50 protein-coding genes and 1 pseudogene (1 of these 51 running past the window's edge) are annotated in these 57,671 nt (G+C 62.5%); 33 read left to right on the top strand and 18 right to left on the bottom strand.

The features are described 5' to 3' along the window. From HV711_RS26730 to HV711_RS26645, 18 genes are all read left to right on the top strand, one after another. On the top strand, window positions 1-588 hold the end of the coding sequence (locus HV711_RS26730; protein ID WP_013587095.1) for a DUF3683 domain-containing protein. The gene continues 3,507 nt to the left of window position 1, outside the view; only the last 588 of its 4,095 coding nucleotides appear in the window; its start codon lies off the left edge, out of view; it ends in the stop codon at window positions 586-588. A 34-nt stretch (window positions 589-622) separates the two neighbouring features. After that, a complete protein-coding gene (locus HV711_RS26725; RefSeq protein WP_013587096.1) occupies window positions 623-1,051 on the top strand; it encodes an HIT family protein in 429 nt (142 codons plus the stop codon). Between the two features lie 78 nt (window positions 1,052-1,129). Next, window positions 1,130-1,543: a gamma-butyrobetaine hydroxylase family protein gene (locus tag HV711_RS26720; protein ID WP_013587097.1), complete on the top strand. Its 414-nt coding sequence runs from the start codon at window positions 1,130-1,132 to the stop codon at window positions 1,541-1,543. A 68-nt stretch (window positions 1,544-1,611) separates the two neighbouring features. Beyond that, window positions 1,612-2,343 carry a bifunctional demethylmenaquinone methyltransferase/2-methoxy-6-polyprenyl-1,4-benzoquinol methylase UbiE gene (gene ubiE, locus HV711_RS26715; protein ID WP_015001595.1) on the top strand — a complete coding sequence of 244 codons (732 nt, stop codon included), beginning with the start codon at window positions 1,612-1,614 and terminating at the stop codon, window positions 2,341-2,343. 37 nt (window positions 2,344-2,380) lie between these two features. After that, a complete protein-coding gene (locus HV711_RS26710; RefSeq protein ID WP_035484189.1) occupies window positions 2,381-3,373 on the top strand; it encodes a Tim44 domain-containing protein in 993 nt (330 codons plus the stop codon). Between the two features lie 191 nt (window positions 3,374-3,564). Continuing rightward, complete coding sequence (locus HV711_RS26705) at window positions 3,565-4,209, top strand: ubiquinone biosynthesis accessory factor UbiJ (RefSeq protein WP_028361906.1); 645 nt, start codon at window positions 3,565-3,567, stop codon at window positions 4,207-4,209. Window positions 4,210-4,224: 15 nt separating this feature from the next. After that, entirely contained in the window at window positions 4,225-5,802 is a 1,578-nt protein-coding gene (ubiB, locus tag HV711_RS26700) for a ubiquinone biosynthesis regulatory protein kinase UbiB (RefSeq protein WP_013587101.1), read from the top strand. A gap of 22 nt (window positions 5,803-5,824) precedes the next feature. After that, complete coding sequence (locus HV711_RS26695; protein ID WP_035484201.1) at window positions 5,825-6,448, top strand: methyltransferase domain-containing protein; 624 nt, start codon at window positions 5,825-5,827, stop codon at window positions 6,446-6,448. A 208-nt stretch (window positions 6,449-6,656) separates the two neighbouring features. Continuing rightward, window positions 6,657-7,013: an FmdB family zinc ribbon protein gene (locus HV711_RS26690; protein WP_013587103.1), complete on the top strand. Its 357-nt coding sequence runs from the start codon at window positions 6,657-6,659 to the stop codon at window positions 7,011-7,013. Between the two features lie 72 nt (window positions 7,014-7,085). Continuing rightward, window positions 7,086-7,739 (top strand): DUF502 domain-containing protein, encoded by a 654-nt coding sequence (locus tag HV711_RS26685; RefSeq protein ID WP_013587104.1) that lies wholly within the window; start codon window positions 7,086-7,088, stop codon window positions 7,737-7,739. Window positions 7,740-7,803: 64 nt separating this feature from the next. Next, entirely contained in the window at window positions 7,804-9,603 is a 1,800-nt protein-coding gene (gene aspS, locus HV711_RS26680) for an aspartate--tRNA ligase (protein WP_035484186.1), read from the top strand. Window positions 9,604-9,794: 191 nt separating this feature from the next. Beyond that, the gene (gene nudB, locus HV711_RS26675; protein ID WP_035484199.1) at window positions 9,795-10,280 is read left to right on the top strand and encodes a dihydroneopterin triphosphate diphosphatase; all 486 of its coding nucleotides are present in this window, start codon (window positions 9,795-9,797) and stop codon (window positions 10,278-10,280) included. Beyond that, window positions 10,277-11,536: a cardiolipin synthase ClsB gene (gene clsB, locus HV711_RS26670; RefSeq protein WP_013587107.1), complete on the top strand. Its 1,260-nt coding sequence runs from the start codon at window positions 10,277-10,279 to the stop codon at window positions 11,534-11,536. Before nudB ends, clsB begins: the two co-directional genes overlap by 4 nt. 239 nt (window positions 11,537-11,775) lie before the next feature. Beyond that, complete coding sequence (locus HV711_RS26665) at window positions 11,776-12,375, top strand: TetR/AcrR family transcriptional regulator (protein ID WP_035484184.1); 600 nt, start codon at window positions 11,776-11,778, stop codon at window positions 12,373-12,375. A gap of 132 nt (window positions 12,376-12,507) precedes the next feature. After that, complete coding sequence (locus tag HV711_RS26660; RefSeq protein ID WP_035484182.1) at window positions 12,508-14,295, top strand: acyl-CoA dehydrogenase C-terminal domain-containing protein; 1,788 nt, start codon at window positions 12,508-12,510, stop codon at window positions 14,293-14,295. Between the two features lie 114 nt (window positions 14,296-14,409). Then, window positions 14,410-16,845, top strand: coding sequence for a 3-hydroxyacyl-CoA dehydrogenase/enoyl-CoA hydratase family protein (locus HV711_RS26655; RefSeq protein WP_035484180.1), 2,436 nt, complete (start codon window positions 14,410-14,412; stop codon window positions 16,843-16,845). A 30-nt stretch (window positions 16,846-16,875) separates the two neighbouring features. Further along, on the top strand, window positions 16,876-18,075 hold the full coding sequence (locus HV711_RS26650) for an acetyl-CoA C-acyltransferase (protein WP_035484179.1): 1,200 nt from the start codon (window positions 16,876-16,878) through the stop codon (window positions 18,073-18,075). Window positions 18,076-18,207: 132 nt separating this feature from the next. After that, a complete protein-coding gene (locus HV711_RS26645; protein WP_028361900.1) occupies window positions 18,208-18,978 on the top strand; it encodes an enoyl-CoA hydratase in 771 nt (256 codons plus the stop codon). A 48-nt stretch (window positions 18,979-19,026) separates the two neighbouring features. Here HV711_RS26645 and fdhD read toward each other — a convergent pair whose 3' ends face one another. Beyond that, window positions 19,027-19,869 (bottom strand): formate dehydrogenase accessory sulfurtransferase FdhD, encoded by an 843-nt coding sequence (gene fdhD / locus HV711_RS26640; protein WP_244142745.1) that lies wholly within the window; start codon window positions 19,867-19,869, stop codon window positions 19,027-19,029. A gap of 114 nt (window positions 19,870-19,983) precedes the next feature. Here fdhD and HV711_RS26635 point away from each other — a divergent pair, with 114 nt between their 5' ends. Together HV711_RS26635 and HV711_RS26630 are read left to right on the top strand one after the other, a co-directional pair. Further along, window positions 19,984-20,460: a nitrate reductase associated protein gene (locus HV711_RS26635; protein WP_013587114.1), complete on the top strand. Its 477-nt coding sequence runs from the start codon at window positions 19,984-19,986 to the stop codon at window positions 20,458-20,460. Window positions 20,461-20,829: 369 nt separating this feature from the next. Further along, on the top strand, window positions 20,830-23,940 hold the full coding sequence (locus HV711_RS26630; RefSeq protein WP_175145340.1) for a sensor domain-containing protein: 3,111 nt from the start codon (window positions 20,830-20,832) through the stop codon (window positions 23,938-23,940). A gap of 37 nt (window positions 23,941-23,977) precedes the next feature. On the opposite strand, the gene HV711_RS26625 is transcribed toward HV711_RS26630, so the two are convergent. Together HV711_RS26625 and HV711_RS26620 are read right to left on the bottom strand one after the other, a co-directional pair. Next, window positions 23,978-24,373, bottom strand: coding sequence for an acyl-CoA thioesterase (locus tag HV711_RS26625; protein ID WP_013587116.1), 396 nt, complete (start codon window positions 24,371-24,373; stop codon window positions 23,978-23,980). An 84-nt stretch (window positions 24,374-24,457) separates the two neighbouring features. Continuing rightward, window positions 24,458-24,622 carry a hypothetical protein gene (locus HV711_RS26620; RefSeq protein WP_175145338.1) on the bottom strand — a complete coding sequence of 55 codons (165 nt, stop codon included), beginning with the start codon at window positions 24,620-24,622 and terminating at the stop codon, window positions 24,458-24,460. 24 nt (window positions 24,623-24,646) lie between these two features. On the opposite strand from HV711_RS26620, the gene HV711_RS26615 reads away from it, so the two are divergent. Next, complete coding sequence (locus HV711_RS26615) at window positions 24,647-26,557, top strand: ABCB family ABC transporter ATP-binding protein/permease (RefSeq protein ID WP_035484383.1); 1,911 nt, start codon at window positions 24,647-24,649, stop codon at window positions 26,555-26,557. A 33-nt stretch (window positions 26,558-26,590) separates the two neighbouring features. On the opposite strand, the gene murU is transcribed toward HV711_RS26615, so the two are convergent. Together murU and HV711_RS26605 are read right to left on the bottom strand one after the other, a co-directional pair. Continuing rightward, entirely contained in the window at window positions 26,591-27,298 is a 708-nt protein-coding gene (gene murU / locus HV711_RS26610) for an N-acetylmuramate alpha-1-phosphate uridylyltransferase MurU (protein ID WP_035484386.1), read from the bottom strand. Between the two features lie 9 nt (window positions 27,299-27,307). After that, complete coding sequence (locus tag HV711_RS26605) at window positions 27,308-28,420, bottom strand: aminoglycoside phosphotransferase family protein (RefSeq protein ID WP_035484389.1); 1,113 nt, start codon at window positions 28,418-28,420, stop codon at window positions 27,308-27,310. A gap of 221 nt (window positions 28,421-28,641) precedes the next feature. On the opposite strand from HV711_RS26605, the gene HV711_RS26600 reads away from it, so the two are divergent. The 4 genes from HV711_RS26600 (at window position 28,642) to rsmA (ending at window position 34,355) form a co-directional block, all read left to right on the top strand. Further along, window positions 28,642-31,008: an LPS-assembly protein LptD gene (locus HV711_RS26600; RefSeq protein ID WP_028361895.1), complete on the top strand. Its 2,367-nt coding sequence runs from the start codon at window positions 28,642-28,644 to the stop codon at window positions 31,006-31,008. A 67-nt stretch (window positions 31,009-31,075) separates the two neighbouring features. Next, on the top strand, window positions 31,076-32,437 hold the full coding sequence (locus HV711_RS26595) for a peptidylprolyl isomerase (RefSeq protein WP_035484391.1): 1,362 nt from the start codon (window positions 31,076-31,078) through the stop codon (window positions 32,435-32,437). 5 nt (window positions 32,438-32,442) lie between these two features. Next, complete coding sequence (gene pdxA, locus HV711_RS26590) at window positions 32,443-33,453, top strand: 4-hydroxythreonine-4-phosphate dehydrogenase PdxA (protein ID WP_035484395.1); 1,011 nt, start codon at window positions 32,443-32,445, stop codon at window positions 33,451-33,453. A gap of 71 nt (window positions 33,454-33,524) precedes the next feature. After that, window positions 33,525-34,355, top strand: a complete 831-nt coding sequence (gene rsmA, locus HV711_RS26585; RefSeq protein ID WP_035484398.1) for a 16S rRNA (adenine(1518)-N(6)/adenine(1519)-N(6))-dimethyltransferase RsmA — start codon at window positions 33,525-33,527, stop codon at window positions 34,353-34,355. A gap of 199 nt (window positions 34,356-34,554) precedes the next feature. Here rsmA and HV711_RS26580 read toward each other — a convergent pair whose 3' ends face one another. Beyond that, the gene (locus HV711_RS26580) at window positions 34,555-35,484 is read right to left on the bottom strand and encodes a DMT family transporter (protein ID WP_028361894.1); all 930 of its coding nucleotides are present in this window, start codon (window positions 35,482-35,484) and stop codon (window positions 34,555-34,557) included. Window positions 35,485-35,828: 344 nt separating this feature from the next. Here HV711_RS26580 and HV711_RS26575 point away from each other — a divergent pair, with 344 nt between their 5' ends. Both HV711_RS26575 and gloA read left to right on the top strand, forming a co-directional pair. After that, the gene (locus HV711_RS26575; protein ID WP_035484401.1) at window positions 35,829-36,941 is read left to right on the top strand and encodes a porin; all 1,113 of its coding nucleotides are present in this window, start codon (window positions 35,829-35,831) and stop codon (window positions 36,939-36,941) included. 110 nt (window positions 36,942-37,051) lie between these two features. Continuing rightward, complete coding sequence (gloA, locus tag HV711_RS26570; protein ID WP_013587127.1) at window positions 37,052-37,438, top strand: lactoylglutathione lyase; 387 nt, start codon at window positions 37,052-37,054, stop codon at window positions 37,436-37,438. Between the two features lie 31 nt (window positions 37,439-37,469). On the opposite strand, the gene HV711_RS26565 is transcribed toward gloA, so the two are convergent. From HV711_RS26565 to HV711_RS26535, 7 genes and pseudogenes are all read right to left on the bottom strand, one after another. Continuing rightward, window positions 37,470-38,363, bottom strand: coding sequence for a M48 family metallopeptidase (locus HV711_RS26565; protein ID WP_035484410.1), 894 nt, complete (start codon window positions 38,361-38,363; stop codon window positions 37,470-37,472). 42 nt (window positions 38,364-38,405) lie between these two features. Beyond that, window positions 38,406-39,164 carry a lysophospholipid acyltransferase family protein gene (locus HV711_RS26560; protein WP_013587129.1) on the bottom strand — a complete coding sequence of 253 codons (759 nt, stop codon included), beginning with the start codon at window positions 39,162-39,164 and terminating at the stop codon, window positions 38,406-38,408. Between the two features lie 31 nt (window positions 39,165-39,195). Then, window positions 39,196-39,750 (bottom strand): D-glycero-beta-D-manno-heptose 1,7-bisphosphate 7-phosphatase, encoded by a 555-nt coding sequence (gene gmhB, locus HV711_RS26555; protein WP_013587130.1) that lies wholly within the window; start codon window positions 39,748-39,750, stop codon window positions 39,196-39,198. 10 nt (window positions 39,751-39,760) lie between these two features. Next, the gene (glyS, locus tag HV711_RS26550; RefSeq protein WP_035484403.1) at window positions 39,761-41,863 is read right to left on the bottom strand and encodes a glycine--tRNA ligase subunit beta; all 2,103 of its coding nucleotides are present in this window, start codon (window positions 41,861-41,863) and stop codon (window positions 39,761-39,763) included. Window positions 41,864-41,878: 15 nt separating this feature from the next. Then, complete coding sequence (gene glyQ / locus HV711_RS26545) at window positions 41,879-42,886, bottom strand: glycine--tRNA ligase subunit alpha (RefSeq protein ID WP_013587132.1); 1,008 nt, start codon at window positions 42,884-42,886, stop codon at window positions 41,879-41,881. Window positions 42,887-43,030: 144 nt separating this feature from the next. After that, window positions 43,031-43,402 (bottom strand): annotated as a pseudogene (locus tag HV711_RS26540) (glutamate synthase-related protein); the annotation flags it as partial. Between the two features lie 841 nt (window positions 43,403-44,243). After that, the gene (locus HV711_RS26535; RefSeq protein ID WP_082201578.1) at window positions 44,244-44,717 is read right to left on the bottom strand and encodes a helix-turn-helix domain-containing protein; all 474 of its coding nucleotides are present in this window, start codon (window positions 44,715-44,717) and stop codon (window positions 44,244-44,246) included. A 160-nt stretch (window positions 44,718-44,877) separates the two neighbouring features. Between HV711_RS26535 and HV711_RS26530 the strand changes: the two genes are divergently transcribed. The 5 genes from HV711_RS26530 (at window position 44,878) to HV711_RS26515 (ending at window position 50,044) form a co-directional block, all read left to right on the top strand. Beyond that, window positions 44,878-46,536: a metallophosphoesterase family protein gene (locus HV711_RS26530; protein WP_175145336.1), complete on the top strand. Its 1,659-nt coding sequence runs from the start codon at window positions 44,878-44,880 to the stop codon at window positions 46,534-46,536. A gap of 36 nt (window positions 46,537-46,572) precedes the next feature. Beyond that, the gene (locus tag HV711_RS33605; RefSeq protein WP_367648586.1) at window positions 46,573-47,085 is read left to right on the top strand and encodes a DUF6088 family protein; all 513 of its coding nucleotides are present in this window, start codon (window positions 46,573-46,575) and stop codon (window positions 47,083-47,085) included. 542 nt (window positions 47,086-47,627) lie between these two features. Continuing rightward, the gene (locus tag HV711_RS26525; RefSeq protein WP_035483999.1) at window positions 47,628-48,023 is read left to right on the top strand and encodes a hypothetical protein; all 396 of its coding nucleotides are present in this window, start codon (window positions 47,628-47,630) and stop codon (window positions 48,021-48,023) included. Next, window positions 48,023-49,123, top strand: a complete 1,101-nt coding sequence (locus HV711_RS26520) for a hypothetical protein (RefSeq protein ID WP_035484002.1) — start codon at window positions 48,023-48,025, stop codon at window positions 49,121-49,123. Before HV711_RS26525 ends, HV711_RS26520 begins: the two co-directional genes overlap by 1 nt. Window positions 49,124-49,549: 426 nt before the next feature. Beyond that, window positions 49,550-50,044: an HAD domain-containing protein gene (locus HV711_RS26515; RefSeq protein ID WP_244142746.1), complete on the top strand. Its 495-nt coding sequence runs from the start codon at window positions 49,550-49,552 to the stop codon at window positions 50,042-50,044. Window positions 50,045-51,006: 962 nt separating this feature from the next. Here the strand turns inward: HV711_RS26515 and HV711_RS26510 are convergent. The 4 genes from HV711_RS26510 to HV711_RS26495 all read right to left on the bottom strand — a co-directional run bounded on the left by HV711_RS26510 (window position 51,007) and on the right by HV711_RS26495 (window position 55,000). Beyond that, window positions 51,007-51,414 carry a DUF6088 family protein gene (locus HV711_RS26510; protein ID WP_035484005.1) on the bottom strand — a complete coding sequence of 136 codons (408 nt, stop codon included), beginning with the start codon at window positions 51,412-51,414 and terminating at the stop codon, window positions 51,007-51,009. 604 nt (window positions 51,415-52,018) lie between these two features. Further along, on the bottom strand, window positions 52,019-53,431 hold the full coding sequence (locus HV711_RS26505; RefSeq protein WP_175145332.1) for a hypothetical protein: 1,413 nt from the start codon (window positions 53,429-53,431) through the stop codon (window positions 52,019-52,021). A gap of 207 nt (window positions 53,432-53,638) precedes the next feature. Further along, window positions 53,639-54,244: a hypothetical protein gene (locus HV711_RS26500; protein WP_175145330.1), complete on the bottom strand. Its 606-nt coding sequence runs from the start codon at window positions 54,242-54,244 to the stop codon at window positions 53,639-53,641. Window positions 54,245-54,313: 69 nt separating this feature from the next. After that, window positions 54,314-55,000, bottom strand: coding sequence for a hypothetical protein (locus HV711_RS26495; protein ID WP_035484011.1), 687 nt, complete (start codon window positions 54,998-55,000; stop codon window positions 54,314-54,316). A 149-nt stretch (window positions 55,001-55,149) separates the two neighbouring features. Between HV711_RS26495 and HV711_RS26490 the strand changes: the two genes are divergently transcribed. Next, on the top strand, window positions 55,150-55,929 hold the full coding sequence (locus tag HV711_RS26490; protein WP_175145328.1) for an alpha/beta fold hydrolase: 780 nt from the start codon (window positions 55,150-55,152) through the stop codon (window positions 55,927-55,929). Window positions 55,930-56,018: 89 nt separating this feature from the next. Here HV711_RS26490 and HV711_RS26485 read toward each other — a convergent pair whose 3' ends face one another. Next, a complete protein-coding gene (locus tag HV711_RS26485; protein ID WP_051224679.1) occupies window positions 56,019-56,987 on the bottom strand; it encodes a helix-turn-helix transcriptional regulator in 969 nt (322 codons plus the stop codon). Between the last annotated feature and the right edge of the window lie 684 nt (window positions 56,988-57,671).

Below are 57,671 nucleotides of genomic sequence, written 5' to 3'. Positions count from 1 at the left end.
ATTCACGAGTTCCTGCTCGAAAAAGGCATGAAGCTCGACGGCGTCACGGGCACGCGCTACATGTACCACGACCCGTGCCACACGCCGATCAAGACGATGGACCCGGTCAAGCTCGTCAATTCGCTGATGGGCTCGGAAAAAGACGGCTACAAGATCGAGAAGAACGATCGCTGCTGCGGCGAGTCGGGCACGCTCGCGGTCACACGTCCAGACATTTCGACGCAAGTGCGCTTTCGCAAGGAAGAGGAAATCCGCAAGGGTGCGGCGAAATTGCGCGGCATACCGCTCGTCGCCGAAGCGGGTGCGAACGCGATCAACCCGGCCAATGCATCGGCCGGCGCGGCCGGTGCGGCGAACGGTTCGGTGCTGAAGGCCGGCGACGGTCCGCAGCCGAAGGGCGCGACCGACGTGAAGATTCTCACGAGCTGCCCGTCGTGCCTGCAAGGCCTGTCGCGCTACAACGAAGACGCGGGCATCGAGGCGGATTACATCGTCGTCGAGATGGCGCGCCATGTGCTCGGCGAAGACTGGATGGTCGACTACGTGCAGCGTGCGAACAATGGCGGAATCGAGCGCGTGCTGGTTTAATGGCACGACTGACGATTTTTGCCTGAGGACGACGATGGATTGCGTTTTTTGCCGTGAAGATGGCGGCGATGTGCTGTGGCAGGACGACACGCTGCGTGTCGTCCTCGCCGACGAACACGATTACCCGGGGTTTTGCCGGGTGATCTGGAACGAGCACGTGGCGGAGTTTTCGGATCTGGACGCGGCGGGCCGCGATCGCGTGATGAAGGTCGTGTATGCGGTCGAACGTGCCATGCGGCGCATTCTCCAGCCGGCCAAGGTGAATCTCGCGAGCCTCGGCAACCAGGTGCCGCACGTGCACTGGCACGTCATCCCGCGTTTTTCGAACGACGCTCATTTTCCGCTGCCGATCTGGGCGCCGCGGCAGCGCACGGTTTCCGAAGCGATGCTGTCGTCGCGCCGCGCGCAAGCCACGCTGTTGCGCGAGGCGGTGCGGCAGGAAATCGAACAGGCGCTCGCCTGAGCGCCCATCACCGCCGCTTCGCACCATGGCCTCACGGGGCGCATGCGGGCGCGGCGGCGTTTTCATATTGAGGCCATCATGAGCGGACTGACTCCCGATACTCCGGTGCCGAGCGGCGTCGTCGTGCATGCGAAGTCGCGTGTGCTCGAATTGCAGTACGCAAGCGGCGAATCGTACCGGCTGCCCTTCGAACTGCTGCGCGTGTATTCGCCGTCGGCGGAAGTGCAGGGTCACGGCCCCGGCCAGGAAACGCTGCAAACCGGCAAGCGCGACGTGACCATCACGATGATCGAGGGCGTCGGCAACTACGCGATCCAGCCGACTTTCTCGGACGGACACTCCACCGGCATCTATTCGTGGGATCTGCTCTACGACCTGGCGCGGCGCCAGGATGAACTCTGGCGCGCGTATCTCGACAAACTCGCTAAGGCCGGCGTCGATCGCGACGCGCCGATGGCCCCGCCGGGCGCTGCGCACGGTCACCGTCACTGATACGATTCGCCAGGCCCGCCGCACTGATGCGGCGCAACATTTGAGAATACGCGGAAAGGACAAGCGCGATGAGCAAAACCCACTTCGGCTTTCAATCGGTCGACGAACAGGAAAAGGCGCAGAAGGTGGCGGGCGTGTTCCACTCGGTCGCCGCCAACTACGACCTGATGAACGACCTGATGTCGGGCGGGTTGCACCGGGCGTGGAAGATGTTCACGATCGCCCAGGCCAACGTGCGGCCGGGCTACAAGGTGCTCGACATCGCGGGCGGCACGGGCGACCTGTCGAAGGCATTCGCGAAACAGGCGGGCGAAAGCGGCGAGGTCTGGCACACGGACATCAACGAGTCCATGCTGCGCGTGGGCCGCGACCGGCTGCTCGACAAGGGCGTGATCACGCCCGCGCTGCTCTGCGATGCCGAGAAAATTCCGTTTCCGGACAATTACTTCGACGTGGTCACCGTGGCATTCGGCTTGCGCAACATGACGCATAAGGATGTCGCGCTGGCAGAAATGCGCCGGGTGCTGAAGCCGGCCGGACGCCTGCTGGTGCTGGAATTTTCGAAGGTGTGGGATCCGCTGAAAAAGGCCTACGACGTCTATTCGTTCAAGGTGCTGCCGTGGCTTGGCGAGCGCTTTGCAAAAGACGCGGAGAGCTATCGCTACCTCGCGGAGTCGATCCGCATGCATCCGGATCAGGAAACTTTAAAAACAATGATGGAACAAGCGGGTCTCGATGGCGTCAAATATTACAATTTGTCAGCTGGCGTGGTAGCTTTACATGTGGGGACCAAATACTAGGGTCTCCAACCCGTCGATTTTTAAAGGAAAGTGCGAAATGTCCGATTCAATGCTGTTATCTCCCCGTAAGGTTAAGCGGTCGCTGGTGAGAAGAATCGGACTGATCGCCATGGTCGGTCTGATCGTCGCCGGCTCCGTCGCGTCGCTCGACGCCGAAGCGCGCCGCATGGGCGGTGGACGTAGCATCGGCCGTCAGTCGAATACCGTCCAGCAGCAGGCCGCGCCGTCGCAGCCGGCGCCCACCAATCCGGCCATGCAGCAGCGCGCGCAACCGGCCCCCGCGCCGGCTCCCGCCCCGGCTGCCCAGCCCAACCGCTCGCGCTGGCTCGGGCCGATTGCCGGTCTTGCAGCCGGCCTCGGCATTGCCGCGCTGCTGTCGCACTTCGGTCTGGGCGGCGCGTTCGCGGGCGCCATGGCCAACGTCATCGTGATTGCGGTGCTCGCGATGATCGGCATCTGGCTCGTTCGCCGCTTCATGGGCCGCAAACGCGATGCGTCGCAACCGGCTTATGCCGGTCACTCGCCGTCGCTGAATTCGGGCGCTGCCGGCTACACGCAGGAGCCGCGCTATACGGCGCCGCCGACGGGCTCGTATCTCGAACCGCAAGGCAATCCGCTCACCACGCCGTCGGTCAACGCCACGCCGAGCGTGCCGGCCGGCTTCGATTCTGACGCATTCCTGCGCAACGCGAAGGTCTATTTCGTGCGCCTGCAGGCCGCGTGGGACGTGGGCAATATCGACGACATCCGCGAGTTCACCACGCCGGAAATGTTCGCCGAGGTGCGCGTCGATCTGGCCTCGCGCGGCGCGGAGAAGAATCAGACTGACGTCGTGCAGCTGAACGCCGATCTGCTCGGCGTCGAAGAACGCGCGAACGAGTACTTCGCGAGCGTGCGCTTCTCCGGCCTGATTCGGGAAGCGCCGGGCGCGGCGGCGGAGCCGTTCGTCGAAGTCTGGAACCTGTCGAAGGCGAACCGTCCGGGCGAAGGCTGGCTGCTGGCCGGCATCCAGCAGGTCGCGCAGCACTAAAGCGGCGCGGGCATGCAGCGCCGGTTGCGATCCGGCGTCTGCAGCTTGCGAGGCCGCTTCGACGTTCTCTTGCGGCGGCTCACCATGCGCCGCGGTTAGCCGTTCGGCCGAGCAGGCCGCGAAGCGAACGGACGTTACAATAGGAACCCGCGCGGGCAGTCGCTCGCGCGGGTTTTTTCTTGCCACTTTCAATGACCCTCGCCGCCAAGCCTTTTGTCGCCGCTGTCAATCATCTGCTTGCCCGCGAATCGTGGGCTCGCGAGCGCCTCGCTCCCTATGCGGGCAAGACCGCCAGACTGTCGTCGCCGCCCGTCGTGCTCACGCTGCTCGTGCAGCCGGACGGCTATCTCGGCACCATCGGCGAAACCGACACGCAGCAGTTCGACGTGACGCTCTCGGTGCCGTCCGACGCCTTGCCCGCCTTCGTGCAGGGCGGCCAGGCGGCCGTCATGAAGCACGTGAAGATCGAGGGTGACGCCGAATTCGCGACCGTCATCGCGAAACTCGCGGAGCACCTGCGCTGGGAGCCGGAAGAAGATCTGGCCAGGCTGATCGGCGACGGGCCGGCGTGGCGAGTGGGGTCGATCGTGCGCACGGTCGGCGAACACGTGCAACGCACCGGCCGCAATCTGCTCGACACGGCCACCGAATATCTGCTGGACGAGAACCCGCAACTCGTGCGTCGCAGCGCGCTTGGCGACTTCAACGCGGAACTGGCGCAAGCGCGCGACGCGCTCGCGCGTGTCGAAAAACGCATCCAGCGTCTTGAACAGAAGGTCGAAGCCCGCGGCGCCGCCGCGCCGGGCAGCGCCGCCACGTCGCGCGGCACGCGCTAGTCACCGGGCACAACTATGCGCTTTCTGCGTTTCCTCAAGATTTTCTTCACCGTAATCCGCTTCGGTCTCGACGAGATGATGCTCGGCCGCGTCAACGACCGGCGCGTGCGCATGCTGCTGCGTATCACGACCATCGGCCGGAAGTTCGAGGCGCCGCCGGGCGTGCGGTTGCGTCTCGCACTCGAAAGCCTGGGGCCGATCTTCGTCAAGTTCGGGCAGGTGCTGTCGACCCGGCGCGACCTGCTGCCGGTCGACATCGCCAACGAACTCGCGAAGCTGCAGGATCAGGTGCCGCCGTTCGATTCGGCGGTGGCGATCGGGCTCGTCGAGAAGTCGCTCGGCGCGCCGGTCGACGTGCTGTTCGACGACTTCGAGCGGGTGCCGGTGGCAAGCGCGTCGATCGCGCAGGTGCACTTCGCGACCGTGAAGGCAGGACAGCATGCCGGCAAGGCCGTCGCCGTGAAGGTGCTGCGCCCGAACATGCTGCCGGTGATCGACTCCGACCTCGCGTTGCTGCGCGACATCGCGGTATGGGCCGAGCGGCTCTGGGCGGACGGCAAGCGCCTGAAGCCGCGCGAGGTGGTCGCCGAGTTCGACAAGTATCTGCACGACGAACTCGACCTGATGCGCGAGGCGGCCAACGGCAGCCAGTTGCGCCGTAACTTCGCCGGGCTCGACCTGCTGCTCGTGCCCGAAATGTATTGGGAATTCTGCACGCCCACCGTGCTCGTCATGGAGCGCATGGTCGGCGTGCCGATCAGCCAGGTCGACACGCTGCGCGCAGCCGGTGTCGACATTCCGAAACTGGCCCGCGAAGGCGTCGAGATTTTCTTCACCCAGGTATTCCGGGACGGTTTTTTCCACGCGGACATGCACCCGGGCAACATTCAGGTGAGCCTCGATCCGGCGCATTTCGGCCGCTATATCGCGTTGGACTTCGGCATCATCGGCGCGCTGTCGGACTTCGACAAGAACTACCTCGCGCAGAACTTCCTCGCGTTTTTCAAGCGCGATTACCACCGCGTCGCGACGCTGCATCTGGAATCGGGCTGGGTGCCGCCCACCACGCGCGTCGAGGAACTGGAAAGCGCCATTCGCGCGGTATGCGAGCCGTATTTCGACCGCGCGCTGAAGGACATTTCGCTCGGTCAGGTGCTGATGCGCCTTTTTTCGACGTCGCGCCGCTTCAATGTCGAGATCCAGCCGCAGCTCGTGCTGCTGCAAAAGACCATGCTGAACGTGGAGGGGCTTGGCCGTTCGCTCGATCCGGAATTGGATCTATGGAAAACGGCTAAGCCCTATCTGGAACGCTGGATGAACGAGCAGATCGGCTTGCGCGGCTGGTACGAGCGGCTGAAGATCGAGGCGCCGCAGTGGAGCAAGACGCTGCCGCAGTTGCCGCGCCTGATTCATCATGTGCTGGCCGAGCGTCATGACCACGGGCGCGTCGGCAACGACGACATGATCCGGCAGATCCTGCTCGAGCAGAAGCGCACTAACCGGCTGCTGCAGGGCTTGCTGCTGTTCGGCGTGGCGGTGGGTGTCGGCGCGGCGCTGGCGCGTCTCTTTCTCGCGCTCGCGTACGGCGCCTGATCCACAGCTTGCGAGGCAAATGATGAGCGATCCGACCCAAACCCCGGTGCCCGAATTCGAGAGTCGCGATCCCAACTCGCCGACGTTCTGGGACGAGCGTTTCGAGCGTCACTTCACGCCGTGGGACCAGGCGGGCGTGCCGTCGGCGTTTCAGGCGTTTGCGGGGCGTCACGCCGGCGAGGCGGTGCTGATTCCGGGCTGCGGCAGCGCGTACGAAGCCGCGTGGCTGGCCGCCCGTGGGAGCCCGGTCCGCGCGATCGATTTTTCGCCTGCGGCGGTTGCGGCTGCGCGGGCGCAGTTGGGCGAACAGCACGCCCAGCTCGTGGAGCAGGCGGATTTCTTCAGTTACGAGCCGCCGTTCACTCCCGCGTGGATTTATGAGCGCGCGTTTCTCTGCGCATTGCCGCCGGCGCGCCGCAGCGACTACGCGCGCCGCATGGCCGAGCTGTTGCCGGCGGGCGCGCTCCTTGCCGGGTTCTTTTTCATCGGCGCGACGTCCAAGGGGCCGCCGTTCGGCATGGAGCGCGGCGAACTCGACGCGTTGCTCACGCCGCATTTCGAGCTGATCGAAGAGGAGCCCGTCAGCGATTCGATCCCGGTCTTTGCGGGGCGCGAGCGCTGGCTCACGTGGCGTCGCCGTGCCTGAACGACGGGCGTTGCCGTGGCTCGCGCCGTGAAGCGCGCGCCTGGCGGCCAGCGCTTGCCCACCCCTTGATTTTTGCCGCGCCCGCCCTCATTTAGCGCAACGGCGGTCGCGTCGGGCGCCGATCCCCAAAATGCCGGGGAGCGTTGCCGTTTGCGGCTATAATTCAAGGCTTTGCAAGCGTTTACAAGATTTCAGTAGGGAAACGGTCATGCCGATCTACGCTTATCGTTGCGAGTCATGCGGCTTTGGGAAGGACGTCCTTCAGAAGATGAGCGACCCCCAGTTGACGCAATGTCCCGAATGCGGGAAAGACACTTTCCGGAAACAGGTCACGGCCGCGGGTTTCCAGTTGAAGGGCTCCGGCTGGTACGTCACCGATTTTCGCGGCGGCAGCGGCGGTACGAGTGCGCCCGCCAATGGCGCTGCGAATGGCGCTGGTGATGGTGCCGATAAGGGCGCGTCCACCGGCAACGGCGCGGCCAAGCCGGAAACGGCCGCGGCCGCCACGCCGGCTGCGCCCGCCGCGGCGCCGGCAGCAGCGGCAAGCGGCTCCGGCAGCGTCTAGTAGCACGGCCGCCTTCACGGGCGGCGCACACGCCGCGCGTTCTTCACGCCGCGCGGCATTCTGGCGGTACACATGACGACGAAAAAAACGACGCTCAAATCGGTGTTCCTGACTGGCCTCCTGGTGCTGGTGCCTTTGGCCATCACGCTGTGGGTGCTCGGTCTCATCATCGGCACGATGGACCAGACGCTGTTGCTGCTGCCGAGCGCCTGGCAGCCGGAGCGCGTGTTCGGCTTTCGCCTGCCGGGCTTGGGCGCGGTGCTCACGCTGGCGTTTGTGTTTGTCGTCGGGCTTCTGACCCAGAACTTCGTCGGGCAAAAGCTCGTGAAGTGGTGGGAGCTCGTGGTCGCGCACATCCCCGTAGTGGGGCCGATCTACACGAGCGTCAAGCAGGTGTCCGACACGCTGCTGTCGAGCAGCGGCAACGCGTTTCGCAAGGCGCTCCTGATCGAATACCCGCGCCGCGGCTGCTATACGATTGCGTTTCTGACCGGCATTCCGGGCGGCGACGTGATCAACCACCTGAAAGAAGACCACGTCAGCGTGTACGTGCCGACCACGCCGAATCCGACGTCCGGCTTCTTCCTGATAGTGCCCAAGAGCGAAGTGATCGAACTCGACATGACGGTCGACGCCGCGCTCAAGTACATCGTCTCGATGGGCGTCGTGGCGCCGTCCGCGCCCGCGGCGCCGCTGCGCCGCACGACAGTCGAGCCGCCGCTGTAATGCCGGCGCGCCCGCCTCCATCGCGGCGCGCCGTTCAACCAATGCAAAACGAAAGTCAAACATCATGTCGATGAGATCTGAATACTGCGGTCTGGTGACCGAAGAACTGCTGGGCCAAACCGTCTCGCTGTGCGGCTGGGTAAGCCGCCGCCGCGACCATGGCGGCGTTATCTTCATCGACCTGCGTGACCGCGAAGGCCTCGTCCAGGTCGTGTGCGACCCGGACCGCGCGGAGATGTTCAAAGCCGCCGAAGGCGTGCGCAACGAGTTCTGTCTGCAGATCAAGGGCGTGGTGCGCAGCCGTCCGGAAGGCACGACGAACGCGGCGCTCAAGAGCGGCAAGATCGAAGTGCTGTGCTATGAGCTGATCGTGCTGAACGCGTCCATCACGCCGCCGTTCCAGCTCGACGACGACAACCTGTCGGAAACCACGCGCCTCACGCATCGCGTGCTCGATCTGCGCCGTCCGCAGATGCAGCACAACCTGCGTCTGCGCTACCGCGTCGCAATCGAAGTGCGCAAGTACCTCGATACGCTCGGTTTCATCGACATCGAAACGCCGATGCTCACCAAGAGCACGCCGGAAGGCGCGCGCGACTACCTCGTGCCGTCGCGTACCAACCCCGGCCAGTTCTTTGCGCTGCCGCAATCGCCGCAGCTCTTCAAGCAGCTGCTGATGGTGGCGAACTTCGACCGCTACTACCAGATCACCAAGTGCTTCCGCGACGAGGACCTGCGGGCCGACCGTCAGCCGGAATTCACGCAGATCGACTGCGAAACCTCGTTCCTCTCGGAGCAGGAAATTCGCGATCTGTTCGAGGCAATGATCCGCCACGTGTTCAAGGAAACCATCGGCGTCGAGCTGGACGCGAAGTTCCCGGTCATGGAGTACTCGGAAGCCATGCGCCGCTTCGGCTCGGACAAGCCGGACCTGCGCGTGAAGCTCGAATTCACCGACCTGACCGACGCGGTGAAGGACGTCGACTTCAAGGTATTCAGCGCGCCCGCCAACACGAAGGACGGCCGCGTTGCGGCGATCCGCGTGCCGAAGGGCGGCGAGCTCTCGCGCGGCGACATCGACAGCTACACGGAATTCGTGCGCATTTACGGCGCGAAGGGCCTCGCGTGGATCAAGGTCAACGAAGTGGCGAAGGGCCGCGACGGTCTGCAAAGCCCGATCGTCAAGAACCTGCATGACGAAGCGGTCAAGGCGATCATCGAGCGCACCGGCGCGCAAGACGGCGACATCATCTTCTTTGCCGCGGATCGCGCGAAGGTGGTGAACGACAGTCTGGGCGCACTGCGTCTGAAGATCGGCCACTCGGAGTTCGGCAAGGCCAACGGTCTCGTCGAGTCCGGCTGGAAGCCGCTGTGGGTGGTGGACTTCCCGATGTTCGAATACGACGAGGAAGACAACCGCTACGTCGCCGCGCATCACCCGTTCACGAGCCCGAAGGACGAGCACCTCGAGTACCTGGAATCGGATCCGGCGCGCTGCCTCGCCAAGGCCTACGACATGGTGCTGAACGGCTGGGAAATCGGCGGCGGCTCGGTGCGTATCCATCGCGAGGAAGTGCAGAGCAAGGTGTTCCGCGCGCTCAAGATCAACGCGGAAGAAGCGCAGGCCAAGTTCGGCTTCCTGCTCGATGCGCTGCAATACGGCGCGCCTCCGCACGGCGGCATCGCGTTTGGTCTCGACCGTATCGTCACGATGATGGCCGGTGCCGATTCGATCCGCGATGTGATCGCGTTCCCGAAGACGCAGCGCGCGCAAGACCTGCTCACGCAGGCGCCGAGCGAAGTCGACGAGCGTCAGTTGCGCGAGTTGCACATCCGTCTGCGCGCGGCCGAGCCGAAGGCGTAACGGCTGCGGCGGCGGCTCGATGCCGCTGACTGCTGTCTGAAAACGACAGCGCAAGCAAAACCAGGAAGGTGCGGGGGGAAACTCCGGCGCCTTTTTCGTTTTTTGCGTTACAGTCGAAGCAACAACGTTCGACCCTTCCTCGACCACTCGCCGACATGTATCGCGCAAGCGTTGCGCATCGTTTTTACGCCATGCTGAAACCGCCGAAGATCCCGCAGTCCGTACTCGTCGTCATTCATACGCCCTCGCTCGAGGTGCTGCTGATCGAGCGCGCCGATATGCCGGGCTTCTGGCAGTCGGTGACGGGCTCCAAGGACAGGCTCGACGAGCCGCTCGCGGAAACGGCCATGCGCGAGGTTGCCGAAGAGACGGGCATCGTGATCGGCGGCGCGCTGGTGCCGCAAAGCGCCTTGTTCGACTGGCAATACTCGATTGAATACGAGATCTATCCGCAGTTCCTGCATCGCTACGCCGAAGGCGTGATCCACAACACCGAGCACTGGTTCAGCGTGGAAGTGCCCGAGCGGCTCGAAGTCACGCTCGCGCCGCGCGAGCACACGGCGTTTCTCTGGCTGCCGTATGAAGAGGCCGCCTCGCGTTGCTATTCCTCGTCGAATGCGGATGCGATTTTGCAGTTGCCGAAGCGGCTGCGCGGGCGTTCGGAGTCTCGCCGATGAGTGTCGGCGGCGCACGCCGTTTCGCTCGTCTGCGGCAATCGCTGCTCGGCCGCCGCTACTGGCAGCGCTACCGCTTCACGAGCGGCAACGAGGTCGAGCTGCTGCGCTCCGGCGACGAGTTCTTCAGCGCGCTCGTCGCGCGTGTGGATGCGGCGGAGCGCGACGTCGTCCTCGAAACCTATATTTTTTGCTACGACGATGCCGGACAGATGGTCAACGCGGCGCTGCTGCGGGCGGCCGCGCGCGGCGTGCGGGTGCGCGTGATCACTGACGGCGTCGGCACCGCGCGCCTGCCGATGTTCAACGATTGGGTCGGCGCCGGCATCGAGCATCGCATCTACAACCCGCACATCTTCGGGCGCTTCGGGTTTTCGCGCACGCATCGCAAGCTCGCCGTGATCGACGATCAGTTCGCGTACTGCGGCGGCATTAATATCGTCGACGATTACGAGAACAACGGCGAGACGCTGCCGTACCGCCGCTGGGATTTTGCAGTCGAGTTGCGCGGCCCGGTGGTCAACGACGTGCGTCAGGCATTCGAGGTGCAATGGCGGCGCATTCGCGTCGGGCATAAACCGCTCGAATCGCTCGAGCCGGATCTCAGCCCGAAGACCACGGCCTCGCTCGGCAGCCTGCGCCGTCGCCGCCGGCGCCGCAACGAGGAACTGTGGGCGGGCGGCCAGCCGTGCGTGGCGTTCGTCGCGCGCGACAACCTGATCAATCGCCGCGCCATCGAAAAGGCGTACCTCGCGGCGATCGGCCAGGCGCGCAGCGAGGTGCTGCTCGCGAATCCGTACTTCATGCCGGGGCGCAAGCTGCGGCGCGCGCTCGTCTATGCGGCGCGGCGCGGCGTGGTGGTGAAGCTGATCATCGGCCGCAAGGAGTTCAAGGCGCTCGATTACGCCGTGCCTTTCCTCTATCGCGCGTTGCTGAGAGCGGGCGTGCAGATCGCCGAGTACGAGAAAACTCTGCTGCACGGCAAGGTTGCGGTGGTCGACTCGAACTGGGCGACTGTGGGCTCGTCGAACCTCGACGCGCTCAGCCTGATGCTGAACAACGAAGCGAACGTCGTGCTGGTCAACGATCCATCGATCGACGCGCTGCGTGAGGCGATGCTCGCCGCCTTCAAGGACGCGCGGCGCATCGACGAAGCCCACTACGACGCGCGCCCGGCCGGCGAGCGCCTGCTCAACTGGCTGGCCTACACGACTTACCGGCTCGCCATGAAGCTTCTGACAGTGGGCGGCTACGACTAGAGTCGGCGGGGCATGCGTAGAGACATGTCGGCAGAGCAAACGAAGGTTTCGTCTGAAGAAGCCATGACTTAAGGCGAACCCCTCTAAAAAATCCGATTCCTCCGATTGCCAGATGCCCCAAAATTGAAACCTGGTTAGAAACCGGTTTCTAATAAAGTCCTTGTTTCGCGGACGGCGCCACTCAATAATAGTACGGCCGTTCGATTTTTTGTTTCGGTCACATTAGAACGGTAAAAACTATGCGAAAAGGCGAACAAACGCGAGCCGCAATTCTCGATGCAGCACTTGACCTGGCAAGCCGCGACGGACTGGAGGGTCTGACGATCGGCCTTCTCGCCGAGCGCATGCAGATGAGCAAGAGCGGCGTGTTTGCGCACTTCGGGTCGCGCGAGGACTTGCAGGTCGAGGTCGTGCGCGAATACCACCGTCGTTTCGAAGACGAGGTGTTCTTCCCGAGCTTGCGCGAACCTCGCGGACTGCCGCGTTTGCGCGCCATGATTTCCCGCTGGATCGAAAAGCGCATACAGGAAGTCACGACCGGGTGCATCTACATCAGCGGCGCCGTTGAGTACGACGACCGCGCAGATAACCCGGTGCGCGAACAACTGGTGTCGAGCGTGACGATGTGGCGGGCGGCGCTCACTCGCGCCATTTCGCAGGCAATGGAAGAAGGGCATCTGCGCGCGGACACCGACCCGCACTTGATGCTCTTCGAACTGTACAGCTTCACGCTCGGTCTGCATCACGACGCGCGCTTCCTGCATCTGCCGGAGGCGGTGCGCCTCACGTGGGCCGCGCTGGAAAAATTGATTGTTTCGTATCAAAGCGAAAGCCGTTAGCGAAAGCCGCGGAACTGCACAAGATCCGGCGGCAAACGTCGCGCAGTGCTTAAGCACTGAAGCGACAGACGAGATCCGCATCACGCCCTCGCGCTCACGGCCTGGCTTCATGTTCAAACTTTGGAGAGAGTCATGGGACAGTACGCCGCGCCGCTGCGCGACATGCAATTCGTGTTGCACGAGCTGCTTAACGTCGAAGCCGAGATCAAGCAGATGCCGAAGCACGCGGATCTCGACGCCGAGACGATCAACGCCGTGCTCGAAGAGGCCGGCAAGTTCTGCTCCGAAGTGCTGTTTCCTCTGAACCACAGCGGCGACCAGGAAGGCTGCACGTACGTCGGCGACGGCGTCGTGACCACGCCGAAGGGCTTCAAGGAAGCCTATCAACAGTATGTGGAAGCCGGCTGGCCCGCGCTCGGTTGCGATCCGGAGTACGGCGGCCAGGGGCTGCCTGCGTTCGTCAATAACGCGCTGTACGAAATGCTCAACTCGGCGAATCAGGCGTGGACGATGTACCCGGGCCTCTCGCACGGCGCCTACGAGTGCCTGCACGCGCACGGCACGCCGGAGTTGCAGCAGCGCTATCTGCCGAAGCTGGTCTCCGGCGTGTGGACCGGCACCATGTGTCTGACCGAGCCGCATTGCGGCACCGACCTCGGCATCCTGCGCACGAAGGCCGAGCCGAACGGCGACGGCTCGTACTCGATCAGCGGCACGAAGATTTTCATCTCGAGCGGCGAACACGATCTGGCGGAAAATATCGTTCACCTCGTGCTCGCGCGCCTGCCGGATGCGCCCAAGGGCACCAAGGGCATTTCGCTTTTCATCGTGCCGAAGTTCATTCCGAACGAAGCCGGCGAGCCGGGCGAGCGCAACGGCGTGAAGTGCGGTTCCATCGAACACAAGATGGGCATTCACGGCAACGCGACCTGCGTGATCAATCTCGACAACGCGAAGGGCTGGATGGTCGGCGAGCCGAACAAAGGCCTGAACGCGATGTTCGTGATGATGAACGCCGCGCGTCTCGGCGTCGGCATGCAAAGCCTCGGGCTCACGGAAGTCGCCTATCAGAACTCGCTCACGTATGCGAAAGAGCGTCTGCAAATGCGCTCGCTGACCGGCCCCAAGGCGCCGGAAAAAGCCGCCGACCCGATCATCGTGCATCCGGACGTGCGCCGCATGCTGCTCACGCAAAAGGCGTATGCCGAAGGTGCGCGCGCATTCTCGTACTGGTCAGCGCTGCATATCGACAAGGAGCTGTCGCACGCGGATGAATCTGTACGCAAGGAAGCCGCCGACCTCGTCGCGCTCCTCACGCCGATCCTGAAGGCGTTCCTCTCGGACAACGCGTTCGAAGGCACGAATCACGCCATGCAGATTTACGGCGGCCATGGCTTCATCGCCGAGTGGGGCATGGAGCAGTATGTGCGCGACGCGCGCATCAACATGATCTACGAAGGCACGAACGCGATTCAGGCGCTCGACCTGCTCGGCCGCAAGATTCTCGGCGACATGGGCGCGAAGATGAAGAAGTTCGGCAAGCTCGTGAGCGAGTTCGTCGAAGCCGAAGGCATCAAGCCGGAAATGCAGGAGTTCGTCAACCCGCTCGCCGACATCGGCGAAAAGGTCCAGAAGCTGACGATGGAAATCGGCATGAAGGCCATGCAGAACCCGGACGAAGTGGGCGCCGCGGCCGTTCCGTATCTGCGTACCGTCGGTCACCTGGTGTTCTCGTACTTCTGGGCGCGCATGGCACGCATCGCGCTTGACAAGGAAGCCTCGGGCGATCCGTTCTACAAGGCGAAGCTCGCCACCGCGCGCTTTTACTTCGCGAAGCTGCTGCCCGAAACCGCCATGACCATCCGTCAGGCGCGCGCCGGTTCGAAGCCGCTGATGGACATCGAAGAAGCGCTGTTCTAGGTCATCTCACGCAAGGCGCCGCGTGGTCAGCCACGCGCGGCGCTTTCGCAAGCCACATTCATCGCGAACCCGTCGACACATTCGCGACACCGCATAACTCCCCGGAGGAACGACGTGAGCAATCTGATCATTCGCAAGGTAGCCGTGCTCGGCGCCGGCGTGATGGGCGCGCAGATCGCCGCGCACCTGATCAACGCCAAGGTGCCCGTGCTTCTTTTTGATCTGCCGGCCAAGGAAGGCCCGAAGAACGCCATCGCGTTGAAGGCGATCGACAATCTGAAGAAGCTGTCGCCCGCGCCGTTCGGCGTGAAGGACGACGCGCAATACATCCAGCCCGCGAATTACGACGACGATATCGAAAAACTCGCCGAATGCGACCTCGTGATCGAAGCGATCGCCGAGCGCATGGACTGGAAGCACGACCTGTACAAGAAGGTCTCGCCGCATATCGCGCCGAACGCGATCTTCGCGACCAACACGTCGGGCCTGTCGATCACCGAACTGTCGCAAGGTTTCGCGGATGAGCTGAAGGCGCGCTTTTGCGGCGTGCACTTCTTCAATCCGCCGCGCTACATGCATCTGGTCGAGCTGATTCCGACCGCGGCCACGCGTCCGGAAATTCTCGATCAGCTGGAAACGTTCCTGACGAGCGTGGTCGGCAAGGGCGTCGTGCGCGCAAAAGATACGCCGAACTTCATCGCGAATCGCGTCGGCATTTTCTCGATTCTCGCGGTGATCACCGAAGCCGCGAAATTCGGCCTGCGTTTCGACGAAGTCGACGACCTGACCGGCTCGCGTCTTGGCCGCGCGAAGTCGGCCACGTTCCGCACGGCGGACGTCGTCGGTCTCGACACGATGGCGCACGTCATCGAGACGATGCAGGACAACCTGAAGGACGATCCGTTCTTCCCGGTCTACGAGACGCCGGCCGTGCTCGCCGAACTCGTGAAGAAAGGCGCGCTCGGCCAGAAAACGGGCGGCGGCTTCTACAAAAAGGAAGGCAAGGCGATCAAGGTGCTCGACCCGAAAACGGGCGAGTACGTGGAAAGCGGCGCGAAAGCGGACGAACTGGTCGGCCGCATTCTGAAGCGTCCGCCGGCAGAGCGCCTGAAGCTGCTGCGCGAGTCGCAGCACCCGCAGGCGCAGTTCCTGTGGGCGATTTTCCGCGACGTGTTCCATTACATCGGCGTGCATCTGGAATCCATCGCCGATAACGCGCGCGATGTCGATCTCGCGATCCGCTGGGGCTTCGGCTGGAACGAAGGTCCGTTCGAAGGCTGGCAGACGGCCGGCTGGAAGCAGGTCGCCGAATGGGTGCAGGAAGACATCGCGGCGGGCAAGGCGCTGTCGAGCGTGCCGCTGCCGTCGTGGGTGCTCGAAGGCCCGGTTGCCGAAAAGGGCGGCGTGCATACGAACGAAGGCTCGTGGTCGCCGGCTTCGAAGACGTTCGTGCCGCGCTCGTCGCTCGGCGTGTACGACCGCCAGGTGTTCCGCGCGCCGCTCGTCGGCGAAACGGCTGCGGATCCGAAGAGCTACGGCAAGACGCTGTTCGAGACCGACGCCGTGCGCGCATGGGTCGACGACCGCGCGGGCGAGAACGACGTGCTGATCGTGTCGTTCAAGAGCAAGATGAACACGATTGGGCCGTCGGTGATCGACGGGTTGACGCAGGCCATCGAACTGGCGGAGAAGGACTTCAAGGGCCTCGTCGTCTGGCAGCCGACGTCGCTGAAGCTCGGCACGCCGGGCGGTCCGTTCTCGGCGGGCGCGAATCTCGAAGAAGCGATGCCGGCGTTCATGATGGGCGGCGCAAAGGGTATCGAGCCGTTCGTCAAGAAATTCCAGCAGGGCATGCTGCGCGTGAAGTACGCGAGCGTGCCGGTCGTCGCGGCGGTGTCGGGCATTGCGCTCGGCGGCGGCTGCGAGCTGCTGCTGCATAGTGCAAAGCGCGTCGCGCACATCGAAAGCTATATCGGTCTCGTGGAAGTCGGCGTGGGTCTCGTGCCGGCCGGCGGCGGTCTGAAGGAAGCGGCGCTGCGCGCGGCGGAAGCGGCGACGCAGGTGGGCGCGACCAACGATCTGCTCAAGTTCCTGCAAAAGTCGTTCGAAAACGCGGCGATGGCAAAAGTCTCGGCGTCCGCGCTCGACGCCCGCGCAATGGGCTACCTGAAGCCGTCGGACACGATTGTCTTCAACGTGTTCGAGCTGCTCGACGTCGCGAAGAAAGAAGCGCGCGCGCTTGCCGGCGCGGGCTACCGTCCGCCGCTGCGCGTGACGCAGGTGCCGGTCGCCGGGCGTTCGGCGATCTCGACCATCAAGGCCTCGCTCGTCAACATGCGCGACGGCCGGTTCATCAGCGAGCACGATTTCCTGATCGCGAGCCGCATCGCGGAAGCGGTGTGCGGCGGCGACGTGGAAGCGGGCAGTCTCGTCGACGAGGAATGGCTGCTGCAACTGGAGCGCCGCGCGTTCGTCGAGCTGCTCGGCACGCAGAAGACGCAGGAACGGATCATGGGCATGCTGCAAACCGGCAAGCCGGTGCGGAACTAACAGCGACGCGCGGACATTCTGGAGAAACATATGAGCAAGCAATTGCAAGACGCATACATCGTCGCCGCGAGCCGTACGCCGATCGGCAAGGCGCCGCGCGGCGTGTTCAAGAACACGCGCCCCGACGAACTGCTGGTGCATGCGATCCGGTCGGCCGTGGGCCAAGTGCCCGGACTCGATACCAACGTGATCGAAGACGCCATTGTCGGCTGCGCGATTCCCGAGGCGGAGCAGGGCCTGAACGTCGCGCGTATGGGCGCGCTGCTGGCCGGGCTGCCGCAGTCGGTCGGCGGCGTCACGGTGAACCGCTTTTGCGCGTCCGGGCTGACGGCCCTCGCGATGGCCGCGGACCGCATTCGCGTCGGTGAATCGGACGCGCTGATCGCGGGCGGCTGCGAGTCGATGAGCATGGTGCCGATGATGGGCAACAAGCCGTCGCTGTCGCCGCATATCTTCGATCGCAATGAAGACGTCGGCATTGCCTACGGTATGGGCCTGACCGCCGAGAAAGTCGCCGAGCGCTGGAAGATCAGCCGTGAGGCGCAGGACGCGTTCTCCGTCGAATCGCACCGCCGCGCAATCGCCGCGCAGCAAGCCGGCGAGTTCAGCGACGAGATCGCCGCATACACGGTCACCGAGCGCTTTCCCGACCTCGCCACCGGCGAAGTACGCGTGAAAACGCGCGAGGTGTCGCTCGACGAAGGTCCGCGCGCCGACACCTCGCTCGAGGGCCTCGCCAAACTGCGCACAGTGTTCGCCAACAAGGGTTCGGTGACGGCCGGCAACAGCTCGCAGACGTCGGACGGCGCGGGCGCGCTGATCGTCGTATCCGAAAAGGTGCTCAAGCAGTTCAACCTGACGCCGCTCGCGCGCTTCGTCAGCTTCGCGGTGCGCGGCGTGCCGCCCGAGATCATGGGCATCGGGCCGAAGGAAGCGATTCCGGCGGCGCTGAAGGCAGCGGGCCTCAAGCAGGACGACCTCGACTGGATCGAGCTGAACGAAGCGTTCGCCGCACAATCGCTCGCGGTGATTCAGGACCTCGGTCTCGATCCGGCGAAGATCAACCCGCTCGGCGGCGCGATCGCGCTCGGCCACCCGCTCGGCGCGACGGGCGCGATTCGTGCATCGACGGTGGTGCACGGCCTGCGCCGCCGCAACTACAAGTACGGCATGGTGACGATGTGCGTCGGCACCGGCATGGGCGCGGCGGGCATCATCGAGCGGCTGTGACACGGCCCGCTTGGGTGGACGCGGCACGCCGCCAAGGCGCCTGAACGGTTCGCAGGCCTCGCGCTTGCGAACCGTTTTTTCCATTCGGACAGCAGTTCTGCGGCAGTGTCTGCTGCAGTCGAGGAGACGCAAATGACGACGGATATTCTGGTCGAGTGCGCGAACGGCGTGCTGACCCTCGCCTTCAACCGGCCGGACAAGAAAAACGCGATCACGGCCGCGATGTACCAGACCATGGCCGACACGCTCGTCGAGGCGCAACGCGACGCGTCCGTGCGCGCGATGCTGATTCGCGGCAGCGCGAGCATATTCAGCGCCGGCAACGATCTCGAAGACTTCATGAAGGCGCCGCCGATGGGCGAAAATGCGCCGGTATTCCAGTTCCTGCGCGCGCTCAGCTCCGCCGACAAGCCGCTGGTGGCCGCGGTGGCGGGGCCGGCGGTGGGCATCGGCACGACGCTGCTGCTGCACTGCGATCTCGTCTATGCCGCCGATTCGGCGAGCTTTTCGCTGCCGTTCGCGCAGCTCGGGCTGTGTCCGGAGGCGGCGTCGAGTTTGCTGCTGCCACGCGTTGCCGGCTATCAGGCCGCCGCCGAAAAACTGCTGCTCGGCGAGGCGTTCGACGCCGCCGAGGCACAGCGCATGGGCTTTGTGAACCGCGTGCTGCCGGCTTCCGAAGTCGACGCGTTTGCGGCATCGCAAGCCGCGAAGCTCGCGGCGCTGCCGGCGTCGTCGTTACGTGTGACCAAGAGTCTGATGAAGCGCGCGAGCCATCAGGAACTGCAGACGCAGATGTCCGAGGAGGCGGTGCACTTCGGCAAGATGCTGATCGCGCCGGAAGCGCGCGAAGCGTTCAAGGCGTTCTTCGAAAAGCGCAAGCCGGACTTCCGGCAATTCGACTGAGCGCGGCGGGGGCTTGAGGCGGCCCGCGCGACGCTCGCGAGCAGTGGTTCAAGGCTGAACCGTGTCGTAATCGACGTAGCTCGTTTCGCGGCAGAAGCTCACGAGCCGCACGCCCGCCTTGCGGGCAATCGCAATAGCCAGCGACGACGGCGCCGAAATGGTCGCGACCATCGGCACGTCGACGCGCGCGGCTTTGCGCACCAGCTCGTAGCTCGCGCGGCTCGACAGGAATACGAAACCTTCTTGGGTATCCACGCGATCGAGCACGAGCTGGCCGATCAGTTTGTCGAGTGCATTGTGGCGGCCCACGTCTTCGAACGCATAACGGATCGCGCCCGCCGCGTCGCACCACGCCGCGGCGTGCAGGCCGCCGGTCAGCCGGGTCAGGGCCTGATGGTCGGGCAATTCGCGGGCCGCGCGCGCAATGGCGTCGGGCGCGAGCCGCTGCAAGAAGCCGGTGTCGGGCACGCGCTCCGGCTTCAGATCCAGCAGATCGATGCTTTCGATACCGCACACGCCGCAGCCGGTGCGGCCGGCGAGCGCGCGGCGCTTTTCCTTCAGCGCGACGAACGCCTGCTGCACGACTTGCAGATGCACTTCGGCGTGCGGCAGGTCGGCGTCGTCGTGCAGCTCGACCTCGATATCCTGAATGTCGCTGCCGCGCTCCACGATGCCTTCCGAAATCGAGAAACCGACCGCGAACGCTTCCAGATCGCGCGGCGTGCACATCATCACCGCATGCGAAATGCCGTTGAAAACCAGTGCCACCGGCCATTCCTGACCGACGTGGTCGGTGACCGTTTCCACCGCCGCGCCGCGATGGCGGTGCACCTCGCGCTTCACCGCGCCGGGCTGGCCTGTTTGCAATTCGTCCAAGCTGATCCACTCCATGAATGCCGCGCGCCTTGCCGTCGCGCGCCTTGCCGCGCCGCCGCCGTGCGAATAAGGTTCTAAAATACCTCAAGCCGGGCTTGCGCGTTGCCCATCATCAAAGAGGACACTGCCATGGGACTGAATGAGGCACCGCTGCTGTTCGACTTCGAGGTGCAGTCGTCGGAGAATTTCACCTATATCCCGATGTCGGTTCGCTTCAACCTCGATCGATTCGGGCTGCGCATTTCGCTCGCGCAATGGCAAATGCTGCCGCTGGAAGACCGCAAGCTTCTTGCCCGCTTCCCCGTTGCTGATGACGCGGAGATCGAGCCGAATTTCGATCACGCCCTTTTCGAGATGTTGCGCACTCATGCGAATGTCGAGCCCGAGTGGTTCACGCCCGACGACGCGCCCGCCTGGCGCAATACGGAGGCCGTGCCGGAGAGCGTCGAGCGGCAGGCGAAAATGGCGGGCCTCGCGGCCCCGAGCGCGGCACGCTGGGCGGAACTCGACCCGTTCAAGCGCTACGTGCTCGCCAAGCTGTCGCGCAAGCAGGAAATCAACCACGACTTCATCCCGGCGATGAGGGAATTTGGCGCGGCCGGCTAGGCGCGGCCGGCTAGGCGCGGCCGGCTAGGCGCGGCCGGCTAGGCGCGGCCGGCTAGGTGCGGCCGGCTAGGTGCGGTCGGCTAGGCGCGGTCAGCTAGCTGCGGCCGGCTTGCTGCGGGCGGCCAGGAGCGGGTGGCAGGCGCTGGCGCCGAGCCTCTGCCTTTCCGCTGCTGCCGCCGAGCCGCCGCCGTCCTGCCGCTGCAGCCCAGCCGCAGCCCCCCGGCCCCTCGGCCCCCTCCACGAATTTTTTTCACCCCGCCCCCTAAAGCCTTCCCGAACGCTGCCGTTATCCATGGGTTGGCGCGTAAAAGACTCGCATCGCAAGCGGCCTCGCGCTCCCGCCCGAAGAACGATCGACGTTCGGAACCCATGACTCCTCTCATCTCGAAGCGGCTGCTGATCAACATGGCGGTCGTGGCCGTCGCGCTCGGCGCAAACGTGTTCGTCGCGTGCCTGCAGATTGCCGGCCAGCGCGACGCCGACGCCCGCACGCTGCATTCGACGCGCGTCCGCCAGAGTCTCGACGCCTACCAGGCGGCGCTCGACGGCGGCCTTGCCGCGCTCGCCCGCTTCGAGGCTTCGGGCAAGGACACGCCCGTCAACGCCGCCGCGACGATGAACGCGACGCTCGCCAGTCTCGAAAGCGAGTTGCGCGGCGAGCTGGTCGCCGAGCCGGTCATGCTCGCCACGCTCGCCCAGCTCGGCGCGGACCGCCACGCGCTGCAACGCGACATCGGCGATGCGTTGCTCACGCGCGACGCAGAGGAGCCGGCCGCGTCCCGTGCATGGACGGCGGCGTCCTACATGCATGTCGGGCTCGGTCTGCAACGGATGGAAGCGGGCCTGGCCGCGCTGCGCGCTGCCGAAAACCGCGCGCTGGAGCTGTCGCTCGCGGCGGCGTCGAAAGAGCGGCGGCATGCGGCTTTGCTTCTCGTCGCGACCATGCTCGCGGGCAGCGCGCTCCTGATCTTCACCTTCGGCGCCCGCGAAAGCAGCGCGCGCAAGAAGCTCCACAGCGTACGCGCGCTCGGCCGCAATGACGAGCGCTTTCGCAGTCTGTTCGACGATCATCCCGTGCCGATGTACATCTTCGACCGCGAGACGCTGCGCTTTCTCGCCGTCAATTCAGCCGCGATCCAGCAGTACGGCTATTCGGAGAGCGAGTTTCTCGACATGACGATTCGCGCGATCCGGCCGAACAGCGAGATCGGGCGGCTCGAGTCGCATCTGCTGCGCGCCGACAGCGCCGAGCGCGGCCGCACGATGGCGGGCATCTGGCATCACCGGCGCAAGGACGGCTCGCTCATCAGCGCGGACATTTCCTATCACGCGCTGAACTTCCTGGGCCGCGCCGCATTCTTTGTTCTCGCCGACGACGTCACCGAGCAGATCAATGCCGAAGCCGAGGCGCAGCGCTCGAACCAGATGCTCGAAACGGTGATCGACAACATTCCGCAGCGTATTTTCTGGAAGGACCTGGAGTCGCGCTATCTCGGCTGCAACATGGCGTTCGCGCGCGACGCGGGGCTGTCGTATCCCGAGCAGGTGGTCGGCAAGAGCGACGCGGACATGCCGTGGCGCGCGTTCGCGGAGCTGCTCAACGCGCACGACAGGGAAGTGGTGCAGACCCGCGTGCCGAAGATGAACTTCGAAGTCGACGTGGTGATCGGCGGCGTGCATCGCACGACGGTCACGAGCAAGCTGCCGTTCACGGACAGCGACGGCCGCGTGATCGGCGTGCTCGGTTCGTACACGGACATCACCGAGCGCAAGCGCGCGGATCTCGCGCTGCGTCTGCAAAGCCGCGCGCTCGACGCGAGCGTCAACGCGATTCTGATCACGGCGCCTTCGCCGGCGGGCAACCTGATCGAGTATGTGAATCCGGCCTTCATGCGCATCACCGGCTACGATCCTGCCGAGGTGATGGGCCACGACTGCCGCGTGCTGCAACGCGACGACCGCGATCAGGAGGGCGTCGCGCTGATCCGCGAGGCGCTCGCCGCGAATCGCGAAGTGAGCGCGGTGGTGCGCAACTATCGCAAGGACGGCGCGCTGTTCTGGAATCAGCTCTTCATCGCGCCGGTGCCGAATGCGGAAGGCGTGATCACACATCACATCGGTGTGATCAACGACGTGACCGATCTGATGCGCTATCAGGAACAGCTCGAATACCAGGCCAACTACGACAGCCTCACGCGCCTGCCCAACCGCAACCTGCTGCGCGACCGTCTGCAGCATGCGCTGATCGTCGCGCAGCGGCATCACAAGGGCGTCGCGGTGGTGTTCATGGACCTCGACGGTTTCAAGAACGTCAACGACAGCCTCGGCCACAGCGTCGGCGACCGGCTGCTCGGCGTCGTGGCCGAGCGGCTCGCGCGCTGCACCCGCACGAGCGATACGGTCGCCCGCCACGGCGGCGACGAGTTCGTGATCGTGATGACGGATACCGTCGACGAACAATCGCTGATTGCGTGGATGGAACGCGTACGCGCGTCGATCTCGGAGCCGGTGTGGCTCGACGGCACGGAGCTGTATGTCGGCTGCAGCATGGGTGCGAGCCTGTTCCCGCAAGACGGCGACGACGCGGAAACGCTGATGAAAAAGGCCGACCTCGCGATGTATCGCGCGAAGGACATGGGCCGCAACACATTCCAGTTCTATCAGCCGGAGATGAACGCGAGCGCGGGCGCACGCCTTGCACTCGAGCAGCGTCTGCGGCGCGCGCTGCGCGACAACCAGTTCCTGCTGCACTATCAGCCGCAAGTGGATATTCACACCGGCCAGATTGTCGGCACCGAGGCGCTGGTGCGCTGGAGCGACCCCGAAGCGGGGCTCGTGCCGCCGTCGTCGTTTATTCCGGTTGCCGAGGAAAGCGGGCTGATCGGGCCGCTTTCCGAATGGGTGCTGCGCGAAGCATGCCGTCAGAACAAGGCGTGGCAAAACCTCGGTTTGCCGCCGGCGCGCGTCTCCGTGAATCTGTCGGCTCGCGTGTTCCAGCAGCGCGATATCGCGAAGCTCGTCATGCAGGTGCTCGACGAAACCGGCTTGGAGCCGCAATACCTGGAACTGGAGCTGACCGAAAGCGCGATCATGCGCAACGCGGAAGAGGCCGTGTCGATGCTGAACGAACTGAGTGCGCTCGGCATCGGCCTTGCAATCGACGACTTCGGCACCGGCTATTCGAGCCTCAGCTATCTGAAGCGCTTCCCGGTGGATCGGCTCAAGATCGACCGGTCGTTCGTGTCCGACATCGGCATCTCGGGCGACGACGAGACCATTACCTCGGCGATCATCGCGCTCGCGCATTCGCTGAAGCTGCAGGTGATTGCCGAAGGCGTGGAGACCTCGGCGCAACTCGACTTCCTGAAGGAGCGCGCCTGCGACGAGATGCAAGGCTTCTACTTCGCGAAGCCTTTGTCGACCGAGGCCATCTCCGAACTGATGAAGGGCGGCATGGCGCGCGAACCGGCGCTGGCGTGACGCGGCGAAGGCGCGCCCCTGAACCCTCGTCGCTGCTTTAGTCCAGCGCGGGCAGCGCACGCGGGCGGCGGTCGCTGTCGGTGGCGACGTAGGTCAGCGTGGCCTCGGTCACCTTCACGATGTCTTGCGCGAGGCTCATACGTTGCGCGTAGACCTCGACGGAAACGGTAATGGACGTATTGCCCGTCTTGACAATATCCGCGTAAAAGCTCAGCAGGTCGCCGACGAACACCGGCTGTTTGAACAGGAACGAATTGACCGCGATGGTCGCGACCCGCCCATTCGCGCGACGGCTCGCCGGGATCGACCCGGCAATGTCCACTTGCGCCATGATCCAGCCGCCGAACACGTCGCCGTGAATATTGGCGTCCGCCGGTTGCGGCATGACGCGCAGCGCGCAAGGCTTTTGCGGAAGTTGGAGGTTATCGGTCATGAGGACACTCGGAAAACGCGGGTTGGTTTGATGCGCTCGGCGATGGGCGCAGACATGATCGGGCGCAGGGCGGCTTAGCCCGCCTCAGCCCGGCACCACGGCCGCGTGGCCGATAAAAGCGGCGCCCGCCGGCTTCTGCGACAATACGAAGATCAGGAATTGTACGGGAAAGCGCCCAGGCGGGTTGCGCGACGAGGCCGCGTGCTCACGCACGCGCTGCGGGCCCGCGACCGCGGTGGACTCCGGCATTTCCCCCTTCTCCCCAGCCGAACCATGCGCCGCTCGCTTCCGTCCGAACCCTCGCCGATTTCCACCCAGCCGCGCAACGATTGGCAGACCATCCTGTCGCTGCTGCCGTATCTCGCCACTTACAAGTGGCGTGTCGTATTCGCGCTCAGTTGCCTGATCGGCGCGAAGGTCGCCAACCTCGGCGTGCCGATCGTGATGAAACGGATCGTCGACAGTCTCGCCTCCGTGCAGCATCTCACGGCGCTCGGGCGTGCGCACGATTCGCCGGGCATCGTGCTGCTCGGCGGCGTCGGCCTGCTCGTGGTCGCGTACGCGGTGGTGCGGCTCTCCACGTCGCTCTTCACCGAATTGCGCGAGATTCTGTTTTCCAAGGTCACCGAGAACGCGGTGCGCCAGCTCGCGTTGAAGGTGTTCCGGCATCTGCACGGCCTGTCGCTGCGGTTTCATCTGGAGCGGCAAACCGGCGGCATGTCGCGCGACATCGAACGCGGCACGCGCGGCATTACGCAGCTCATTTCGTATTCGCTGTACAGCATTCTGCCGACGCTCGTCGAAGTCGGCCTCGTGCTCGGCTTCTTCGTCGTCAAATACGAGGCGTACTACGCGGTTGTGACTTTCGTGGCACTGGCCGTGTACATCGTGTTCACGGTGAAGGTGACCGAGTGGCGCACGCATTTCCGGCGCACGATGAACGAGCTCGATTCGAAGGCGAACTCGCGCGCCATCGACTCCCTGCTCAACTACGAGACGGTCAAGTATTTCGGCAATGAAGAGTGGGAAGCAAGCCGCTACGACGAAAACCTGAAGCGCTATCGCACGGCGGCAATCAAGTCGCAGCGCTCGCTTTCCGCGCTGAACTTCGGGCAGCAGGCGATTATCGGCACGGGGCTTGTGTTCATTCTGTGGCGCGCGACGGAAGGCGTGATGGCGGGGCGCCTGACGCTCGGCGACCTCGTGCTCATCAACACGTTCATGTTGCAGCTTTATATTCCGCTGAATTTTCTCGGCGTGGTGTATCGCGAGCTCAAGCAGAGTCTCACCGACATGGACCGCATGTTCACGCTGCTCGGCGCGGCGCAGGAAGTGCCGGACGTGCCGAATGCGCCGCCGCTGCAGGTGAGCGGCGGGCAAGTGCGCTTCGAGCATGTGAATTTTTCGTACGAGCCGGCGCGCCAGATTCTTCACGACGTGAGCTTCACGATTCCTGCCGGCACGACGACCGCGGTGGTCGGCCATAGCGGCTCGGGCAAGTCGACGCTCGCGCGGCTCGTGTTCCGCTTCTACGATCTGGACCGCGCGACGGGCGGCGCGATCACCATCGACGGTCAGGATATTCGCGATGTCGCGCAGGCGTCGTTACGCGCGTCGATCGGCATCGTGCCGCAGGACACCGTGCTGTTCAACGACTCGATCTACTACAACATCGCCTATGGACGTCCCTCGGCGACGCGCGAGGAAGTGATTGCGGCGGCGCGTGCCGCGCATATCCACGAGTTTATCGAAGGACTGCCGAAAGGCTACGACACGCCGGTCGGCGAGCGGGGCCTGAAGCTCTCGGGCGGCGAAAAGCAGCGCGTCGCGATTGCGCGGACCATCCTGAAGAATCCGCCCATCCTGTTGTTCGACGAAGCCACGTCCGCGCTCGATTCGCGTTCGGAGCGCGCTATCCAGCACGAACTCGATCAGATTGCGCGCGAACGCACGACGCTCATCATCGCGCACCGGCTTTCCACCGTGGTTCACGCGCAGCAGATCATCGTGATGGACAAGGGGCGTATTGTCGAGCGCGGTACGCACGCAGAACTGTTGCGCGCCAACGGCCTCTTCGCGCAGATGTGGGCGCTGCAGCAGCAACGCGCGACCGAGGCGTCGCAAGCCGCGGAAAGCGCCGGCGCCGCAACGCTGCCCGACCGCGCGGAGCTGCCGGCGCGCTGAGCGAGCCGTATCGATAGGAACAGCTTGCCGCGCTCAGCGCGCGCGCAAACGCTGATCCAGTTCGGCGAGTTGTGCCGGCGTGCCGACGTTTTCCCACAAGCCTTCGTAGAGCTCGCCGGTTGCGAGGCCGCGTGCAATCGTCTCGCGGTAATACGGCGTGAGCGCGCGCCGCGTGCCGCGCGGCAGGTCGCGGAACATGCGCGTGTCGTAGAGTCCGATATTGCCGAAGGTGAAGCGCCGCCCGGCTTCGAGCGACAGCACACCGCGTTCGAGTGCAAAGTCTCCGTTTGGATGAAACGGCGGATTGGGCACCATCACGAGATGCATGCCGGGTGCGGGCAAAGCCCGCAGTGCTTCGGCCTGCGCGTTCAGCACGCTGTAGTCGAAATCCGCGTACACGTCGCCGCTCACCGCGACGAACACTTCGCTCGCGCCGTGGTCTTCGATCAGCGGCAGCGCCTGTACGATTCCGCCCGCGGTCTCCAGCGCTTTACGCTCCGGCGAATAGCGCAGTTTGATCTGCCAGCGCGATCCATCGCCGAGCGCGGCCTCGATCTGCTCGCCGAGCCACGCGTGATTGATCACGATCGTCTGAAAACCCGCGCGCGCAAGCCGCTCGATCTGCCAGACAATGAGCGGCTTGCCGCCCGCTTCGAGCAAGGGCTTGGGGCGCGCGTCGGTCAACGGACGCATGCGTTCGCCGCGACCCGCGGCGAAAATCATCGCTTTTTTGAGGGACATTGTGGTTATTCAGAACGTGTAGCCGACCTCGTTCGCGCGGCCTTCGAGATCGTCGAGCAGCTTCGCGAACGGACGCAGCGGCGCGTAGCGTTCGGCCACCTTGCGCGCATAGCCGATGAAGCGCGGCAAGTCGTTCATGTAATGCGGCTTGCTGTCGCGGTAATTAATCCGGCAAAAGAGACCGAGCACCTTGATATGCCGTTGCAGACCCATCCATTCGATCTGGCGGTAGAACTCGCCAAAGTCGGGGTCGACCGGCAGGCCGGCTTTTTTCGCGCGCTCCCAGTAGTACACGAAGCAATCGAGTTCGAACTCCTCGTCCCAGCTGAGGAAGGCGTCGCGCAGCAGCGACGCGACGTCGTACGAGATAGGACCGTACACGGCGTCCTGGAAGTCGAGCACGCCGGGGTTCAGTGCGCGGTTTGCTGCCTCGGCCGCGCCCGGTTCCGCGCACACCATCAGATTGCGCGGCATGAAATCGCGCAGCATGAATACCTGTGGCTGCGCGCGGGCGCTGGCGATCAGCAGCGCGAACGTGCGGTCGAGCACACCGCGCGTGTTGTCGTCGACCTCGCGCCCGAGGTGCCTGCCGATGAACCACTCGGGCATCAGTTCCATCTCGCGGCGCAGAAACGCTTCGTCGAACGGCGGCAGCACGTCTTCACGCGAGGCGAGCTGCCAGCGGATCAGCGCGTCGAGCGCGTCGCGCATCAGCGTGCGTGCGCCGCGCGGGTCGTTCTCCTTCTGCGCGGCGGTGAGCGCGCCGAGATACGAGGCAGTGCCAAGATCGGTGACGAGCATCAGGCCCGCGTCGACATCGACCTCGAGGATGCGCGGCACATGCACGCCGGCCGCTTCGAGCAACCGCGCGACCTGCACGAACTCGCGGCATTTTTCGGGCGGCGGGGCGTCGACGGCGATCAGCGTGCCGGCGCTGTCGCCTTCCGCCGCCTTACCGGCGAGCCGGAAATAGCGCCGGAAGCTGGCGTCGGAGGAAGCGGGCGCGAGCGTGCCGATATTCAGTGCGTAACGGGCCGCATGGCCTTGCAGCCAGGCCTTCAGCAGGTCGAGGCGGCTGTCGGAGGAAGGGTGGGTGAAGTCTTGGGAAGGAGGCAGCGTCATGAAAACCGGCGGCAAATTCAGAGGGGCAACGTCTTGCCATATAATACCCCACGACTTTTTTGACGCGACTCACGCCAGCTTTCGCGTATTCCGCTTTACCGCCCGCCTCACCGTTCGGAGATTGTAAATATTGATGTGCAGCCGACTGTCACGGTCGTGGTGTGCAGGCGGTGGATCGTGACTGCAGAAGCTGACGGACGGGCCGATTCGCCAAACGATACATGCCGCCTAGACAGCTTTCCCAAACGAATCCCTCTTGTGCCGCGATGCCGCGCAAAAGGCGGCTCGTCGCGGCGTTGATCGCCGTTCCGGGCCTCGTGCCCGCGCTTGCTCACGCCCAACTGGTCGGCGAGGCCGCGCAGCCGCAGCCGATCGACCCGCCGTGGGGCATGCAGCTCGCCCCGCAACTCGAAGACCATGTGCTGCAGCCGGGACAGAAGCCGGCCACGTTCGTGCTCGGCGATTCGACCAACGGCACGACGGATCAGGACCTGGCCGTGAAGGGCGCGGCGGAAGTGCGGCGCAATACGGTCGTGATCAAGTCCGACGCGCTGCATTACGATCAGGACTCGGACATGGCCGACGCATACGGCCAGGTTCGCCTGAACAACAACGGTACGACGTTCGCCGGACCCGAAGCGCACATGCGCGTGGATTCGAGCGAAGGCTTCATGACCGCGCCCAAGTACCACTTCAACGTGACGGGCGGTTCGGGCAGCGCCGAGCGCGTCGACCTGCTCGACAACGAGCGCTCGGTGTTCACCAAGGGCACGTACACGGCCTGCGCGTGCACGGACAATCCGGCGTGGTACATCAAGGGCAGCGAATTCGACTTCGACACGGGCGCCGACGAAGGCGTGGCCTACAACAGCGTGCTGTTTTTCCAGGGCGTGCCGGTGTTCGCCTCGCCGTGGCTGTCGTTTCCGCTGTCGGGCGAGCGGCGCAGCGGTATCCTGCCGCCCACCTTCTCGCTCAGTTCGACGAACGGCTTCGAACTCTCGGTGCCGTATTACTTCAACATCGCGCCCAATCGCGATCTGACGCTCACGCCGCGTCTGATCTCCAAGCGCGGTGTGCAGCTGCAGGCCGCGTTCCGCTATCTGTCGCCCACGTATTCGGGCTCGATCACCGGCGAATTCCTGCCGAACGACCGGCTGACGAAGACCAACCGCTACGCGCTGTACATCCAGCACAACCAGAACTTCGGCAACGGGTTCGGCGGCTACATCTACTACAACAAGGTTTCGGACAACACGTATCCGGAAGACCTGTCGTCGTCGGCGAATCAGTTCATGAACGGCACCCAGCTCCTGTATCAGCAGGAAGCCGGGTTGACCTATAACAACGGACCGTGGTCCGTGCTCGCGCGCGAGCAGCATTGGCAGACGCTCACGCCGTCGGTCGCGCCGTATGGCCGCGAGCCGCAATTGAACGTGAAGTACGCGAAGTACAACGTGGGCGGCTTCGACTTCGGCGCCGAGGCGGACTACACGAATTTCCGCATCACGACCGCTGACATGACGCAGGGTCAGCGGGTGATGTTCAACCCGTACATTTCGTACTCGGTCGTCGGGCCCGGTTATTTCGTCACGCCGAAGGTGCAGTGGCACTTCGCGTCGTATAACCTGAACAACATCAGCAATGACGTGCCGGCCGGCACGCCGAAGAACTTCACCGAGTCGATCCCGACGCTGACCTTTGACACGGGGCTCATTTTCGACCGCTCGGTGCGGCTCTTCGGCGAGGACTACATCCAGACGCTGGAGCCGCGCCTGTACTACGTGTACACGCCGTATCGCAACCAGGCATCGGCGCCGCTTTTCGACACCGCGGAATCCGACTTCGGGCTCGCGGAAATCTTCACGCCGAACACGTTCGTCGGCAACGACCGCATCGCGGACGCGAACCGCCTGACGGCGGCCATCACCACGCGCTTCATCAATCCGGCAACGGGCGACGAGCGCGCGCGCTTCGTGATCGCGCAGCAGTATTACTTTCAGGATCAGCGCGTTACGCTGCTGCCGAACCAGACGAGCACGCAGGCCACGCATTCGGACCTGATCGTGGGCGCGTCGCTCAAGCTCGGGGCCGGTTTCGCGTCGGAAACTGCGTTCCAATATAATGCGGACAACAACCAGCTGGTCAAGACGAGCGTCGGTTTCGGTTTCAGTCCGGCCACCGGCAAGGTGCTCAACGTTGCGTATCGTTACACGCGCGCGAACACCACGCTCGACAATGAGCCGATCAACCAGGTGCTGGTGTCGGGCCAATGGCCGCTGTCGCATCGGGTTTTCGGGGTTGGGCGGTTCAATTACGATCTCGGCGGGCATCGGATCGTCGACGGACTCGTCGGTCTGCAGTACGACGCAGACTGCTGGACGCTCGGCGCCGGTATTCAGCGCTACGCAAACGGGCTGAATACGTCGGGGCAGCATCAGTCGAGCACGCGCTTTCTCGCGCAGTTGACGTTCAAGGGCTTGTCGAGCGTCGACAACGGGCTGATTGCCGCGTTCCGCAGCAGCGTGGCGGGCTATACGCCGCTGCCGCCACCGCCGCCGCCGGAGTCGCGGTTCATCAATTACGAATGACGCTCGCCCGGTCGTTCATCGAATGCGAAAAGACGGGCCAAGCGTGCCCGACATCATTGGAGTATCTGTGGCAATCATGAAAAAGCTTCGCTTGGCAACGCTCGCGGCAGGTCTCGCCGCCGTGGCGTCTTTCGTGTCGGTTGCGCCGGTACAGGCGCAGGCGCTCGCCGGCAACCGCGGCCAGACGGTCGACACAATTGCCGCAGTGGTCAACAACGGCGTCATTACGCGGCGCGAGCTGGACGAGCGCGTGAACCTCATCACCCGCCGTCTGAATCAGCAGAACGCGCCGATTCCGCCCGCCGACCAGTTGCGTCAGCAGGTGCTCAACCAGATGGTGCTGGAGCGCATCCAGCTGCAGAAGGCGAAGGAAGACGGCATCAATGTCGACGACGCCGCCGTGCAGAAAACGCTCGAACGGCTCGCCCAGGCGAACAACCTGTCGCTCGACGTGTACCGTGCGCGGATCGAGGCGCAAGGCGTGCCTTGGGCCACGTTCACGAGCGACGCGCGTACCGAGCTGACGCTGTCGCGTCTGCGTGAGAAGGAAGTGGACAGCAAGGTCACGGTGTCGGACGCGGAAGTCGCGAACTACATCGCGAGTCAGCGCGGCCCGAATGCCGGCGCGACGAGCGACCTGCACATGGAGCACATTTTCCTGAAGGCGCCGCTGAACGCGCCGCAAACCGACATCGAAGCGGCGCAGAAGAAGGCCGAGACATTGCTCGCCGAAGCGAAGGGCGGCGCCAACTTCGGGAAACTGGCGAAGTCGAATTCGCAGGCGCCCGACGCGGCCAAGGGCGGCGACATGGGCTACGCGGCGCCTTCGAAGCTGCCGCCGGAATTCGTCAAGGCCGCCTCGGCGCTGCGTCCGGGCGAGGTCAATCCGGAAGTGATCCGCACGAATGACGGCTTCGAGGTCGTGCGCCTCGTCGACCGCCGCGCCGGTCAGGGCACGAGCTCGGACGCGCCAAAGCTCGTGCAAACGCACGTGCGCCACATTCTGCTGCGCGTCGGCGACGGCATGTCCGAGCCGCAAGCGCGTCAGAAGCTGCTCGAAATCAAGAAGGAAATCCAGGCAGGCGGCGACTTTGCGAAGTTCGCCCACACCTATTCGCAGGACGGGTCGTCGTCGCAAGGCGGCGACCTCGGCTGGATCAGCCCGGGCGAGACGGTGCCGGAATTCGAGCGCGCCATGAACACGCTGCAGGACGGCCAGATCAGCGACCCGGTGCGCAGCGAATACGGCTATCACCTGATTCAGGTGCTGGAGCGCCGCGAAGCGCAAGGCTCGATCGCCCAGCAAATGGACCTGGCCCGTCAGGCCATCGGTCAGCGCAAGGCCGAGCAGGCTTACGCCGACTGGCTGCGCGAACTGCGCGACACCGCGTATGTCGAAGTCAAGCCTGACCTGTCGAGCATTCAGTAAGCACCATGAGCACCACCGCCCAGTCCGCCAGCTTGCCGTTGCACGTCGCGATCACGACCGGCGAGCCGGCCGGCGTCGGTCCCGAGCTGACAGCCCAGGCGCTGGCGGGCGCGGCAACGCACTGGCCGAACGCGCAGTTCACCGTGCTCGGCGATGCGGCGCTTCTCGCGGAGCGCGCGCGCGCCGTGGGCGTGGACTGGAGCGCGCTGCTGGCGGACGGCAAGCGCATTCAGGTGCAGCACCGGCCGCTCGGGGCGCCGGCGGTCGCGGGCAAGCTCAATGCGGCCAATGGGCGCTATGTGCTCGATCTGCTGGACAGCGCCATCGACGGGGCAATGGCCGGCACCTTCGACGCCATCGTCACCGCGCCGCTGCAAAAGAGCACGATCAACGACGCGGGCGTGCCCTTCACCGGTCACACCGAATATCTCGCAGAACGCACGCGCACGCCGCGCGTGGTGATGATGCTGGCGGGCACGGGCAAGCGTCCGCTGCGCGTCGCGCTCGCCACTACGCATCTGCCGCTCAAAGACGTTTCGGCGGCGCTTTCCATTGACGGACTCGTCGACACGCTGCGCATCGTCGATCACGACCTGCGGCATCATTTCGGCTTGCCCGCGCCGCGCATCCTCGTCACGGGGCTCAACCCGCACGCGGGCGAGAACGGCTATCTGGGCCGCGAAGAAATCGACGTGATCTCGCCTGCGCTGAAGCTCGTGAACGGTGAAGACATCGACGCGCGCGGTCCCTATCCGGCCGACACGCTGTTCCAGCCGCGCTACCTCGACGAAGCCGACTGCGTGCTTGCCATGTTCCACGATCAGGGCCTGCCCGTGCTGAAATATGCGACGTTCGGCGAAGGCATCAACGTTACGCTGGGCTTGCCGATCATCCGCACGTCGGTCGATCACGGCACGGCGCTCGATCTCGCCGGCACCGGCCGCGCCGACGCGGGCAGCCTGATCGCCGCCATCGACACCGCGGTTTCCATGGCGCACCATCGCCGCGCGGGCTGAGTCAACGCGGCATCATCGGCAGGCTTGCGCGGCGTCTTTTTCAAGCAGTTCTCATTCTTAGCGTTTCTTCGATGTCCACCAGCAGACAGCAACAGGGCCGGCACCAAGGTCATATCGCGCGCAAGCGTTTCGGGCAGAACTTTCTGGTCGACCTCGGCGTGATCGATTCGATCGTCGACGTGATCCGGCCGCAGCGCGGCGAACGCATGGTCGAGATCGGGCCAGGGCTCGGCGCGCTCACGGAGCCGTTGATCGAGCGTCTCGCGACGCCCGAGGCGCCGCTGCATGCCGTCGAGCTGGACCGCGATCTGATCGGGCGTCTGAAAAACAAATTCGGCGATTTGCTCGAACTGCACGCGGGCGACGCGCTCGCGTTCGACTTCGGCTCGCTGGCGGCGTCCGGCGACGCGCCGTCGCTTCGCATTGTCGGCAATCTGCCGTACAACATTTCGAGCCCGCTGCTGTTTCACCTCGCTACCTTCGCGCATTGCGTGATCGATCAGCACTTCATGCTGCAAAACGAGGTGGTCGAGCGCATGGTCGCCGAGCCGGGCACGAAGGCATTCAGCCGTCTTTCGGTGATGCTGCAGTATCGCTATGTGATCGACAAACAGCTGGACGTGCCGCCCGAGGCATTCCAGCCGCCGCCGAAAGTGGATTCCGCCATCGTGCGCATGATTCCTTATGCGCCGCACGAACTGGCGCCGGTCGACGAGCGCGTGTTGGGCGAGGTGGTCACCGCGGCCTTTTCGCAGCGGCGCAAGATGCTGCGCAACACCTTGGCTGCGTTGCGCGATACGGTCGACTTCGACGCCATCGGCTTCGACTTGCAACGCCGCGCCGAAGACGTGCCGGTGGCCGAATATGTGCGCGTGGCGCAACTCGTGGCGGCAAAGGCCTGAGCGCGCTACACGCCGGCGGCCTTGTGAGCTGGTAAGCGAATGAGCGGGTGAGCGCTCAAAGCAGTCGCCGTAGTGAGGCACCGCGACATTCCAGTACACCACTTGCGCAGCGCGATGCAGCGGCTCCCACAGAGGGAGCACAGCCGGGCTTCTTTCCTGAACCGAACAACGAGCCTTCCCGCCAGGCGCGCCAGGCGGTTTACGCCCGCTTGCCCGGCGCATTGACCAGCGCGATGCCGGTCAGCACCAGCGCCGCCGCCATGAGAAAGCGCAAGCTGAACGACTCGCCGAGCAGCAGCACGCCGAAGGTCACGCCGAACAGCGGCGTGAGAAACGAGAAGACCGACAGGCGCGACGCGACATAGCGCGTGAGCAGCCAGAACCACACCAGATAGCTGACGAACGCGACCACGATCGCCTGATACGCGAGGCTCGCGACTGCGAGCGGCGTGACCGTGTCGACGCGCGCCTCGCCGAGCCCGAGCGCCAGGGCGAGCAGCACCACGGCCGACACCGCCAGTTGATAGAAGAGCGTCTTGCTCGCGCTCGACTGCGCAAGCCGGGTGGCGCGCACGACGACGGTCGTCGCGGCCCATGCGATGCCGGCCAGCACGCCGAGCGCGTCGCCGGCCACGGCGCCGAGCGTCGAGCCGCTCGCGGTGGCGCCATGTAGAAAGCCGTCCGCGAAAGCCAGCGTCATGCCGGCGAACGCCACGAAAATGCCGAGCCATTGAATGCGCCGCATGCGCTCGCCGTCCACGAACCAGTGCAGACCCAGCGCCGTAAAACACGGCGCGGTGTACAGGAAGACGGCCATGCGCGACGCGCTGGTCAGCGTGAGCCCGAGAAAGATGCACACGAATTCGGCGGCGAACAGCATGCCCGCGAGCAGGCCGGCGGCGAGCGTGCCGTCGTCGCGAAAAAGCGGCGTGCCGCGCGAGCGAGCCCAGCCCCACACCAGCAGCGCCGCCAAGGCCGAGCGCAAGCCCGCCTGAAACAGCGGCGGCAGCGCGGCGTTGGTGCTCTTGATCGCGACTTGCTGGAAACCCCAGATCGCGCACAAGCCGACCATGAGGAGGACGGCGAAACCATCGGGGGCGCGACGCGCGGGCAGGGCAGTGGTGCTCATGGGCAAGGTCGTGGCGATGAAGCCGAGGCAAGGTTGGACGATGCAGCCCGTACGATACCAAACGCCCCCGTTCTTTCAGCCGATGTCCACACCGCCTACGCGTGCTTCTTACAAGTCGCAAGTTATTTGCTGATTTAGCGACGGCGGCGCAACGCGCGCGCAACACATATTTCTTACCATTTCGATTTCGCGCTAAGGTTCGACGACGCTTTCTGTCGGTAGATTCGTACGCGCTACGTCGCGAATTCCGAGCTTCCGTAGGAATTTAGCGAGCCGGCGTGGCGCGAATCGGCGGCCCCCAACTCTATCCGCGTGAGGCGGAACCACGACGAGGAGACTAGACGATGACCCTCAGCAGAGGCGCAGCCGTCGCGGCGCTGTTGTCGCTCGGCTGCCCGGTGGTCGCGCAGGCGCAGTCGAGCGTGACGCTCTACGGCGTGGTCGACGAGAGCGTGCGCTATCTGACCCACGCAAACAAAGCCGGCGACTCCTCGCTCGGACTCGGCACCGGCGGCATGACGCAAAGCCGCTGGGGGCTCAAGGGCGTCGAGGACCTGGGCGGCGGCTGGTCGACCTTTTTCAAGCTCGAAAATCGCATCTTCATCAACAGCGGGCAGAGCGATCCGACCTTGCCGTTTTTCAACGAAGCGCAAATCGGCGTGCGCTCGAATTCCTACGGGCAGGTCATTCTCGGCCGTCAGTACAACGTGATGATCGAGGGCATTACCGTCGGCGGTTACGGCAGCAATCCGTGGATTCCGTACGACTTCAGCTTCCAACCCGAAGTGACGATGACAGGCGGCATCTGGACCAGCAACCAGGTGCAGTATCAGGCGAAGTACAACGGCCTGAGCTTCGCGGCCGGTTACGCGTTCGGCGGCAACGCGGGTAATTCGTATGGCAGTCAGATCGGCGCGGCGGCGGCTTATGCGCCCGCGGGCGGGCCGTTCACCGTCGGCGGCGCGTACGAGGAATCCAAAGACTCGGTCAACGGCGCGGCGGCGAAAGCATGGACATTCGGCGGCTCCTATACGTGGAACAAGACGCGCTTTTCGCTGGGTTATATCGTCAACCGCGCCGACGCCGGTTTTTCGACTTTCGCCAACGGTCCGTTTTCCGCAGCCTCGCTGACCGCGCTCAAGTACACAGACTTCTCGCGGCGGCGCATGTTCATGGGCGGCATCACGCAGCAGGTCGGCAACGCGTGGCATCTGGCGGCGAATGTCTGGCGGACATTGCAGGACGGCAAGACCGCCGCGAAGGACGGCTCGGCGTGGCAATACCAGCTTGTCGCCGACTACAACCTGTCAAAGCGCACGGACGTCTACGTCGAAGGCGACTATTCGCTGTATCGCGGCGATCTGATCGGCGCGCAGCTGCAAGGTGTGAATAGCGTGGGACTCGCGCAGAAAGGCTCGCAAATCGGCTTGATGGCGGGGCTGCGGCATCAGTTCTGAAGCGTGGTGGCGGGGGCTGCGCGCGGGCGAGGCGAGCGGCGGCCCGACTGCAACGGCGGTCGATTCCGGGTACATTTACGCTCTCGACATCAAGCAACAGGGAGTACATGATGCGCCTTCTTCACACCATGCTTCGGGTCGGCGACCTGGACCGTTCAATCGCGTTCTACACCGAACTGCTCGGCATGAAACTGCTGCGCCGCCAGGATTATCCGGAGGGGAAGTTCACGCTGGCTTTCGTCGGCTACACGGACGAGGCCGACGGCGCCGTCATCGAGTTGACGCACAACTGGGACACACCGTCGTATGACCTGGGCACCGGCTTCGGGCATCTCGCCGTCGAGGTGGAAGACGCCTATGCGGCGTGCGAGAAGATCAAGGCCCAAGGCGGCACGGTGGTGCGCGAAGCCGGGCCGATGAAACACGGCACGACGGTGATCGCATTCGTCACCGATCCCGACGGCTACAAGATCGAGTTCATTCAGAAGAAAAAGTAACGCGGGCGTCAGGGCTCAGGGCTTTAGGGCACTAGAGCGTGGGCAGCAATTCCGGCGGATGCGACTTCAGCGTCTGCCGCGCTTCGCGGAATTCCGGGAAGATCGATTCGACTGTTTGCCAGAAGCGCGGGCTGTGGTTCATCTCCCGCAGATGCGCGAGTTCGTGGGCGACCACGTAATCGATAATGGAAAGCGGAAAGTGAATCAGCCGCCAGTTCAGTCGAATCTTGCCGTCGCTGGAACAACTGCCCCAGCGCGTGGCCGCTGACGAAAGCGCATACGCGCGATAGTTCACGCCCAGCTTCTCGGCGTAGACGGCCAGACGCTCGCCGAACAGACGCTTCGCCTCGCTCTGCAACCAGCCTTGCACGCGGTCCTTGATCTGCTGCGGGTCGGCTTGCAAGGGCAGCGGCACTTGCAGTGCGCAATTTTCCGCACTGAAGGCGAGCGTGCCGTGCGGCGAGCCGAGCGTCACGCGCACCGGCTGACCCAGATAGGGCACTTCTGCGCCGTCTTTCCAGTCCACCTTCGGCAGCGCGCGTTGTTCGACACGCGTTTGCCATTCAATCAGCTTCGTGAAGATCCAGCGCTGCTTCTCCGTGATCGCTGTTTCAATATCCGCGAGCGTGACCCAGCGCGGCGCGGTGATCGTCAGACCCGTGCCGTCGATGGCAAAGCCAATGGAGCGGCGCGCCGAGCGCTTGAGCGCGTAATGCAACGTGCGCGAGCCGATGACGAGACTGCGCAGCTTGCTGCCGTCCGGCGCGAGCGGCACGGGGGGCTGCTGGCCCTGAGGTGTGGCGCCAGGCGCGGACGGTGAAGGTGAAGGCGACGACGACGTCGACCCCGGCTCGGCGAAGAGCGGGAGATCGAGTTGCCGGTTATCGAGCGCCGCAGCGGGCTGCGGCGTAGGAGACTTCTGCATTGATTCGGCTTCGCGCAAGTACGCCTTCGAGGGCGTGGCGCGTCAGATAGGTGCGGCGGCGGAACTGCTGTCCGCCGCGCGATACGCAGCGGGATCGATGCGACGCATTTCAGCTTCGATCCACTGTTCGACGCGCGTGTTCACTTCATCGGGCGTGAGCCCCGTTGTCTGAATCGGCTTGCCGATCGACACTGTGACTATACCCGCATATTTGAGAAACGAGTTGCGAGGCCACACCCGTCCGGCATTGTGCGCGATCGGCACGACCGGCGCGCCGGTGGCGATCGCAAAGCGCGCACCGCCGGTTTTGTACTTGCCCTGCTTGCCGGTCGGCGTGCGCGTGCCTTCCGGAAACATGATCACCCAGGCGCCTTCCGCCATGCGGGCCTTGCCTTGCCTGATGACCGACTCGAACGCGTACTTGCCTTCCTTGCGGTCGATGTGAATCATCTTCAAAAGGCCGAGCGCCCAGCCGAAAAACGGCACGTACAGCAGTTCGCGCTTGAACACGTAGCACAGCGGCTTGGGCATCAACGCGGGAAAGGCGAGCGTTTCCCATGCCGACTGATGTTTCGACAGCAGCACCGCCGGTCCGTCGGGCAGGTTCTCCATGCCTTGGACCGTGTAGCGAATGCCGTTCAGCCAACGCGCCACGGCGAGCGTGACGCGGCACCAGCCGGCCGCCATCCAGTAGCGCCTGTCGGCGCGCATGAACGGAAACGCGATGAAGCACGCGATCGCGTACGGCACCGTGAAGAGCACGAAGTAGATCAGCAGCAGCAAAGAACGGATGAAGCGCATCGGCGTGGTCTGTGGGAGTTAGGGACGCGCGTCACTCTTGGGCGTCGGCGAGGAAGTCGAGCACGAATGCCCTCAGGTCGTCGTGCACCACCGTGCCTTCCGGCAAGCCGCCGGCCGCGAGCGTTTTGCGGCCCTTGCCCGTCAGCACCAGATGCACGGGATGACCGAGCGCCGCGCCCGCTTGCAGATCGCGCATTGCGTCGCCGACCACCGGCGTGTTCTCGGGATCGACCTCGAAACGCTCGTTGATCATTTTCAACATGCCGGGCTTCGGCTTGCGGCATTCGCAATGGTCTTCCGCCGTGTGCGGGCAGAAGAACACCGCGTCGATGCGCGCGCCGACCGCCGCCGCCATGCGATGCATCTTCAGGTGCATGGCGTTCAGCGCATTCATGTCGAACAGGCCCCGGCCGATGCCGGACTGATTCGTCGCAATCGCCACGCGATAGCCCGCCTGGCTCAGACGCGCGATGGCTTCCAGCGAGCCCGGCAGCGCGACCCATTCGTCCGGCGACTTGATGAACGCGTCGGAGTCGACGTTGATCACGCCGTCGCGGTCGAGGATCACCACTTTTTTGGTCGGCATGGCGCGTAGCTCAGGCGGCGAGTCGCGAAATATCCGCGACGCAATTCATCTGCTGATGCAGCGCGCCGAGCAGGGCCAGGCGGTTGGCACGCAGCGCCGGATCTTCGGCGTTGACCATCACGTCGTTGAAGAACGTGTCGACCGGTTCGCGCAGCGCGGCGAGCGCGGTCAGCGCGCCCGTGTAGTCGCGCGCGGCGAGCTGCGACTGCACGCGCGGCGCGACCTGTTCGAGCTGCGCAAACAACGCCTTTTCCGCTGCCTCGACGAGCAGCGCCGGCTGCACGCCGCCGCTTGCCGTTGCGCCTTCCGACTTCTTCAGAATGTTCGAGATGCGCTTGTTGGCTGCCGCGAGCGACGCGGCTTCCGGCAACGCCGCGAACTCGCGCACCGCATCCAGACGCGCGACGATGTCGTCAAGCCGCGTGGGATTGAGCGCCAGCACCGCGTCGATTTCACCCGGCGCATGACCGCGTTCGCGCAGCAAACCGCGCAGGCGGTCCATGCTGAATTCGTAGATGGCCTGGGTCGAGTCGGTTACGTTCGGCAGGGCGGCGAATTGCGCGTGAGCCGTGCGCAACAGTTCGACGAAGTCCACGGGCAGTTGCTTTTCCACCAGGATGCGCAGCACGCCGAGCGCGTGGCGGCGCAGCGCAAACGGATCTTTTTCGCCGGTGGGCTGCAGGCCAATGCTCCAGATGCCGACCAGCGTTTCGAGCTTGTCGGCGAGCGCGACCACCGTGCCCGTTGCCGTGGCCGGCAACGCGTCGCCGGAAAAGCGCGGCTGATAGTGCTCCGAGCACGCGAGCGCGACTTCTTCCGGCTCGCCGTCATGGCGCGCGTAGTACGTGCCCATGGTGCCTTGCAGCTCGGGGAATTCGCCGACCATGTCGGTGATCAGATCGGCTTTCGCGAGACGCGCGGCGCGCTTCGCCAGCGCCACGTCCGCGCCGGTCAGCGCGGCGATCGCGCCGGCCAGCGATTCGAGGCGCTCCACGCGCTGCAGCGCGGAGCCGAGCTTGTTGTGATAAACGACGTTGGCGAGCAGCGGCACGCGATCCGCGAGCGGCTTCTTCTTGTCCTGCTCAAAGAAGAACTTCGCGTCCGCGAGACGCGGGCGCACCACGCGCTCGTTGCCTTCGATAATGTCGCCGGGCGTCGCCGTCTCGATATTGGACACGATCAGGAAACGCGAGCGCAGCTTGCCGTTCGCGTCGGTCAGCGCGAAATACTTCTGGTTCGTCTGCATGGTGAGGATCAGACATTCCTGCGGCACTTGCAGGAATTCGGCCTCGAAGCGGCACGAATACACCACCGGCCATTCGACGAGCGACGTCACTTCGTCCAGCAGCGCTTCCGGCATCACGACCTGATCGCCGTCGGCGTGCGCGAGCAGATGGGTGCGGATGGTTTCCTTGCGATCCGCGAAGTTCGGCACGACGCGGCCTTTGTGCATGAGCGTGTCAACGTACGAATCGGCGTGCTGGATCTGCACGAAGCCTTCGGACAGGAAGCGGTGGCCGAGCGTGGTGTCGTCGGCGTCAATGCCGAGCGCGCTGACCGGCACGACGTGCTCGCCATGCAGCGCGGTGAGGCGATGCGCGGGACGCACGAACTGCACATTCGAGCCGTCCGGCCGCTGGTAGGTCATGACCTTCGGAATGGGCAGCTTCGCGAGTGTTTCGTCGAGCGCGCCTTGCAGGCCTTCCGCGAGCGTGGCGCCCGGCGCGGCGTAGCGCAGGAAGAATGCTTCCGCCTTGCCGTCCTGCGCGCGCTCCAGGTCGCTCACCGAAAAATCGGGGAAGCCGAGCGCCGCGAGTTTCTTGGCGAGCGGCGCGGTGGGTTGGCCGTCCTTGTCCAGCGCGACGGAAACCGGCAGCACTTTTTCGCGCACCTGTCTTTCCGGCGCGACCGCGCGCACGTTCTTCACCGTCACGGCGAGACGGCGCGGCGTGGCATAACGCTCGAACGACAGTTCGCCTTCAATCAGGTCACGCGCGGCGAGGCGCTCGGCAATACCTTCGGCGAAAGCGTCGCCGAGACGGGCGAGCGCTTTGGGCGGCAGTTCCTCGGTCAGCAGTTCGACCAGCAGGGTAGCTTGATGGGGTTGAGTCATTTCTTGATGTTCTCGTCAGTCCTGGTCGATCTTGCGTTCGACTTTCAGCGGCGGCGCCCACGCGGGCTTGGCGGCGTCCTGCTCGTCGGTGGTGAGGCCGGGCACGCCGTGCACCGGATTGCCGAGCATCGGGAAGCCGAGCTTTTCGCGTGAATCGTAATAAGCCTGCGCGACGAGACGCGACAGCGCGCGAATCCGGCCGATGTACGCCGCGCGCTCCGTCACCGAAATCGCGCCGCGCGCGTCGAGCAGATTGAACGTGTGGCCGGCCTTCAGCACGAGTTCATACGCGGGCAGGGCGATCTGCGCTTCGATCATGCGCTTCGCTTCGGCCTCGTAGCTGTTGAAGAACGAGAACAGCAGATCGACGTTCGCGTGCTCGAAGTTGTACGTGGACTGTTCGACTTCGTTCTGGTGGTACACGTCGCCGTAGGTGAGACGGCGCATTTCCGGGCCGTTCGGGCCTTGCTCTTCCCACTCGGTCCAGACGAGGTCGTAGACGTTTTCGACCTTCTGCAGATACATGGCGAGGCGCTCGAGCCCGTAGGTGATTTCGCCGAGCACCGGTTTGCAGTCGAGACCGCCGACCTGCTGGAAGTAGGTGAACTGGGTCACTTCCATGCCGTTCAGCCACACTTCCCAGCCGAGACCCCAGGCGCCGAGCGTGGGATTTTCCCAGTCGTCTTCGACGAAACGCACGTCGTTCTGCTTCAGGTCGAAGCCGAGGGCTTCCAGCGAGCCGAGGTACAGATCGAGGATGTTTTCCGGCGCCGGCTTCAGCACCACCTGGTACTGATAGTAGTGCTGCAGACGGTTCGGATTTTCGCCGTAGCGGCCGTCCTTCGGGCGGCGCGACGGCTGCACGTAGGCCGCGCGCCACGGCTCCGGGCCGACCGCGCGCAGGAAAGTGTGGACGTGCGAGGTGCCCGCGCCGACTTCCATGTCGATCGGCTGGAGCAACGCGCAACCCTGCTTGTCCCAATAGGACTGCAGTGTCAGGATGATTTGCTGAAACGTGAGCATGAAGTGCCTTTCGGGCATGAGGCCGCGCCGCGGGCGCGAAGGCACGCGGGGCGACCGTGGAGCAAAGTGCTAAACCCGAGATTTTAACGGAAAGGCGGGGGGGTGTCCGTTTTGGGAAGGGAGCGGTTGTCCTTGCCGAGTGCTTCAGGCCACCGCCAACTCCACCTTCGGCGAAAACGAATCGCTTTGCGCAACCGGCCACCATTTCTCGTACAGCGAGTAACGATAATTCCCATTGAGAAGATCGTTGGGCTCGAGATACTTCAGCAGCTCGGACATCAGCTGCACCTCATGCGACGACACACGTCGCACGATGTGATGCGCGCGCAGCTCCGCGGGATGCTTGAGACCGGCAGCCTGAACGATCTCCTTCAGCGCATGCAGCGTGTTGTGGTGGAAGTTGAAGACGCGGTCGGCCTTGTCCGGCACGACAAGCGCACGCTGGCGCACCGGGTCTTGCGTCGCGACGCCGGTCGGGCAGCGCCCGGTGTGGCAGGTTTGCGCCTGGATGCAGCCGAAGGATATGGCCCCCAAAAACCAACTATTGCGCTCGATGTGAGTGAGTACGGGGTTTCGTAATAGTTGGCTAACTATTACCACGCTTGTTCGGCGGTACTCGCACGGGAGAGTTCGGACGAGCGGAAAAGGAACGAGCCTTGCGGCGTGCTGGTCGCGCAGTACGCTGACTTGGTTGGCGGTGGAGCTCTCCCCGGCTCACCGGGCTGCCACAATCCCGTGCAACGTTACCAAAGCGGCATCGCTCGCATCAGTCTTGGCCCTCCGAACGTAGGCGTTCAAGGCATCGGTCAGTTGCGTTCCAGAGAGTCCGTCGAGAAGCAAAGGTGGTAGCAGGCCGCCCGGCACTAACAGATATCCATCGGCTCCGAAGGCATGTGCGAGATGTGGATGGCATCGGGTCCGCAGAAGTTCGGAGATTCCGGTCAGAAGCCCCCAAACCCTCGCACATGCAAAACGATGGCGGCGACAAGCCGCTCGTCGGCCTCTTTGTCTTCTCTATCGCTGCTGCGATGCTGTCGTTGAGTGGCGCACGCGCAACAGACTTGACTGTTCGGAACGCTGAAGAAACTCCCGAAATTGGGTCTCGTGGAGGCATTTAAATCAATTGCTGTAAACGCTCTATGACCTCGTTCGATGCAAATCAAGGCCCCACATACCTTGATGCTCAGGAACTGGCCGAACTGCTTAATCTGTCAATTCACACTGTAGTTCTGCAAGCAAAACACCGCCCCTGGCTCCTGCCACCCCGCGCTCAGTTGTACGACCGCGAACTTCTCCGTTGGCGACAGGACGCAGTCCAAACGTGGTTGAACAACGGATAAGCGCGAGTGTCCTGGGCCTAAAGCAGCTCGACAGGATGGATTCCAAATGCCGCTGCGAGCTTCTCGAGCGTCGCAAGCTCAAGGGGCGTGGTGCGGCCGTGTGGTGCTTCAACCCTTGAGATGAAATTGCGGTCAACCCCCGCGAGCTCCCCAAGCTGTTTCTGTGTGAGCCCCATTTTTTCTCGCAATCTTGCAACCTTAGCGCCAACAGCGGCGCTCGTGACATCGCCGGTCGGCGGGCGTCGCTCGATTTCACCCTTGCCAGAGAAAGTCATCAAAACACGAACATCGATGCTCAGTGCGCTCGCGAGCGCCTCTGCGCGTTCCAATGTCGGGTTGCCGAATGTTCGTTCCAGACGGCTGATGGCCGTACGGTCGGCGTCAATGTAAGTGCCGAGCTCCTCCTGCGTCATCCCCAGCTCAAGGCGATAGGCCCTCAGGTTTCTTGCGAAACGTTCTCGCAGGGTCACGGGCTCACTAGATTTTTTCATGCCGCCATTTTGATGACGACAACGTAAATGTCTACAGCAGATAAATGTTCTACATTTAAATTGTAGACATTTACATGTACAACGTAAACGCCTACACTCCGTTCTATCAGTTTTAGGCGGGCTGCAACGGCTCGCACATCGCGTCCAATCGAGGTGGCTTTTGACTTTAGACAATCCCGCGGGCAGCACGTGGAAGCTGTTTCGCGACCGGCCTTTTCCGCGAGTTCAGTTGCTCGGCGGCGGAAACCCCGAAGAGCGCGTCCGCGCTTTAGAAGGCGTAGGCAAGTGCGATGTGCTTGTGGTGCCGGGCGGCCTGCCAGATGTCGTCAAGGCGGTGAGCGCACTTTCTACGCTCGGTATGCCCGTGCTCTACGTAGCCGGTCTGGACGAATGCCGCGGCCGCGACTGCTCACAGGTGGTGGCGTCTGGCAAGCAGGCTGCCTCCGGCACAGCGGTCTACATACTCGACCGGGATACGGTCGTTTTAGATGGCGTCCGCTATCTTGGCTGCACATTCTGGTCGTCGCCCGAGAGTGCCGGGCTCAGCGCGAGAGATTGGACACATGACGTTGACTTGGTGCTTTCCGAAGTCGATACGGCGGCCTGGCTGAGCGACGCTATGAATGCAGAGCAGGCTAGTGCGATTGCATTTGCGCATCAATGGGAATCTGTCACTGGTGGCTCAAAGGCATCGGCGGATTCGGCTCGTCGTGCGTTCGCTCTCATAGAGAATCGTCGGGCCATTGCCTGGCTTGCCAACGAGCTGCGACAACGGTTCGAGGGACCAACGGTCGTCGTGACGCACTTTGCGCCAGAGTTACGGTCGCCAAATGCAGCCGCGGGTGGGGCCGTGCAAAGTAGCGTCCGCGCATTGCTTCGTCAGTATCCGGGCGCGGTTGACCATTGGCTGCACGGGCAGACCGACACAACGACAGACGTGGCTATCGAAGGAACGCGCGTCTTCGGCGGCTTTGCAGACGAAGACGCGGCCCTAGAGGTTGGCGAACGGCTGGACAAGGCGCTGAGCGAGGCGGCGATGGGAAAGGACCGTCGAAGGCGGGTGCAAAGCGAACGGAAGCCCATCTTGAGCCCGGTAATCAACCTCGAAGACGGACTACGTGCGCCGCTTTCTAGCCAAGCGGCAACCATCGTCGAAGCGATGAGACAAGTGCATAAGAATGTGGACGCCATTGTTCCGCACACAATGACGCGAAGCTCAACTTTGCGAATGTGCGTGCGCCGGACTATTCACGATGAGATGCAGCTGTTCACGAGAGCGGTCAGCGCGGCGGCCGAATTGGAGCGTCAAATCTACCAGCCGGCAGACCACCTCCAGTCGTTGCTCCTCACAACACGCATAGACTATGCAGTGCCACCTGGCTATCCCGCCAAGGATTCCCGAGATTCCGGTTTCGACTATTACGAGCTGCTCAACAGGATGGAGACGCACATCGATTCGGTGCGTGGAATAGCGGGAGAGGCAGCCCGGACGCTCAGCCAATGGGCCAAGCGTGCTGCCGCAATTTTGCGGGAACTGGAGGCGCGTGGAATCGAGGCGCGTGCAGTGGCTCCGCCGGTCCATGCGATTAGGATGACGAAGGTATGTGAGTATCTCGACATCCATGTCCGATGCCAAGAGGTGGAAGTTGAACAGCTTCGGAAGCATCTCAGAGAGATGTTCAAACGCGACGAGGAGTGGCCGTTTATCACGCGCCTGACCCGGGTCGGAGAATTTCCGCAGGGTGGTCCGAGGCTTCTCGATTTGTCTACTTTGCTTGACGCGCTCGACTACGCCGACCGTCTCGCCGTTACTTCGTAGGCTACGGGGGAGGCGTCGGTCGTGGACAATACGGTCATGAGCACGACATGCCAATCGGACGATGGAGACGAAACCACGTTGCGATGGTCTTCACTTGGCGCTGAGGAGGATGGCGTGGTCGCCGCACGGAAGTCACGACTTGAGGACAGAGTCATGCGCTCAATACGCACCCGAGTTGGTGTCGTGATTCTCCGTTCCGAGCTATCGCATCTCGGCGGACCCTCGCAACTGACGCGCGTTCTGGCACGGCTGGTCGCGACTGGACAACTGATACGAGTGGGCCAAGGCATTTACGCGAAGACGCGGATGAATCGGTTCACTGGAACGCTACTGCCGGCAGCCCCTTTTGAGGCCATAGCTGCGGAGGCTTTCAAAAAGCTGGGCATTTCCGTCGGTCCGGGAAAGCTCGCGAGAGAGTACAACGGTGGTACGTCCACGCAGATACCGATGGTGGCAGTGGTAACAACTGGCCCACGACGTATCACCCGGCGGATTCAGGTTGGTAGCAGGAGAGTCTTGTACGAGCGCGTTGGTAAGGACACGCTGTGACCCGAACCTACAGACGAGAGGATGGGCAATGAGCGGAGCTTCAGGCTTGTCGCCAGGCACCACCTCCCTGCAGACAGACGTCGCTGTGTACCTGGGTGACTGCAGTGCCGACACCTTGTTCGTAGTGTGTGATGGCAGCTCAATCGAATCGCGCGGTTCGACGTGGCAGCGGGCGATACTCGCCCTCGCGCACCCGACTCCGCCCGGTCCATATCCAGTCGCCGCGCAATTCACGATTTTTGTTCACGAGACGTCTGGCTATGCGACGACGGACCTTCGCGCAGTGGTCACCTTTCGAATTGACGTTCGATGTGAGGGCAGGTTCGCTTTCGCCACCGTACAAACGGGTCAGTCGGTCCAGCGGCTTCCGCCATGCCACTACGTCATTGGCGATGACGTGGTCACCGCTTCTCGTCGCGTGCTGGAGGCTGCGTTAGCGCGTCCGGGTCTTTGAGCATCCAGCGCGAGGAAGAGGTGCATTGCCCTGCCAATGGCCGAAGCAAAAGGAAGTCTGTTTTCAAATATCGTTCGCCGGAAGGGCCATGCTGACAATCGCAATTTACGACAGAGAGGGCTCGGGTGGCATTCCTTTACATGAGCCTCTCTGCGAGCTTGAGGGTTGTGTCGTGCGCCATGATGGGCAACGGTTAAGCCTTCTTGAGGAGGCGTGCAAAGTTTTGGAGGTGTGTCTCGACAGGTACAGCACGCCAGCGCCGCCGAGCGATTGTTTCACTGTGTTGGTCAAGCGCTCGCGGCGCAGTGGTATCGAGCTTGTCGCGCGCATCAATTTTGTTGCACGAAACAGACGAACGAATGCGAGCGTGTTGCTTGAGCATGGTGAGTGCGTGGGCGTGGAGAGCGTCCACGTTGACCCGCATGACGACGCGGCGACGATAGTACTGCAGGTTGTGAAGCAGCTGATTGCGAAGGGGTGGTGATGAAAGTCGCTGAATTGCTCACGCGCCTTAAAGACGCTGACCCGGACGCAGTCGTTTTATTGTTTCCACGCTATGCCGACTTCGCGGAGACCGAAGAACTCGTCGACGTCGTCTTGATTGCAGAACCATGGACCTGCGAGCGTCATCGCGAGGCCGATGGTACTACCAAAGTTATTCATCATCCTGCGAGCGACGGCTGCCCGATGGGCTGGGACGCCGCAACCGATGACAACTGGCTCGAGCGAGTGGTCATTTTGTCGCCGCAGTCAGGAAGCATCGAGGCACGGCTCCAAGAGGACTCGAGGATGCGGTCCGACGCCGTATCTCTCGAAGACAGTATTCGTGAGCAAGCTTTGCAAGCACGGCGTCAGATGGTCGCGAACGGTCAACTCCTTCCGGCAGATGAATTCCATGCTCGCCTTGGTGTCAACAAAAAGCGTTTCGCGCACATGCTCGATGACGGCAGCATCTTCAGCCTTGATGTCGATGGCACCGCCTATTTCCCTGCGGTGCTGGCCGACCCACGACTGAACTGCAAACGCCTGCAGGCAATCTGCAGAATCATTGTCCCCGCGCCTCAAGGCAGCCGTCTCGATTTTCTGTCCACGCCGCACGGTGCCTTGGGCGCAAAGAGTCCGCTTCAAATGCTCGCTGATGACCGTGATTACAAGCGGCTTTGTGAATTGGCCAAGGCGTGGGCGGCGCAGTATTCGCGGACTGCCGTCAGACTTTACGAGGGTGAGCACGAGAGTGAGCCTGATGGTGTCGAGCCGCTGTTCACGGCGATTGCGGAGATTGACCCGCGTAAGCCCCTGTGGGAACGCGCTTCCGAGGCCCTTCACTCGCACGGATACTCGTGGCCGCTCGGACCATACCCCGGAGTTCGAACGTTCACCGTGTTTATCGAGCGACAGTCTGCGGGCTACTCACAACCGGTCCCGGAAGCTCGCGTGCATATCCTCGCAAACGGCGGCTTCATTCGCGTACATGCAGCATTTGCGTCGGGTCCCGCAAGGGAATCGAGAATCGCACTTATTAGCAAACATAGATGCGTCGTTGATGTCGCCAAAAAAGTTGTCGCTTATCTTCGGAAGCGCTGACCATTGTTCGCGCTCATACCCCAAACCTTTGCAGTCACGTTGCGGGCACTGCAAATGCATACGTCTCTACGGAGTTGGCGCAGCCAACGTCAGCCATGCCTACATCGTGCGGAAATTGCTGCACAAGCACGTTTTGCGGCCAGCGCTCGTTATCGGCGGTTACCGGTATCTGCTGCGCGAAAAGCCGAGGCCCATCGTCGCAAGCGCAAAAGGATTGCGCGCAGGGCGCTGCGCGAACAGGCGCGCGTTTCGCAGGAAGCAGGCTTGTACTCCTGAGCACCAAATGCCTCGCAAATGTTACGTGGTCAGCCAGCCGAAATGCGAAAAGGTCTGCGAGCAGCAAGAACTGGGAGTCCCGGTGCGATGCTGACAGGAATTCACGCTCTGAGTTTCGAAATACCGCCCCCGCGACGCACAGGCGGCCGCGTGCTCTATCTGGATTACGACGGTGTTTTGCACCCTGAATCCGTTTATCTGCTTCACAAGCGTGGCCCCGTTCTGCTGGACGCACCGGGTCACAGCCTTTTTGAGAACTCCCAATTGCTCGAAGAGGCGCTGGAACCGTACCCAGAACTGAACATCATCTTGTCGACAGCATGGGTACGGCGATACCGAGGAAGCATTGTTCGTGTGTCGCGCAGACTGACACCGGGTTTGCAGACACGAGTTGTTGGTGCCACGTATCACAGCTATATGGACGCCGAAACGTTTTCCGCTGCACCACGCGGCATGCAAATCTGGGCGGATGTCCTGCGCCGGAGGCCGGTCGCGTGGTTGGCTTTGGATGATGATTGGCTGCATTGGCCTGCGTGGTGCCGCGACGACCTTGTCCGCACGGACCCAGTGCTTGGGATAAGCGAGCCTACAGTGCTCGCGGAATTGAAAACAAAACTAGAGCGCATGTGCAATACGAAGGCCTGATACGAGACGCGCACGAGGAATCGCTGGAGTCGCTCGAGCTGAGCCGGCCGGACAAGGTGCTTGTGAGCGTGCTGGCTCACTGGGTTCAGCACGTGGCGCCGCTTGAGCCGCTGCCTATGTCGGCAAGCGACGCGATTGCTCTTGCGGAGTGTGTTCACAAAGCAATTGGAGGCAAATATTGTCGCGTGTGACAGTCGAACCGTGGCCCAGTAGTGGGCGTCGTGAACTTTTTGCGTGGTCGGAATCGGCCGACCAACTGCTTGGGCAGCTTCAAAGTTTCGTGCGCCATCGTGCGGACGACCCCGCGTTAGTTTTGGTTATTTGGGGAAAAACTGCGACGGAAGCCGAAATCGAGGGAGTTCTGAATGCTCGGCACAAACATGCCGCCGCCGTGGCGCTGTTCAACGCGCGCTTAGACCTGTGGTCATAGCACGTCGCGGAGGCCGCTATGGGGAACGCCGTGACCTTCGTGCGCGAAAATTGGATGCTGCTGGCCGTGCCGGCATGCGCTGCGCTAGCTGGGTACATGCTGGGGCGACTGCTTCGCAGCCGGAAATAGCGATGTGTCGGGTCATTTCGGCAAGTGTGCACCGACAGTCAGCCCAGACGACTTGTGATACTTGCGCCGTGCTTTCTCACACTTTCTCATCGCTTTTGAGAACTCCACGGGGTACTCTGGCCCCAAATGTGCTGTACTTTTTGCGGGAAGTGCAGTACCGCGAAAGCCTTGTCACGCTTGGTGTTTCCGGGATGGCACGTGCGTGCATACAGCCTGTGTGCTGTACAGAAAACACGTGGCCGTGGTTGTTGTGTTCAAGCCTCTTAAGGCTGGACGACAAGCAGTGTGCCGGCAGGTAGCAGCGCCAGTTTGTCGCGCGTGAGAAGGGCTGCACGGCTTACGCTGTACAGCTTTTCTTGTATCTACTTTCGGAGTACCAAATATCGATTTTTCAGACATCGACTCATTCGCTATTTTTCTCGTACTTCACCGTTTTGGTTCCGACCTGGATTTTTCTGCGTATCCGGCGTGCTCCCGTACTGACCACGCTGTCCATTGGAACCTGCGTACTGCGCCCAGCGTTGTATTCACGCGCGAGTCGCCCGGGCTGCACTTCAATTCGCAGTTTTCGAAACGTCTCCGCGGCAATCACTTCGAAAGGCGCTGCTGGTACCAGTGCCTTCGTAAATTTATTTAGGCGCGTTTTAGCGTACACCCCTTGGCTGACACGCACGAGCGTTCCGTTGGCAACGAGTTTCGCAAGTACCCGACCGACTTGAGCGCTGCTACCAAGCGAGGCGACCTCGGAACGCAAAACGACAACGCTCTTCCGTCGTTTGATAGAGAGAACGATGCGGTCTTCAAGTGTCATTTGTTTCTTTGCCGGGTTCTCAACGCATACGCGTTTGCATCAACAGCATAGCGTATGCGTTGCGTTAGAATCGGGTTTAATAGCACTCTACTTTCCAGCGACTAAATCCGTGGCATCCAGTTCCGTTTGGATAGTCCACGCAATTGAGGTCGCCATCACTACCTGGAGGAATTCCAGTTCCCGAGACACCGTCGTCACCGGGCATACTTCTCGCGTTGCGGTAAGCGCGAACACTTACGGGGACGTCGCACCTATTGTGGAAGGTCAGGACATAGTTAACCTGTCCACCTTGCTGTCGTTCCTCGTGCCGCCCAACGAGACTGATGCAGTTGGTCTCTGCGCAAACTTGTGCAGTTGATTCTTGGGGAATCGTAAGTCCAGAAATCAGAACCATTGTCAACGAAGCTACTCCAAGTGCGATTTTAAACATCTCAGCCTCCATGCTATTCACATTTTGATAGGGCAACAGGTTGTCGCCGCTCTCTCTGGAAGGGGCTCATCTTCGCGATAGGCATTTGTCTAGAATGTCTTTAAGACGTCTCGGTACAGGCTCACCAGTGCAACGCAAGTAGGTAAGTCAGCCTCTTATGAAACGCCGAGGGAGTCAGTGACATGCCCAGGCAATCCCGGGAGACGGATTCAAGACGCAATCCTGTGTGTCGCTTCCGTTACCGTTTCCGCTCGTAGCTGCGGCATCCGCTGCGGCCACGCCCCATGGGTCGGAAGACTGGATATCTGCCGTATTCGAAAGTGACGTAGTTCCTGCTGTTACCGCCGACGAGTCAGTCTTGAGCCAATCGTCAGAGTAAGTAATCGGCAGGTAGTCGTCTGCGATTTCTCCAAGTTTGCTGGTTGCTGTGGCAAACGCAGTTCCAAGAGCGTCGGTCAACTCCATCTTGCCCATGTCGGTTAGGAAACCCAATACGCGGTTCTGAACATTGGAACCTGCTATGTCCGTGTACTCTGTAATGGAATCGCCCAAAAATTTTGACGTGACATTGGCTGTGTAAAATTTGACCGTGTCTGTCCAGTCCAGTTGTGTATCGGAGTCCAAACCACCAAAACGGGTGGCGTTATCCAGAATCATGCCCTCGGCAATGCCGTACAGCAGACCTACGCCAACAGCGGCAGCACCGACAGCAATCAGTGGAGTAACTGACAGGACTTCTCCGGCAATCAGGGCCGCGCCTCCAAATTTCAGAAGTTTTGTTGCGCCATCCCGAGCATCGGTAGCGAGATTGCTGGCAATGCCTTTTATGTCAAGGTCAACTGATGCTACATTCGACAACTCAGGTTTGGCCACAGCGGTAATCTGGGACGCAGCGGTAATTTGTGATGCAACTGTTGTTTGTGCTACGCCCAGGTTGGCGATGCCGGCCGCGTTAAATGCGGCATATAGGTAGGCTTCCAGAATGGCCAACTGGTCGGAAGTAAGACCGATTGAGCCAAATCCAGCAGGGCCGAACACGAATTTAGTGTTGGTAACGTAAGCCGGTCCGGTCTTTGGTAGCACAACGGGTGCAGCGGTTTCTTTGAGCCGCTCCTGAAGTCCGCCTGCCGCTCGCACCATGGTCCCGGGAGGATAGGGGCTTGGCTGGAGTGCAGACACGTTTACGGGAATTGTCGCGACAACCGACTGAGCTTGCCCACGGGTACGGGTGACCGTTAATGTTTGTGCGCCTCCAGTCCACACCGACCTTGAGGTCATGAAGACTGGAACAGGGACGAGAGCTGTATCAGTTCCGGCGATGAATGGGATGACGGATTTGGTGATATCACTCCAGCTTGCCTGAAACGTATCGCCAGGTTGGATGGTTGGTATGGAAACCTGCACGGTAGACAAGGGAGTTGCACTCTGTGCCGCTTGTGCGGTGGGAGCAGAAGCCGAGGCGCCAGAACCTGGGTCCCCACTCCCGCCACCACCGCCGCAAGCAGTCAACATTCGAGACAGTGCAAGTCCTCCCGATAGCAAAAGGAATGACCTGCGATTCAGTTTGTACGGGGTCGTCGTGTTCATCTCTGTTCTCCAGGCGCATGACGCCGTAGATACTTCCGGTTGAGCGGTTTGTTTTTGCATGTATGTAATAAGTAATCCGAATTTATTGATTCAAATTGATGAAGAATAAAGGCACTAACGGTTCATCAGGATGGTCCGTTGAAAACTACAGCCGTGAAGGTGGCTGTGGCCGCACGTATAAGCGCATGACTAGCAGGCGATGCGTGGTTAACCTTCCGTAAGAAGGGTGAACTGGTGAACTTCGTTGCCGACTTTGATGGCAATGACCAGAGGTGCGGCTTTCACGTTTTCCACCACGATATAGCCCGCTGTTGCTTCGCCCGGCGACAGGTATTCCCCTCGAAACCGTGCTCTCATGAATGCAGCCTGTCTGTCCCTTGCTGTCTTGTTTGCGCTGTCGACATCCTTGGTGAGAGGGTCTGCTATGGAGTTGACACTGGCTGAGTCGATTGTATGGGCTACCGCAAGGAGTGCTCCCCCTAACAGCGCCATCACCATGCCGGCACTGACGTGTGATTGCGTGTAGTGGTTGTCGATGGTGTTAGCCCGGTCACTGGTAACAAGAACGGGTTTTCCACCGTCCTGCCGCAGGGAGATGTCTTGCTCATCGACCATAAATGGCTTCTTGCTCCGGTTTACTATAACAATCGCAATGGGCGTTCCGTACCCAGTGAGCAACTTGGGCGAAACAGCAGCTATTGCTACTCTCGAGTTGACCTGAAAAGAGTCGAGAACGAGACCGGCCTGGCATTGAACGACTTTTTGCGTCGCTGCAGGTTGGACTTTCTTGAAGGTGACGTAGTCGCTACTCACTGACGATAGGCAACCAGACAGTAGCACGCACACAAGCAGAATCGAGGACTGAGGTCTCACGATGAGCTCCTAGTTCCAACAGGTCGAAATCTGAGCTTCCATCGCGTGCAGGGCGATTGACGTGTACCGGCCCGCTACGTAGGCGCACATACAGGAGGCACGGACGCCTCCGCACTGAAGCGCATGGGTGTTGGATGAGTTCCAGTTTTTCCATGGCGCGTCCGCACTGTCTCCGACGGATGTTGCAATTGCGCATTGTTTTCCTTCTTCTGAACTCCTGTCGGCAGAGGCTTCCTCGTCGTGTAGCTCTGCGAGTGCGTGAGGCATGTCATAACCCTGCGCCTTTACGTTCTGCATGTATTCGGGGACGCTCTGGATAAGAATCTGGTCTCGAAGACTCATCAGCGTAGGGTCAGTGAATCTGGGTAACTGAGCGTCGAGATATCGAAGATTGCCTTGACAGCTCTTCAGTGTGATGCCGTCGGTACGAGCCGCAATGGCGGCTGTTGAGCCCGTTGAGGTTCCGGAGCCGTCACCCGAGGAAGAGGCGGCCTGCTGCTGCACGGATTGCAGCTCGCTCTGGAGCGCGGCTTTGTCCGCACTAGTCGGAGAATCGCCTATTACGGCATTCAGTACCTGGGACATGGTCGAGTCGAGCTCATCAGACGAGGCGAGTTGGATTGATACGCCAATCAGTCCGCAGGCAATGCAGGCCATCACCGTGAATCGCCTGAGAGGCAATGTTGGAATCTTCATGGCCGCGCCTTTCGCGAGAATTACCTGTGAGCCATGCACAGATGGTAGAAGATGGCGTCGCTCGACCCAATGGTGCAAATGCACCAGTTACCGGCTAACGGCGAGCGATTACGCTGGTGCAATATCACGACGCGCCCATGGAGGAGACTATGGACAGTGATGCGCCGACGCTCTTCCTTCACGGTGGTCCGGGATTGTCAGCGATTGCTGAACGAGCCCTTTACGGGCGAGCGCTACCGATTTACTGGTGGGACCAGCCGCGGTCCGTAGTTCTTTTTGCAAATCCGTTTGCAGCGCTTGTAGATGCGGCGCAAGAGGAGTTCGAGCGGCTCGCACGCGTATATTCACAACCGGTTAACATCGTCGCCCATTCGTTCGGCGCGCATCTAGCCCTACGGCTTGCGATGCGTCTCCCAAATCGGCTTGGGAAAATCTTGCTTCTTGCGCCGGTCTTCGACATCGGGGACGCTTTCATTCGCTTCGCAAGTCGCCTCGGTTTGGAGGACCAGTCGTATGGGCCTCTTTTGGTCGCTTTAGATGAATTCAGGAGGAGTAGTGATGGTTCGCGATTTGCGAAGGCGGTCGCTCCGATGGCTGGCATCGCGAACTTCATTGACCTATGTTGGAGTCCGGGAGCGGGCGAACGTCGTCGTTGGTATGTAGACCTGGTGACACATCAGCCCCTCGTGGACCTGAACGCTTTCGAAGTTGTTGTGAAAGATTTCTGGCTTGAGGCGCCTATCCTGATGTCAACGACCGCGGTTGATTCGGTGCATCTGGTCCTTGGCAAAGGAGACCCATTCACGGACATTGACTCAGAGAGTCGGATTTGGACGGCATTTTTCCCTAATGCGGTTAGCCATGTGGTCGATAGCGGTCATTTCGTGCACCTGGAAAAGGCTGCAGATGTTTGGTGGAAAACGAGGTAGCGCGTGGCATCTAGAACATGTAACTGTATTTCGGTTGCTTCATGGAACTGTGGTTGGAAGTGAAAAGGTCCATCGGCTGCATGTCGTATTCAAATGTCAATGTTCCGGAGTTTGGTCGTTAACTCAGCGTTGTTGTGGACTCCCAGATGGTCGTGAACGGCTTGAATATGGTGGCGCACAGTCGCGGGCGAAATATTCAACGCCTTGGCTATCTCCTTATGAGTGAGGCCGGCTGCTACCTGGCGGGCAACGTCCAATTCGCGACGCGATAGGCCGTCTGCTTGCATGCGTGGGCGCGCGTGGATGAAGGCTGAGTTGCGAATAACTTTGACGCAGAAGACAACTGAGCGACCAATGAGCTTTGCCGTTTGCTTGCTCGAAGCAATTTGTGTGAGTTCGGAGGGAATGACTTGTCGCGCTCCGTGCGGCCATTCTTGGATGAGCAATTCAAAGAAGGGCGGCTCCGCAAAACGCAGTCGCCCACCCGCATCACATATCGCCATCGCCCATCGATATCCGTCTCCACGCGGCCTGAAGCGCTCAATATTTAGGCATTGATTTATCCGCAATGCTTCGCGCAGGTGGGAGAAGACGAACTCGGCAAGTTGTCGCTGTGCCTCCGTGAACGGCCGATTTGCTGAGGCGCCGTACGCAGATAGAGCGTCGTAAAGCCCAGTCTCTGCATTCAGGTGTGCGGTAATCAGTGCATGCTCATGGTGATATCGGCGCTGATATGAACGTAACCCGCCGCTGCTTGCCGGGTAGTATTCCGCAAGCGGGAAATTGTGTGTTATGTCCGGGTTCGCCAGTACAAGAGTCGCCGCGGTGTCCTGCTCACGGAACTCGTTGTAGTCCTGCAATGATTCGGGTGGGTCTCTGTAGAACCAGGGCGTTTGGTACGACGCACCCCGCTCATCGATGGCGGTCGTTCCCCACCGGGCCGAGTCGAATGGAACGAGCTCATTAAACAGTGTCAGCGCGTGTTCCGGGAAATCGTCAAGCGACACTTCTCTTGATGCTCGGTACAGCCGGAGCAAATATTGGTTGAGCTCGTCCATAGAGGGCCGTATTTAACTTCGTAAATACTCCGGTACAAGAGAGCAGACATCCACAGTGCATTCTATTCTTAAACGCTTCGGGGGAGTCGGGCTCGCGAATTGCCGTGGTCGCTGTCGCCCTTATTCCTTCTGATGAATAGGCTTGCCACCTCGGGTGGTCGGGCAGTCTGCGTCAATCATGTTTTGGATACGGTGTCGGGTTTCAGCATTCACCATGTCATTGCCGCGTTATTCGTTATGGACGCACGACATTCACCTTCATGCCGAACCGTAACTCATCATAGCCGTGGCGAGGTCCTGTATCGTAGCTTCGAGTATTTGGGTCGAGGTCCAAGCAGGTTCTCAGGCACGCTTCGCACACTTTGACGGAAGACCAGCGCGCATACTGAGACCGGGTGATAACCGCTGCACCCACTCGACGATAGCGTTTCGGCAATGGTGATTGGTGAGACAGGGATGGCGGGAGGACTCGCGGCTACGCCTGAAAGCCCGAATCCGTTGGATAGGTCGACCAGGGTTTGCTATTGCGATTCAAGAGCGTCGAGGCGCACTTCCGCTATCTCGTTGGGGTGCTGTTACGTCCCGGTCTATTTGAGGATCGGCGGGGGATGTTTGTATCGCGAACGTCGGGAACGAATTTTTGAACTTCACCGCAAAGAGCGCGGGATACAGCGGACGTAAAGA

This window comes from Paraburkholderia phenoliruptrix (genome assembly GCF_902859825.1).
GTDB lineage: Bacteria > Pseudomonadota > Gammaproteobacteria > Burkholderiales > Burkholderiaceae > Paraburkholderia > Paraburkholderia phenoliruptrix.
Note: the sequence above shows the minus strand (reverse complement) of the source record. Positions and strands in the feature narration are given on the sequence as shown.

Coding starts and splice junctions, on each gene's coding strand:
- HV711_RS26725 (WP_013587096.1), top strand. CDS start 623: ATGGATTGCGTTTTTTGCCGTGAAGATGGCGGCGATGTGCTGTGGCAG.
- HV711_RS26720 (WP_013587097.1), top strand. CDS start 1,130: ATGAGCGGACTGACTCCCGATACTCCGGTGCCGAGCGGCGTCGTCGTG.
- ubiE (WP_015001595.1), top strand. CDS start 1,612: ATGAGCAAAACCCACTTCGGCTTTCAATCGGTCGACGAACAGGAAAAG.
- HV711_RS26710 (WP_035484189.1), top strand. CDS start 2,381: ATGTCCGATTCAATGCTGTTATCTCCCCGTAAGGTTAAGCGGTCGCTG.
- HV711_RS26705 (WP_028361906.1), top strand. CDS start 3,565: ATGACCCTCGCCGCCAAGCCTTTTGTCGCCGCTGTCAATCATCTGCTT.
- ubiB (WP_013587101.1), top strand. CDS start 4,225: ATGCGCTTTCTGCGTTTCCTCAAGATTTTCTTCACCGTAATCCGCTTC.
- HV711_RS26695 (WP_035484201.1), top strand. CDS start 5,825: ATGAGCGATCCGACCCAAACCCCGGTGCCCGAATTCGAGAGTCGCGAT.
- HV711_RS26690 (WP_013587103.1), top strand. CDS start 6,657: ATGCCGATCTACGCTTATCGTTGCGAGTCATGCGGCTTTGGGAAGGAC.
- HV711_RS26685 (WP_013587104.1), top strand. CDS start 7,086: ATGACGACGAAAAAAACGACGCTCAAATCGGTGTTCCTGACTGGCCTC.
- aspS (WP_035484186.1), top strand. CDS start 7,804: ATGTCGATGAGATCTGAATACTGCGGTCTGGTGACCGAAGAACTGCTG.
- nudB (WP_035484199.1), top strand. CDS start 9,795: ATGCTGAAACCGCCGAAGATCCCGCAGTCCGTACTCGTCGTCATTCAT.
- clsB (WP_013587107.1), top strand. CDS start 10,277: ATGAGTGTCGGCGGCGCACGCCGTTTCGCTCGTCTGCGGCAATCGCTG.
- HV711_RS26665 (WP_035484184.1), top strand. CDS start 11,776: ATGCGAAAAGGCGAACAAACGCGAGCCGCAATTCTCGATGCAGCACTT.
- HV711_RS26660 (WP_035484182.1), top strand. CDS start 12,508: ATGGGACAGTACGCCGCGCCGCTGCGCGACATGCAATTCGTGTTGCAC.
- HV711_RS26650 (WP_035484179.1), top strand. CDS start 16,876: ATGAGCAAGCAATTGCAAGACGCATACATCGTCGCCGCGAGCCGTACG.
- HV711_RS26645 (WP_028361900.1), top strand. CDS start 18,208: ATGACGACGGATATTCTGGTCGAGTGCGCGAACGGCGTGCTGACCCTC.
- fdhD (WP_244142745.1), bottom strand. CDS start 19,869: ATGGAGTGGATCAGCTTGGACGAATTGCAAACAGGCCAGCCCGGCGCG.
- HV711_RS26635 (WP_013587114.1), top strand. CDS start 19,984: ATGGGACTGAATGAGGCACCGCTGCTGTTCGACTTCGAGGTGCAGTCG.
- HV711_RS26630 (WP_175145340.1), top strand. CDS start 20,830: ATGACTCCTCTCATCTCGAAGCGGCTGCTGATCAACATGGCGGTCGTG.
- HV711_RS26625 (WP_013587116.1), bottom strand. CDS start 24,373: ATGACCGATAACCTCCAACTTCCGCAAAAGCCTTGCGCGCTGCGCGTC.
- HV711_RS26620 (WP_175145338.1), bottom strand. CDS start 24,622: ATGCCGGAGTCCACCGCGGTCGCGGGCCCGCAGCGCGTGCGTGAGCAC.
- HV711_RS26615 (WP_035484383.1), top strand. CDS start 24,647: ATGCGCCGCTCGCTTCCGTCCGAACCCTCGCCGATTTCCACCCAGCCG.
- murU (WP_035484386.1), bottom strand. CDS start 27,298: ATGTCCCTCAAAAAAGCGATGATTTTCGCCGCGGGTCGCGGCGAACGC.
- HV711_RS26605 (WP_035484389.1), bottom strand. CDS start 28,420: ATGACGCTGCCTCCTTCCCAAGACTTCACCCACCCTTCCTCCGACAGC.
- HV711_RS26600 (WP_028361895.1), top strand. CDS start 28,642: ATGCCGCCTAGACAGCTTTCCCAAACGAATCCCTCTTGTGCCGCGATG.
- pdxA (WP_035484395.1), top strand. CDS start 32,443: ATGAGCACCACCGCCCAGTCCGCCAGCTTGCCGTTGCACGTCGCGATC.
- rsmA (WP_035484398.1), top strand. CDS start 33,525: ATGTCCACCAGCAGACAGCAACAGGGCCGGCACCAAGGTCATATCGCG.
- HV711_RS26580 (WP_028361894.1), bottom strand. CDS start 35,484: ATGAGCACCACTGCCCTGCCCGCGCGTCGCGCCCCCGATGGTTTCGCC.
- HV711_RS26575 (WP_035484401.1), top strand. CDS start 35,829: ATGACCCTCAGCAGAGGCGCAGCCGTCGCGGCGCTGTTGTCGCTCGGC.
- gloA (WP_013587127.1), top strand. CDS start 37,052: ATGCGCCTTCTTCACACCATGCTTCGGGTCGGCGACCTGGACCGTTCA.
- HV711_RS26565 (WP_035484410.1), bottom strand. CDS start 38,363: ATGCAGAAGTCTCCTACGCCGCAGCCCGCTGCGGCGCTCGATAACCGG.
- HV711_RS26560 (WP_013587129.1), bottom strand. CDS start 39,164: ATGCGCTTCATCCGTTCTTTGCTGCTGCTGATCTACTTCGTGCTCTTC.
- gmhB (WP_013587130.1), bottom strand. CDS start 39,750: ATGCCGACCAAAAAAGTGGTGATCCTCGACCGCGACGGCGTGATCAAC.
- glyS (WP_035484403.1), bottom strand. CDS start 41,863: ATGACTCAACCCCATCAAGCTACCCTGCTGGTCGAACTGCTGACCGAG.
- glyQ (WP_013587132.1), bottom strand. CDS start 42,886: ATGCTCACGTTTCAGCAAATCATCCTGACACTGCAGTCCTATTGGGAC.
- HV711_RS26535 (WP_082201578.1), bottom strand. CDS start 44,717: ATGAAAAAATCTAGTGAGCCCGTGACCCTGCGAGAACGTTTCGCAAGA.
- HV711_RS33605 (WP_367648586.1), top strand. CDS start 46,573: ATGAGCACGACATGCCAATCGGACGATGGAGACGAAACCACGTTGCGA.
- HV711_RS26525 (WP_035483999.1), top strand. CDS start 47,628: ATGCTGACAATCGCAATTTACGACAGAGAGGGCTCGGGTGGCATTCCT.
- HV711_RS26520 (WP_035484002.1), top strand. CDS start 48,023: ATGAAAGTCGCTGAATTGCTCACGCGCCTTAAAGACGCTGACCCGGAC.
- HV711_RS26510 (WP_035484005.1), bottom strand. CDS start 51,414: ATGACACTTGAAGACCGCATCGTTCTCTCTATCAAACGACGGAAGAGC.
- HV711_RS26505 (WP_175145332.1), bottom strand. CDS start 53,431: ATGAACACGACGACCCCGTACAAACTGAATCGCAGGTCATTCCTTTTG.
- HV711_RS26495 (WP_035484011.1), bottom strand. CDS start 55,000: ATGAAGATTCCAACATTGCCTCTCAGGCGATTCACGGTGATGGCCTGC.
- HV711_RS26490 (WP_175145328.1), top strand. CDS start 55,150: ATGGACAGTGATGCGCCGACGCTCTTCCTTCACGGTGGTCCGGGATTG.
- HV711_RS26485 (WP_051224679.1), bottom strand. CDS start 56,987: ATGGACGAGCTCAACCAATATTTGCTCCGGCTGTACCGAGCATCAAGA.